36 protein-coding genes, 1 tRNA gene and 1 pseudogene (1 of these 38 running past the window's edge) are annotated in these 42,978 nt (G+C 47.2%); 12 read left to right on the forward strand and 26 right to left on the reverse strand.

Annotated elements, in window-relative coordinates; genetic code table 11:
* From RWM02_RS03395 to RWM02_RS03405, 3 genes and pseudogenes are all read left to right on the forward strand, one after another.
* Window positions 1-433 carry the final stretch of an alpha/beta hydrolase gene (locus tag RWM02_RS03395; RefSeq protein ID WP_314069123.1) on the forward strand. 587 nt of this gene lie to the left of the window's left edge, so the window shows 433 of its 1,020 coding nt (coding positions 588-1,020); its start codon lies beyond the left edge, outside the window; it ends in the stop codon at window positions 431-433.
* Between the two features lie 47 nt (window positions 434-480).
* Window positions 481-1,630 (forward strand): annotated as a pseudogene (locus tag RWM02_RS03400) (iron-containing alcohol dehydrogenase).
* A gap of 80 nt (window positions 1,631-1,710) precedes the next feature.
* Window positions 1,711-2,064: a cyclophilin-like fold protein gene (locus tag RWM02_RS03405; protein WP_314069125.1), complete on the forward strand. Its 354-nt coding sequence runs from the start codon at window positions 1,711-1,713 to the stop codon at window positions 2,062-2,064.
* Window positions 2,065-2,284: 220 nt separating this feature from the next.
* Here RWM02_RS03405 and RWM02_RS03410 read toward each other — a convergent pair whose 3' ends face one another.
* The 3 genes from RWM02_RS03410 to RWM02_RS03420 are packed head-to-tail and all read right to left on the reverse strand — an operon-like array spanning window position 2,285 to window position 7,122.
* A complete protein-coding gene (locus RWM02_RS03410; protein ID WP_314069127.1) occupies window positions 2,285-3,688 on the reverse strand; it encodes a CAP domain-containing protein in 1,404 nt (467 codons plus the stop codon).
* A gap of 17 nt (window positions 3,689-3,705) precedes the next feature.
* The gene (gene pckA / locus RWM02_RS03415; protein WP_314069128.1) at window positions 3,706-5,283 is read right to left on the reverse strand and encodes a phosphoenolpyruvate carboxykinase (ATP); all 1,578 of its coding nucleotides are present in this window, start codon (window positions 5,281-5,283) and stop codon (window positions 3,706-3,708) included.
* 18 nt (window positions 5,284-5,301) lie between these two features.
* Window positions 5,302-7,122 carry a biotin/lipoyl-containing protein gene (locus RWM02_RS03420; protein ID WP_314069129.1) on the reverse strand — a complete coding sequence of 607 codons (1,821 nt, stop codon included), beginning with the start codon at window positions 7,120-7,122 and terminating at the stop codon, window positions 5,302-5,304.
* 109 nt (window positions 7,123-7,231) lie between these two features.
* Here RWM02_RS03420 and RWM02_RS03425 point away from each other — a divergent pair, with 109 nt between their 5' ends.
* Window positions 7,232-8,233 carry a hypothetical protein gene (locus RWM02_RS03425; protein ID WP_314069130.1) on the forward strand — a complete coding sequence of 334 codons (1,002 nt, stop codon included), beginning with the start codon at window positions 7,232-7,234 and terminating at the stop codon, window positions 8,231-8,233.
* 682 nt (window positions 8,234-8,915) lie between these two features.
* Here RWM02_RS03425 and RWM02_RS03430 read toward each other — a convergent pair.
* From RWM02_RS03430 to RWM02_RS03450, 5 genes are read right to left on the reverse strand one after another with little or no spacing between them, the layout of a single operon-like run.
* A complete protein-coding gene (locus RWM02_RS03430) occupies window positions 8,916-10,346 on the reverse strand; it encodes a DUF4139 domain-containing protein (protein WP_314069132.1) in 1,431 nt (476 codons plus the stop codon).
* Window positions 10,347-10,397: 51 nt separating this feature from the next.
* Window positions 10,398-11,723 carry a TRAP transporter large permease gene (locus RWM02_RS03435; protein WP_314069134.1) on the reverse strand — a complete coding sequence of 442 codons (1,326 nt, stop codon included), beginning with the start codon at window positions 11,721-11,723 and terminating at the stop codon, window positions 10,398-10,400.
* Window positions 11,720-12,301 carry a TRAP transporter small permease subunit gene (locus RWM02_RS03440; RefSeq protein WP_314069136.1) on the reverse strand — a complete coding sequence of 194 codons (582 nt, stop codon included), beginning with the start codon at window positions 12,299-12,301 and terminating at the stop codon, window positions 11,720-11,722. The genes RWM02_RS03435 and RWM02_RS03440 overlap by 4 nt, the downstream gene beginning before the upstream one ends.
* The gene (locus tag RWM02_RS03445; RefSeq protein WP_314069138.1) at window positions 12,302-13,642 is read right to left on the reverse strand and encodes a sodium-dependent transporter; all 1,341 of its coding nucleotides are present in this window, start codon (window positions 13,640-13,642) and stop codon (window positions 12,302-12,304) included.
* A 2-nt stretch (window positions 13,643-13,644) separates the two neighbouring features.
* Window positions 13,645-14,982, reverse strand: coding sequence for a sodium-dependent transporter (locus RWM02_RS03450; RefSeq protein ID WP_314069140.1), 1,338 nt, complete (start codon window positions 14,980-14,982; stop codon window positions 13,645-13,647).
* 271 nt (window positions 14,983-15,253) lie between these two features.
* Here RWM02_RS03450 and RWM02_RS03455 point away from each other — a divergent pair, with 271 nt between their 5' ends.
* Entirely contained in the window at window positions 15,254-15,553 is a 300-nt protein-coding gene (locus RWM02_RS03455) for a F0F1 ATP synthase subunit C (protein ID WP_122862636.1), read from the forward strand.
* Window positions 15,554-15,595: 42 nt separating this feature from the next.
* Window positions 15,596-15,679: transfer RNA gene (locus tag RWM02_RS03460), tRNA-Leu, on the forward strand.
* A 463-nt stretch (window positions 15,680-16,142) separates the two neighbouring features.
* Here RWM02_RS03460 and RWM02_RS03465 read toward each other — a convergent pair.
* The 11 genes from RWM02_RS03465 to nhaD form a co-directional block, all read right to left on the reverse strand.
* Window positions 16,143-16,997 (reverse strand): universal stress protein, encoded by an 855-nt coding sequence (locus tag RWM02_RS03465; protein WP_122862635.1) that lies wholly within the window; start codon window positions 16,995-16,997, stop codon window positions 16,143-16,145.
* 16 nt (window positions 16,998-17,013) lie between these two features.
* The gene (locus RWM02_RS03470; protein WP_314069144.1) at window positions 17,014-19,212 is read right to left on the reverse strand and encodes a polyribonucleotide nucleotidyltransferase; all 2,199 of its coding nucleotides are present in this window, start codon (window positions 19,210-19,212) and stop codon (window positions 17,014-17,016) included.
* Window positions 19,197-19,907 (reverse strand): phosphoribosyltransferase family protein, encoded by a 711-nt coding sequence (locus RWM02_RS03475; protein WP_314069146.1) that lies wholly within the window; start codon window positions 19,905-19,907, stop codon window positions 19,197-19,199. Before RWM02_RS03475 ends, RWM02_RS03470 begins: the two co-directional genes overlap by 16 nt.
* A complete protein-coding gene (locus tag RWM02_RS03480) occupies window positions 19,900-22,080 on the reverse strand; it encodes an LPS-assembly protein LptD (RefSeq protein ID WP_314069149.1) in 2,181 nt (726 codons plus the stop codon). Before RWM02_RS03480 ends, RWM02_RS03475 begins: the two co-directional genes overlap by 8 nt.
* Entirely contained in the window at window positions 22,070-22,543 is a 474-nt protein-coding gene (locus RWM02_RS03485; protein ID WP_390887724.1) for an RDD family protein, read from the reverse strand. Before RWM02_RS03485 ends, RWM02_RS03480 begins: the two co-directional genes overlap by 11 nt.
* Entirely contained in the window at window positions 22,516-23,769 is a 1,254-nt protein-coding gene (purD, locus tag RWM02_RS03490; RefSeq protein ID WP_314069151.1) for a phosphoribosylamine--glycine ligase, read from the reverse strand. The genes RWM02_RS03485 and purD overlap by 28 nt, the downstream gene beginning before the upstream one ends.
* A gap of 231 nt (window positions 23,770-24,000) precedes the next feature.
* The gene (locus tag RWM02_RS03495) at window positions 24,001-24,633 is read right to left on the reverse strand and encodes a uroporphyrinogen-III synthase (protein WP_314069153.1); all 633 of its coding nucleotides are present in this window, start codon (window positions 24,631-24,633) and stop codon (window positions 24,001-24,003) included.
* A gap of 81 nt (window positions 24,634-24,714) precedes the next feature.
* Complete coding sequence (locus RWM02_RS03500) at window positions 24,715-25,932, reverse strand: PIN domain-containing protein (protein WP_314069154.1); 1,218 nt, start codon at window positions 25,930-25,932, stop codon at window positions 24,715-24,717.
* A gap of 38 nt (window positions 25,933-25,970) precedes the next feature.
* Entirely contained in the window at window positions 25,971-26,615 is a 645-nt protein-coding gene (locus tag RWM02_RS03505; RefSeq protein WP_314069156.1) for a cupin domain-containing protein, read from the reverse strand.
* Between the two features lie 130 nt (window positions 26,616-26,745).
* A complete protein-coding gene (guaA, locus tag RWM02_RS03510; RefSeq protein ID WP_314069157.1) occupies window positions 26,746-28,278 on the reverse strand; it encodes a glutamine-hydrolyzing GMP synthase in 1,533 nt (510 codons plus the stop codon).
* A 9-nt stretch (window positions 28,279-28,287) separates the two neighbouring features.
* Window positions 28,288-29,679 carry a sodium:proton antiporter NhaD gene (nhaD, locus tag RWM02_RS03515; RefSeq protein ID WP_314069160.1) on the reverse strand — a complete coding sequence of 464 codons (1,392 nt, stop codon included), beginning with the start codon at window positions 29,677-29,679 and terminating at the stop codon, window positions 28,288-28,290.
* A gap of 350 nt (window positions 29,680-30,029) precedes the next feature.
* Between nhaD and RWM02_RS03520 the strand changes: the two genes are divergently transcribed.
* Both RWM02_RS03520 and uvrC read left to right on the forward strand, forming a co-directional pair.
* Window positions 30,030-30,299 carry a hypothetical protein gene (locus RWM02_RS03520; protein ID WP_314069162.1) on the forward strand — a complete coding sequence of 90 codons (270 nt, stop codon included), beginning with the start codon at window positions 30,030-30,032 and terminating at the stop codon, window positions 30,297-30,299.
* A 64-nt stretch (window positions 30,300-30,363) separates the two neighbouring features.
* On the forward strand, window positions 30,364-32,178 hold the full coding sequence (gene uvrC / locus RWM02_RS03525) for an excinuclease ABC subunit UvrC (protein ID WP_314069164.1): 1,815 nt from the start codon (window positions 30,364-30,366) through the stop codon (window positions 32,176-32,178).
* A gap of 256 nt (window positions 32,179-32,434) precedes the next feature.
* On the opposite strand, the gene RWM02_RS03530 is transcribed toward uvrC, so the two are convergent.
* Together RWM02_RS03530 and dnaJ are read right to left on the reverse strand one after the other, a co-directional pair.
* On the reverse strand, window positions 32,435-33,046 hold the full coding sequence (locus RWM02_RS03530; protein WP_314069166.1) for a tetratricopeptide repeat protein: 612 nt from the start codon (window positions 33,044-33,046) through the stop codon (window positions 32,435-32,437).
* 101 nt (window positions 33,047-33,147) lie between these two features.
* Window positions 33,148-34,320, reverse strand: a complete 1,173-nt coding sequence (dnaJ, locus tag RWM02_RS03535) for a molecular chaperone DnaJ (RefSeq protein WP_314069168.1) — start codon at window positions 34,318-34,320, stop codon at window positions 33,148-33,150.
* Between the two features lie 163 nt (window positions 34,321-34,483).
* On the opposite strand from dnaJ, the gene RWM02_RS03540 reads away from it, so the two are divergent.
* From RWM02_RS03540 to recR, 3 genes are read left to right on the forward strand one after another with little or no spacing between them, the layout of a single operon-like run.
* The gene (locus tag RWM02_RS03540; RefSeq protein ID WP_002948262.1) at window positions 34,484-35,155 is read left to right on the forward strand and encodes a response regulator transcription factor; all 672 of its coding nucleotides are present in this window, start codon (window positions 34,484-34,486) and stop codon (window positions 35,153-35,155) included.
* Window positions 35,152-36,405 carry an ArsS family sensor histidine kinase gene (locus tag RWM02_RS03545; RefSeq protein WP_314069170.1) on the forward strand — a complete coding sequence of 418 codons (1,254 nt, stop codon included), beginning with the start codon at window positions 35,152-35,154 and terminating at the stop codon, window positions 36,403-36,405. Before RWM02_RS03540 ends, RWM02_RS03545 begins: the two co-directional genes overlap by 4 nt.
* Window positions 36,389-36,961 (forward strand): recombination mediator RecR, encoded by a 573-nt coding sequence (recR, locus tag RWM02_RS03550; RefSeq protein WP_122866749.1) that lies wholly within the window; start codon window positions 36,389-36,391, stop codon window positions 36,959-36,961. Before RWM02_RS03545 ends, recR begins: the two co-directional genes overlap by 17 nt.
* Before the next feature lie 258 nt (window positions 36,962-37,219).
* Here recR and RWM02_RS03555 read toward each other — a convergent pair whose 3' ends face one another.
* Window positions 37,220-38,275 (reverse strand): TRAP transporter substrate-binding protein, encoded by a 1,056-nt coding sequence (locus tag RWM02_RS03555; RefSeq protein ID WP_314069172.1) that lies wholly within the window; start codon window positions 38,273-38,275, stop codon window positions 37,220-37,222.
* 80 nt (window positions 38,276-38,355) lie between these two features.
* Here RWM02_RS03555 and pyk point away from each other — a divergent pair, with 80 nt between their 5' ends.
* Window positions 38,356-39,810 (forward strand): pyruvate kinase, encoded by a 1,455-nt coding sequence (gene pyk, locus RWM02_RS03560; RefSeq protein ID WP_314069174.1) that lies wholly within the window; start codon window positions 38,356-38,358, stop codon window positions 39,808-39,810.
* On the opposite strand, the gene RWM02_RS03565 is transcribed toward pyk, so the two are convergent.
* From RWM02_RS03565 to RWM02_RS03580, 4 genes are all read right to left on the reverse strand, one after another.
* Window positions 39,786-40,601 (reverse strand): shikimate dehydrogenase, encoded by an 816-nt coding sequence (locus tag RWM02_RS03565; RefSeq protein ID WP_314069175.1) that lies wholly within the window; start codon window positions 40,599-40,601, stop codon window positions 39,786-39,788. The two genes, pyk and RWM02_RS03565, sit on opposite strands and share 25 nt — an antisense overlap.
* A complete protein-coding gene (locus RWM02_RS03570; protein ID WP_314069177.1) occupies window positions 40,598-41,509 on the reverse strand; it encodes an SPOR domain-containing protein in 912 nt (303 codons plus the stop codon). The genes RWM02_RS03565 and RWM02_RS03570 overlap by 4 nt, the downstream gene beginning before the upstream one ends.
* A 9-nt stretch (window positions 41,510-41,518) precedes the next feature.
* Entirely contained in the window at window positions 41,519-42,061 is a 543-nt protein-coding gene (locus tag RWM02_RS03575; RefSeq protein ID WP_122863142.1) for a DUF1882 domain-containing protein, read from the reverse strand.
* Window positions 42,061-42,978 (reverse strand): serine hydroxymethyltransferase (locus tag RWM02_RS03580; RefSeq protein ID WP_314069180.1); only part of this gene is annotated, 918 nt, incomplete at its 5' end. The genes RWM02_RS03580 and RWM02_RS03575, both read right to left, overlap by 1 nt.

Here is a 42,978-nt window from a genome sequence, read left to right on the forward strand (position 1 = left end):
ACGCTGGGTCGATGCTAAAAATGGCAAACCGGCATATACTGGCGCGATAAACGTTGATCCAAAAAAGATAGACGTAAGCACGCCGCAGTTTATCGCTGAATATGCGGACTTTTACCGCACGCCGCGCGGATATCACAAACGCTCTGTGAACTCAAACAGCGGAGAGAGCGGCTGGATCGTCACAAACCCTATCTCGTTTATAAATATGCCGATCCTTGCCTACGCTAGCGAGATGAGAACTCCGACTCTTATCGTAGCCGGCGAGAAAGCGCACTCAAGATACTTTAGCGAGGACGCTTTTAAATCGCTTGGCAACAAAAATAAAGAGCTAGTTATCGTCCCTGGCGCCGTGCACACAGACCTATATGACAATAAAAATAACAAGATCCCATACGATAAATTTGAGGAATTTTTCAAAGCAAATTTGAAATAAACCGCTGCCCCTGCACATTGCGGGGGTAAATTTAAAAAAGAAAAACAATGGAAAATTTTACATTTTATAACCCGGTAAGAATAGAATTTGGCAAAGGCAAAGAGGCTCATATCGGCGAATATATGAAAGAATTTGGAGTTAAAAAAGCCCTTGTGCTATACGGCAGCGAGCGCGTAAGAAAGAGCGGTTTGCTTGGCGTAGCTACCGATAGTCTAAAAGCAAACGGCATCGAATTTACTGAGCTTGGCGGTGTGAAGTCAAACTCGGTGCTAAGCAAAGTAAACGAGGCAATCAAAATAGCCCGCGAATTTGGTGCCGATAGCGTGCTGGCTGTTGGCGGCGGCTCGGTGCTGGACTCTGCAAAGGCAGTCGCTGCCGGAGCTAAATATAGCGGCGACGTGTGGGACTTTTTCGTAGGTAAAAATCCGGCCGAGTCGCTTATGGTATTTGATATCATCACGCTAGCGGCAACTGGCTCTGAGATGAATCAAAACGGCGTTGTGACCAACGAAGCGGCTAAATTAAAGCTTCATCTGGGCGCGCCGTGCCTTTTCCCAAAAGTATCTGTCGTAAACCCGCAGCTACAAGCCACCGTCAGCCGCGACTATCTAGTTTATAGCGCAAGCGACGTTATCGCGCACAGCATCGAGGGCTATTTCACGGCTACAAACTATCCGCTAATCGCCAGAATGCAGGTAGAAGCAAACATAAAAAACCATCATCCGAACGACCGAAATTTTACTCGCAAACCCTGATGACTACGACGCTAGAGCTGAGTTTGCCTGGGCTGCGACGATGGCGCTAAATGGCATAACTATGGTTGGCACTTCAGGCATCGAGTATCCAAATCACATGATCGAGCATGCGATGAGTGCGGTAACGGACTGTGCGCACGGAGCGGGGCTTAGCGTAGTGATGCCTGCGTGGATGAAGTGGTATAAGGATAGAAATTTAGGCGTATTTGAGCGTTTTGCGAGGGGAATTTTTGGGCTTAAAACCGCAGATGAGGGCATAGAGGCGCTAAAAGCGTGGTTTGACAAAATAGGCACTCCAACAAGACTATCACAGCTAAAGATAGATAGCGAGGCGCTTATTGACGAGATCGCTGGTGTTGCCTATGAAAACGCTAAAGCGTGGGCGATGCAAGAGCTCTATCCAAAGAAAAATATCGTCCAAATCCTTGAACTGGCAAAATAAATTTAAAGTGAGTCAAAATGAGAAAAATTTAGCCGTCTTTATGCTTTTTTGCGGGGTTAAATTTAGCAGCAGGAGAGAAAATGCAAAATTTAAAGATAATCCTAAAGACTTCTAGCGGCGAAGCGACGGCTATCCTAGATGATACGGCAGCAGCAAGAAGCTTTGCCGCACAGCTGCCGCTAACGCTAAATTTAGAGGACTACGGCGGACGCGAAAAGGTAGCTAAGCTGCCAAAACGGCTTGATATAAGAGGCGCTCCGAGCGGCAGCGACGGCAAAAAAGGTGAGATATCTTATTTTGCTCCGTGGAATAACTTTGTCATCTACTACGGCTACCAGCCTTACTACGAAGGTCTCGTGCGCCTGGGCGTGATCGAGGGCGATGTGAGCTCGGTCGCAAAAGACGGGCAGATCAGGATAGAACTAGCAAGATAAACTCGCCGTAGCCGCAAAAGCGATAAATAATAAACTTTATTTCCGCTCCTCGCGCCAAACTTTTTTATAGTCGCAGCACTATCCACGCGGCGGCGGATATAAGCGTAAATTTTGGCATTTATACGCTCATACGAAGGTTTTACGTCGTTTAGTTGCAGATACGCAAGTCGGTAAAATTTATAAATAGTTAAGCGCGGCGGACTTATGATATAGTCCGAATTTACCGCCTCATCTTTCTGCCGATTAGCGCAAAAATCACTATCACGCCGGCGATCATCACTCCCGCCTTCACGTAAAACGCCCTCCTCTCGCGCACGGCTTCTGGCGAGCTGGTTTTGAGCCGCACCTTGACGCTCATGCCGCCCGCCACGATACTTAGCGTATCGCCGGCCATGCCTTTTAGCTTCACGCTTAGCGTGTTCGTGCCGCTTTGCGCGACCGTGGGCGTCATAAAGCCCGAAGCCTTGTAAGAGTAGCGCGTCATGAGGTCGTTACAGTCTTTGGGGCGGAAAAATATCTCGTAGGTCTTATCCGCATCCACGCCCAGCACGTCACCGTCTCTCGCGTCGAAATACGGATTTTGCGGAGTTTTGGTTTTAAAGCTCCATTTTATCTGCTTTACCTGCGCGCCCGCGTTTTGGGCGCTTTGATTTCGCGCGCCTGCTTGCTCGTAGCTAAAAACCGCCTCGTACTGCGCGCCGAAGTCAAAAACCTCCCGCGAAAAAGCCGCAAACTGCTTGGACGAAAATTTAGAATTTATATCGTTGGCACTCGTGATGACGTGCAAATTTTGGATCTTTCGCCCGTCTTTAAATATCTCAAAATCCTTAAATCTTACCTCGCTTGCATTTGCGTTAAACTCGATACTAACGGGATTTGCCGTGATCTTGCACTCGGGGAAGGGATCCGGGATCTCGCCGCTAAAATAGGGCGTCACGGCAGTAGCGTCGGGAAATTTGACGAAAGGCTTGCTAGAGCCGATGAAATTATCAAATTTGGCGTCTTTTATTTTTAGATTTTTATCGGCGCAGACGTTGGTATAAAACCGCCCCGCGCCCGTATCGCTCGCACCCTTAGCGCAAAAGGCGTTAAGCCTAGAGTTGCCCATCTCAAAGACGAAGGCGTTAAATTTATCCTTGGACGCAAGTGCGTAGCCGACCTCGTCGACGCTCAAATTTAAAAATGCGAATCGGTGATATATCGCCGAAAACAGCCCATCCACCGCCTCTTTAAAGTCGCTTTTATAAGCGATGTTTTCAAGCACCAGAGTTGATTTGTAGCCCACGGCTAGAGCTCTGTCGGCCGGAGTCGCGCCGCTAAATTTAGCCCGTCCGGCCGTCTCGTCGTGGCCCATGTATTCGTTTTGAGCGCTATAGTCGGCGTGATTTTTGGCGGCTTGGCTTAAAATTTGATTTTGTCTTAGACCGGAGAGTCCGGAGCCTCGGCGGTACTCGTTTAGATATGCGACCGCGTCTGAATCGGGAACAAAAGAAAACTCGGGCTGCTTGGCGGACTTTAGCGCTGAGTCTTTGCCCTGTCTGCCCAAGATATCGCAACCCGCAAGAAAAAGGGCGCAGGCTAAAAGGCTAAATTTAAGCCCGCGTTTTACAGAGTAAAATCTCAATCCCGCGCCCTTTAAATTTAAGCCTTAGGGCCGGCTTTTGCGTATTCTACGCCCTCTTTTACGTCCTCGTAGCGTTTGAAGTTCGCCTCAAACATGCTCGCTAGTTTATCGCGAGTCGCGACGTATTCGTCCTTATTTTCCCACGTGTTGATAGGATTTAGTAGCTTCGTCTCGACGCCTGCTAGCTCTTTTGGGATGGCTAGATTAAATTTCTCAAAATTTTCAAATTTGCACTTTTTGATGCTGCCGTCAAGGATCGCGTTTATGCACGCGCGCGTGGCTTTGATGCTCATTCGCTTGCCCACGCCGTACGCGCCGCCGCTCCAGCCGGTGTTTACGAGATAGACGCTGACACCATGTTTGTCGATCTTTTCGCCTAGCAGCTTAGCGTAAACGGTCGGATGCAGCGGCATAAACGGCTCGCCAAAGCACGCGCTAAATGTCGCTACAGGCTCGGTGATACCGCGCTCGGTGCCTGCGACTTTTGCCGTGTAGCCGCTTAGGAAATAATACATCGCCTGCTCTTTGCTTAGCTTTGCGACCGGCGGCAAAACGCCGAATGCGTCGGCGGTCAGGAATATTATGTTTTTGGGGTGGCCGCCCGCGGAGCTTGGCTCGTAGTTATCGATATGATAGATCGGGTAGCTAACGCGGGTGTTTTCGGTCTTGCTGCCGTCTTTATAGTCCACGACGCCAGCCTCATCCGCGACCACGTTTTCAAGCAGCGCGTCGCGTTTGATCGCGGCGTAAATTTCAGGCTCGCTGCTCGGGTCTAAGTTTATGCACTTCGCGTAGCAGCCGCCTTCGAAGTTAAATATCCCCTCATCGTCCCAGCCGTGCTCATCGTCGCCGATTAGCTTGCGGTTTGGATCTGTAGAGAGCGTCGTTTTACCCGTGCCGCTTAGGCCGAAAAATAGCGCCGTGTCGCCCTCTTTGCCCACGTTTGCCGAGCAGTGCATACTTAGCTTGCCCTCAAGCGGCAACCAGTAGTTCATCATCGAGAAAATTCCCTTTTTCATCTCGCCGCCGTACCACGTACCCCCGATAACCGCGACGTTTTCCTCGACGTTAAAGATAACGAAAACGTCGGAGTTTAGTCCGTGCTCTTTGCACTCTTCGTTTTTGCATTTGCACGCGTTATAAACGACGAAATCAGGGCTAAATTTAGCTAGCTCGGCCTCGTTTGGACGGATGAACATATTTTTAACAAAATGCGCCTGCCACGCGACTTCGGTTACGAAACGAACCGATTTTTTGCTCTTTTCGCTCGCGCCGCAAAATGCGTCTTGGATAAAGATTTCCTTGCCGCTCAGTTGGGCTTTTGCTTTAGCTAAAAGCTTGTCGAAAAGCTCTTTTGAGATGGGCTGATTTACCTTGCCCCAAGCGATGTATTTTTGGCTCGGATCTTGTTTTACGAAGTACTTATCCTTTGGGCTGCGACCCGTAAATATGCCGGTATCGACCATAAAAGTGCCGTTGCTTGACACGCGTCCCTCGCCCATAGCCTTTTCAAGCTCGAAAAGCTCGTCGTAGCTTAGGTTGTGGTTGATTTTTTTGATATCCTTAAGACCTAGTTTTTCTATTTCGTTTACCATTTTTCTTCCTTTTTTAGATTAAATTTTCGCTAAAATTTGACCGTTTGCTACGGTTTGCCCTTGCTGTACCTCTATAGACGTTACCAGCCCGTCTTTTGGAGCGTTTACGTCTATTTCCATCTTCATGGCCTCCAGCACAAACATCCTTTGCCCCTTTTTCACGCTATCGCCCACTGCGACTAGGATTTTAAACACGTTTCCCGGAAGCGTGCTTTTCACCGGCTCGCCGCTGCCGCCGGTCGTTTTAGCCGGAGAGAGCTCAGGGGGCGGCATGTGCGCTACGCTTGCCGGTTTTACGCTTTTTATCTCGGCTTTGCCGTCAGCGTCCGCGACCTCGACGTCAAATTTCTTGCCGTTTACGGTGACGCTGTATTTTTCGTTTATCGGAGTTTTCGCGCGAGAGGTCGGCGCGCTCGTTTCGCACGCATTTGTCGATTTTTTTCGGATATTTACCTTACCTTCGCCTTTTAAAAACGCGATGCCCTTTTCCTTGCACGCCGCAGCGATAAAGATATTTTCCTCGCTAGGCTCGATGCCCTCTTTTTTAAGTAGCTCGCGCGTAAATTTAAGCGACTTGCTCTCGTCTTTATCCGCGATATCCATGGCGTGTTCTTTGGTCGGTTTTAAGCTTAACTGCTCGCTAGCTAGCTTAACTACGCTCTTATCGGGCTCTACGGGCGTCTTGCCGAAGTAGCCTAGCACCATTTTGCCGTAGCCCTCGGCGATCTTTTTCCACGGGCCGAACATTACGTTGTTAAACGCCTGCTGGAAATAAAACTGACTCACCGGCGTCACGCTCGTGCCGTAGCCGCCTTTTTGCACGACTTCGCGCATCGCGAGGATGACCTCGGGGAATTTATCCAAGATATTATTATCGCGCATCATTTGGGTATTTGCCGTTAGCGCACCGCCGGGCATCGGGCTAAACGGGATGAGCGGGCTAACCTGCACGGCCTCGGGCGGCAGGAAATAATCTTTCAAGCATTCGCCGAGTACGCTTTCGTATTTTAGAATTTTCTCCACGTCAAGTCCGCCCAGATCGTAGTTTTTGCCCTTAACGGCATGCAGCATCGTTAGGATATCTGGCTGGCTGGTACCGCCGCTAACCGGGCTTGCGGCTAGATCTATGCCGTCTGCGCCGGCTTCTAAAGCAGCCATATAGCACGCGACGCTAACGCCTGCTGTTTCGTGAGTATGGAGTCTGATGTGGGTATTTTGCGGGAGGAGTTTGCGAGCCATTTTGATGGTCTCATATACTTTTTGCGGACTAGAGGTGCCGCTAGCGTCTTTGAAACAAACGCTGTGATACGGGATGCCCGCGTCTAAAATTTCGCGCAAAATCCGCTCGTAAAACGCCACATCGTGCGCGCCCGAACAGCCTGCAGGCAGATCCATCATCGTGACGACCGCTTCGTGCTTTAAGCCGTGATGAGCGATACGCTCGCCTGAAAATTTTAAATTTTCCACGTCATTTAGCGCGTCGAAGTTTCGTATCGTGGTCGTGCCGTGCTTTTTAAAGAGCTTTGCATGCAGATCGACCAGCTCGCGGCTGCCTGTGTCTAGCGTCACGGTATTTACGCCGCGGCTTAGAGTTTGCAGGTTTGCCTCGGGCCCGACCGTTTCGCGAAATTTATCCATCATCACAAACGCGTCTTCGTTTAGGTAAAAGTAAAGGCTCTGAAACCGCGCCCCGCCGCCAAACTCAAAGTGCGTTATACCGGCCTCTTTAGCCGCGCTAACCGCGGGCAAAAAATCAGCCATCGCCACGCGCGCGCCGAAAACCGACTGAAAGCCGTCTCTAAAGGTAGTATCCATAACGTCTATAAATTTTTTCGCCATTTTGCCGCCTTGTCAAATTTCAAAATCGTGCTAATTTTACCTAGTTTTAGATTAAGTGGATATAATAAAATCAAAGCATTATCACAAAAATGTTTAACGAGGGGAGCAAATGCAAGAGCGCACGCTAGAAGAGCTATATAAAAAGCTAAAAGAATTTGATAGATTGGCAGGTAAAGAGGAATTTTTATTTGACGCGATAAGAGACGCCGTAGAAGCGGAAAATTTCGAATTTGCCGCGCAAATTTGCGACTTTGTGCTAAACGAGGAATTTGAAAAATTCGGCGCGGTTTTAAGAACGAGGGCGCTAATGTGGCTCACGGGCTACATCGCGCAAAATTTAAAAGATAGCGAATACCCGAATTTCGGCGACTTCGAGAGCTGCCTGTGGAAATTTAAATGGATCGTCTCGGGCATCGCCAAAAGCTCCGTGATAGAAAAAGAGCTCATAGACGAGGCAAACGAAGCGATGCTGTTTTACTACGAGCGCTTGGAGCTTTCGCTGGCGGCCTACTACAAGGCCTTGATGAATCAAAACATCGATATGGGCGACGCTAGGGAGGCAAGGTCCAACTACGAGCTGTGGAAAAAGCTCGCCAAGGACGATATGGGTGACTGCGAGGCGTGCGAAGCAAGCGATGAGATCGCGTATTTAAATTTTGCAGGCGAGCACGAAGCGGCGCTGGGGCTTGCCGAGCCGATACTTTCTGGCGAGCTAACTTGCTCCGAGGTGCCACACATAACCTATGCGCCGATACTTTTTAGCATGATAAAGACGGGCAAGATAGAGGAGGCAAAAACCCTGCTGCCAAAGGCCGCGGCGACGATCGAGTCAAATCCTCGCGTCATAAATCAGATCGCCCCGCTAATCGAGATCGCCGTTAGGCTGGACGAGCGCGAGACGGCGCTAAGCTTGGCCCGCAAGCACTCAGCAGCGATCCTTGACGGCAACGACGATCTAAACGACCTGCGATTTTTCATCGCAGTTAGCGCATTTGGCGACGAGAACGACTACAAGATAGCTCTAGAGATAGCGGGCAAATTTGACGCTAGAAACGGCAACACATACTACTCGGACTACCTGAACGAATTTTACGCCGAGTTTGGTTTTTAGCTTTTTACGGGTTAAATTTTATGGACAAATTCGGCAAATTCGACCGAGATAAACTTAGCAAATTTTACTTGCCAAGACCTGCATCTTTAAGGTGCTAAATTTGGATTTGTCAAATTTAGCGTCGCACTCTTAAATTTTTTAAACAAACATGATTGCTTGAAGTCGTCTTGCTTCTTTGTTAAGTGGGAGGAGCTTGAATTGCGCCCTGCTAGCAGCTCTCAAAGAGAGTGTGTCCTAACAGTAGCAAACAAAGTGTGGCTAAGCACAAGGCGAGGTAAAGCCGAAACCAAAGAGCTCCCTTCTATATCCGCCTTTTCTTTTTCTTGGGAGGCGGAAGGGGTTTCTACTTACGAAGCGTCGCCCCTTCCGCCCCCACACCCTCTCCAACCCCACTGCACGTGAGAAGTTGCCGCACTGCGTGCAGGTTAAATTTGGCGCACCGCGCCGCAAATTTTAAATTTGAGTTTTCAAGATGCGGGTCTCGGCTGGCAAAATTTGCAAATTTAACCAAATTTGACTTCAAATTTGAGCGTAAAACGATAAGGCGAAGTATCTTGCGATGAATCTAAATGTTGCGACGAAATTTTCGACCGAAGATAGAACATATAGTTCATCGAGGGAGAAAATTTCTAGCTCATTTAAAGGCGCTCGCGAGACAAGTCGCAACAAGAAATTTACAAGTTTATTCGCTAGGTTTAGTTAGCTCATAGGAGAAATTTATCTCCTTGCTCTCATTTGGCTTAAGCGCAAATTTCCACGTTACTTTGCCGTCTTTGCCGATTTCGTTTTCTTTCGGGTCGTTTTTCACGCTCACGCTTACGCTCTCATGCGTGCTAACTGGCGCTTGCTCCTCTAAAACCAAGTCCCATGCGAGTTTTGAGCCGTTTTTGACGCTAAATTTATACCCGCGCGAGATCTTGTTTTTCGAGCCGAAAAACGACTCTTTCGTATATTCGCCGTTAGCTTCTTTTTTCACGCTAATAAGCTCGTTTTTGCCGAAAAACTCCTTCGCCTCCTCGCCGGCGGCGTAGCCTACGTATCTTTTGCCGATATTTATGCCGTCGATTTTAAACTCGCTTTGCGCGCTCTCGATGCTACGCTCCGGCTTAAACGCGGCTCTAACGAACGCGCCTGCGCTGCCGTAGCCGTCGATGACGAGGTCAAATTTAGCATCCAGACTCTGCTTGTCGTAGGCAAAGTCCGCCGTTTCGTCCGCTTTTAGACTCACGCCCTCTATGCGCCACGCGTTTGCGAGCGCGTTTTGCTCGTTGATTGACTGCACGTCTTTGACGCTATTTTTCTTTGCGTATGCCTTTCGCGGCGCCATATCGGCACTAGCCTCCATCATCGGCGCGGCCGCCAGCGGTATCATATTTCGTGGCGCCGGCTTGCCTTCGTAGCGCGGATAAAACGGAGCGGGCGTCAAATTTGACGAGTAGTAAAACGGATAAAGCGCGATAGTAAGAGAGTTTAAATCTATACCCAGCGGATTTGTCACGGTTAAATTTTGCGAGATTTCGACCTTGCCTTTTGCGACGTCGGCATGGATTTTATTTTTTAAATTTACGTTAACGCCCACGGGATAGGAGATCTTGACCTGTTTTGGGTCGCATTCGAATTTCAAATCAAGCTTTTGAAAATTTTTAACCTCGGCCGCGTTCATTTTCTTTTTCAGCTCGTCGATTTGCTTTTTGGTTTGCGAAATTTGGGCTAGGTTTTTTAGCACCGCTTCGTAAAATTTATCGCCGTCGGCGTCCAAATTTGCGACGCTTTGCTCTTTAAAAGCCGGAAAATTATTTAAAAAAGCGTTTTTGGAGTTTAGCGCGTTTAGCTTGTCGTTTAGCTCCTCAAGCTCTTTTTCGTTTTGCTTAAATTTAGCGTAGGTCTCGTTTTCTGCGGGCTTTGCTTCGTTTAAATTTAGACTTAGCAGCTCGCACGACGCGGCCACGTCGATATCCTCAAGCTCGACGAAATCGGGCAAATTTAGGCTAAATTCGCTTTTTTGATTGCTAAAGTTTTGATGTATAAATGAGGCGTTTTTGTAGATTTCTATCAGGTTGCTTTCGGCGCTCGCGATCAGGGCAAACGCCGAAACTAAGGCTATCTCTCTCATTTTCTCTCCTTTGGGTGGATTTAAGAGATTATAGCCTTACAAAGATAAATTTTAGCCTAGCAAGATAATCGTAAAGATGATCAGAACTAAAATTTGTATCGCGATAAAAGGCACCACGCCGCGGTAGATGTCGGAGGTCTTGACCTCTGCCGGCGCCACGCCTTTTAGGTAAAAGAGACTAAAGCCAAACGGAGGCGTGAGAAACGAAGTCTGTAAGTTCATCGCGATAACGATAGCAAAATATAGCGGATTTATGCCTAAATTTACGGCAATCGGCGCCAAGATCGGCAGCACGATATACGAAATCTCGACGAAGTCTATAAAAAATCCTAGCGCAAAAATCGTAATCATAGCTAAGATAATAAAACCCCATTTTTCGCCCGGCAAATTTGACATCACTTCCTCAACGATCTCGTCGCCGCCGGTGTAGCTAAACACCATCGAAAATGCGGTCGCGCCGATAAGGATAGTAAAGACGACGGCCGTGGTTTTGACGCTCTCTTCGAGAGCTTCTTTTAGCATTTTAAACGAAAAAGTCCTGTAAAAAACAGAAAGCAAGATCGCGCCCACGCAGCCAAACGCCGAACTCTCCGTCGGCGTAGCGATGCCCTCAAATATCGAACCAAGCACCAGCACGACAAGTACTAGCGGCGGCAAAATCGCAAGGATAGCGTTTAAAATTTGCTTTGATTTAGGCACGTCGCTTTCTACTACGACGGGCGGCGCGTAGTCCTTTTTGACGTAAGAGACGATGAGGATATAGGCTATATAAGCGCCCACGAGCGCAAGACCTGGGTATATCGCCTCGCGGAAAAGATCGCCTACGGGCACCGTAAAGACGTCGCCCAGGATAATCAAAACGATCGAAGGCGGGATGATCTGTCCAAGCGTGCCAGAAGCGCAGATAGTGCCGCAGCCTAGAGCTTTGTTGTAGTTGTACTTTAGCATCACGGGCAAGCTCATAACGCCCATAGCTACGACGCTAGCGCCCACAACGCCCGTAGATGCGGCTAGTAGCGCGCCCACTAGCACGGTGCTGATCGCCACGCCGCCGCGAATCTCGCCGAATAAAAACGCCATGCTCTCGAGCAATCTCTCGGCTAGCTTGGTCTTTTGTAAAATAATTCCCATAAAAACGAAAAGCGGTACGGCGATGAGGATTTTATTTTCCATTATCGAGTAGATGCGGTAAGGCATGAAGTTAAAGGTCTCTTTAAAGATCTCAAGCCCGCCCATAAAGCCGTTACCGTCGCCAAAGCTCTCGACCATACCGCCGATGAGTCCGAAAATGACGGCTATCGCGCCAAACGTAAATGCTACGCTAAAGCCGATAGCAAGCATAAAAAGCGCGGCCAAAAACATTACTATGCCGGTCATTTTCCCTCTCCTTGTTGCGCGGTTTTGCTTAAATTTGCGTCAAATTTGCCCGCCTGGCTTAAATTTGACCGAGCGTCCAGATAGACGTTTAGCCACTTTATAAAGTATTCGACGCTAAAAAATATAAGTAACCAGAAGCTAAACGGGATAAAGGCCTTGATGACCCAGCGATACGGCAAACCGCCCGGATCTGCGCTACCCTCGCCGCTCTCGTACGCCTCCACGACGTAGTCCCAGCTCAGCCACGCGACCAAAAGCGCAAGCGGTAGGATAAAAAGGATGACGCCCGCCATATTTATAAGCGCCCTTTTCTTTACGCTCATCTTTTCGTAAAATATATCCACTCGCACGTGCGCGTCGTCTTTTAGCGCGCAGCTCATGCCAAGCAGGATGATGATGCTAAAAAAGTGCCACTCAAGCTCCTGGAGACCTACGTTGCCGTATTTGAAAAAATATCTCGCCGTGACGTTAAAAAAAACGTCCGCGATCATCAAAAACATCACGAGTACACAGGCATAACCCACGATGTCGCCTAATTTACCGAAAAATCGCTCTACTTTTTTTAAATTTCGTTCCATTTAACTCCCCAAAATTTGTCTTATCATTATCGCCAAAATGCAAATCGGCGCAACGAATCGCAGTAAAAAATACCAAATTTCAAAAACCGCCCTACCCATATACGGTAAAAATAGCTCCTCTAGGCTGCGTCTTTTCATAGCGTAGCCGACAAATACCGCGATCACGATACCGCCCAGCGGCAGCATGATATTTGAGCTTAGATAGTCTAAAACGTCGAAAAATCCCTTGCCGAAAAACGTGAGCGCGTCTTTAAATTCGGTAATATTTGAAAGCGCGCAAAGCGTGCCTAGGCAGTAAACGCAAACGCCAACGATCGCGATAGCGCGCAGGCGAGGGATCTTAAACTCGTTTATGAGATAAAAAACGAGCGGCTCGACCATCGAGATAGCCGACGTAAGCCCCGCAAAAATAAGCGCGGTAAAAAATGTAAAGCTTAAAACATTCCCCATCGCTCCCAGCTTAGCAAACAGCGTAGGCAGCGATATAAACGCAAGTCCCACGCCCTGGCTAGGCTGCTCGCCGTACTCGAAAACGAATGTAAAAACGATGAGTCCGATGACGACACTAACGATGATGTTTAGCGCCACGACGTAGAGCGAAGAGGTGAAAAGATTGGTCTTGTCATCCAGGCTCACCGAATACGTAGCTATCGCTCCGATACCCACGCACATCGTAAAAAACGCAAGCCCCAGAGCTACAAACACCGCCTCGCTCGTGATCTTAGAAAAATCAGGCACTAGCAAAAACTCCGCCGCCTGCGAAAATCCGCCCATCTGCATCGAGTAAATCAGCATAAAAATAAGTAGCAAGAAAAGCGTCGGCAAAAGCCATAAATTTATGCGCTCGATGCCGCCTTTTATGCCCTTTGAGAGGATGAAAAAATAGGCCGCGAACGCGATGCTAAAGTATAAAATTTGGCCCGAGATATCAGAGCTTATAAATTTGCCGAAATTTTCGCCCGAAACCGCGATACTTTGCGGAAGTTCGCCAAGAGATAAGACCGAGTACCTAATAACCCAGCCGATGATGACCGTATAAAACGACGCCACCAAAACGCCCGTTATCATTATGACGCCGGCGTAGCCCCAAAATTTGCCGTTTTTAGGAGCGAGCGAGCGAAAGGCGTTAACGGGATCGGCGTTTGAAATTTTACCCATCGCCATCTCGGCAAAAAATATGCTAAGCCCGACCGCAACGGCAAAAACAAGATACAAAAGCACGAACGCCGAGCCGCCGTTTGCGCCGACCATGTATGGAAATTTCCACGCATTGCCAAGTCCGATCGCGGCACCCACGATGGATAATATAAATCCGATTTTAGAAAATTTATCGCTTGACACGGTTAGCCTCTTAGCGCATTTATGGTGATAATGACGATGCTGATAGGAGCTACGAACCTAATCATAAAATACCAAATTTCAAAAACGGCCCTGCTCATATACGGTCCAAAAAGTATGAAAAGTGCGTCTTTTTTGATGACAAACCCGACGAAAATCGACACCGTGATGCCGCCGATAGGCATGATGATGTTTGAGCTAAGAAAATCAAGACAGTCAAAAAAGCTCTTGCCGAAAAATACCAAATTTTCTTTAACGCCTTCGATGCTTGAAAGTATGCACAAAATGCCCATGCAGTAGATGAAAGCGCCGATTAGCGCGAGGGCTTTTTTACGAGAAAAGCCAAATTCGCGGATAAGATAGTGCGTGAACGGCTCTAGCATCGAGATAGCCGAGGTAATGCCCGCAAAAAGCAGAGCAGAGAAAAACGCAAACGCAAGCACGTGTCCGAGTGCGCCGAGCTTCGCAAATAGCGTCGGTAGCGAGATAAACACGAGGCCCACGCCCTGACTAGGAGTCGCGCCGAACTCAAACACGAAAGTAAAGATAACAAGTCCCATCAAAATGCCCATCACGACGTTTATCACGACGATTATGATCGAGGAGCTAACGAGATTGGTATTATCGGGCAGCGACGCTGAGTAAACGATAATAACGCCCACACCCAAAGACAGCGTAAAAAACGCGAGTCCAAGCGCGGTTAGAATGCTGCTTACGCCTAGTTTTGAAAAATCGGGAACCAGCAAAAATTTAGCCGACTGCACGAAGCCGTCCATCGTAAACGAGTAGCTAAGCATAATGATAAGCAAAATAAGAAGCGATGGCATCATCCATACGTTTACGCGCTCTATGCCGCTTTTTATGCCCTTTGATACGATAAAAATACAGAGGAAAAACACGATCGTAAAGTAAAAAATTTGAGATGCGGCGTCATTAGCGTAGAAATTTCCGAAAATTTTCTCCGAAGCCTCGACGTCTTTTGGTAGCTCGGTTATTACCATTACTGCGTATTTTAGTATCCATCCGATGATGACCGTGTAAAAAGAGGCGATAATGATCGCGCCTATCATCGTAAAACCCGCAAATTTCCAGGTTTCTTTGCGCTTTGGAGCAAGCTTTTTAAAGGCGTTTACGGGGTCTGATTCAGAAAGCTTACCGATAGCTATCTCGCCGAAAAATATCGCAAGTCCGACAAAAAACGTCATAAAAAGATACAAAAGCACGAAGGCTGAACCGCCGTTTTGACCGACTAAATACGGGAATTTCCACGCATTTCCAAGCCCCACCGCAGAGCCCGCGACGGCTAAGATAAAGCCGATTTTTGAAAATTTATCCTGCGCCAAATTTAACCTTAGTATTTAAAATTTCAGAAGCGAGGCTAGCATAAAAAAGCTTTTAAAATTCTAATTTTTAAATAAATTCGTGGAAAAACGAAACATCGCTGAAATTTTTTGTAAATTTGTAGCACTACGCGGCAGCAAATTTGACTAGTAGAAAATTTATGAAAATTTTCTCGGTTTTAAGTAACTCAAAGCTAAATTTTTATAAAATGCGCTCTCAAAGCTTCAAAGTAGGGGTCTGATCCGAAATGGCTTAAATTTACAAGGAGACTTTATGAAAAAAGTTGTTTTCTTAATGATGGCTTTTGCTAGCTTCGCGTTTGCGGACGGCGGCGAAATGCTAAAATCTTACTCTGTTCTTGCGGCAGCAGTTGGTCTAGGCCTAGCGGCTCTTGGCGGCGCTATCGGTATGGGAAATACCGCTTCTGCAACTATTTCTGGTACGGCTAGAAACCCTGGCGTGGGCAGCAAGCTAACTACGACGATGTTCGTTGCTCTTGCGATGATCGAAGCGCAAGTTATCTACGCACTAGTTATCGCGCTAATCGTTCTTTACGCAAACCCAATGTTATAATCTCGGGCGGGCTCGTCCCGCTCTTTGTTCTTTAATCCACGTGCGACCTTGGTGGAACGGTAGACACGCTACTTTGAGGTGGTAGTGCCGAAGGGTGTGCGAGTTCAAATCTCGCAGGTCGCACCATAATTCTTATTAACTTCTAAAAAACTCTTAAAGCCATCAATAATCTGCTAGCCTAAAATCTAACTGTGCGAAACAGACAATACGTACAAGCACTCTTGCAGTTGCGCATAATGCATTAAAGAACTTAAGTCTATTAGATGTTTTAGTAGCCGCCACACTTCTTTATACGATCAAATTTAAAAAGCGGTTTGCAAATTTAAATAAGCGCAAAAATTAAATCAAAAAAATTAGATTTAAAAAAATGCCAAAAACAGTGGCTTATAAGACAAATCTAATCGTTTCATTTATATCTAAATTTACAATAATAGTAGAGCACAAAAAAGGAAAATCTCAAATTTAATCGGCAAGCGCCCGAAGTTAATTCTAAAATTAAAAAGCAACCAAGCTCCCATAAGAAGCCCGGTCGCCTAAATTTGCATTGAAGCCAAACGTCAAATTTGAAAATTCGGCTCCAAATTTTGTCTTACATAAAGACCGGTATCGTCGTATTTTTAAGGAAATATCTCGAAGTACCGCTCAAAAATATCTCCAAAAAGCCGTTTTCGCCGTATCTGCCCGCTACGATAAGATCAAATCCGCCCTCTTTAGCGCTTCGCAGCAACGCCTCGCCCGGCACCGAAGTCGTGCTCACGACCTCGTAAGTCGCCTGTATGCCGTGCAGCTTTAGATACTCTTCTAGTTTTTTTAGATTTTCCTCTGCGCTACCGTCGCCAGAATGCGGCATGCAAGTGATGCAATGCACCTTTTTAGCTTTTTTTAGCAGCTCGATCGAGCTGCTCACGGCGCGAGAGTTTTGCGTCGAGCCGTTCCAACTAACCAGGATATTGTCAGCCTTAAAGCTCGTTATGCGCCTTGGTATCGTGATAGCCGTTTTGCCGCTTTTTAGCACCGCCGCTTCAAACGTACCCGTGATCTTGCCGTCAAGCGGTACCGCGGCAACTACCATATCGCAAAATTTAGACTCCTGCTCGACCACAACGCTTCGCTTACCGCTTTTTGTGGTAAATTTAGCCGTCGTCTTGCCCTCGATCGGCTCGTCGCTGATCTGCACGTCTAGCTCTTCGCAAAGTTTATGAAAAATGGTCTCGTTGCGTTCGTGCTCGACGCCAAGCTCCGCTTTCGCCGCCTTTAAAAACTCATCATAAAGCACGCCGCCTCGAAGCGTCATTTTCATGTTATAAACGACGCCTGGATCTAGCTGGCAAGCCAAAATCTCGATGTGGCTGTTGAAATGCTTAGCGACCAGCAAAGCTCCTCTGATACGCTCTTTTACGTCGTCGCCCGCGCCGATTGGGAAAAATATTTTTTTATACTGCATCGGTTCTCCTTTAAATTTATTGCGCTAGAGAAAGGGAAATTTTGTGCCCTTTTTGCTCGCTGATTTTTACTTTGACCTTATCGCCGGCTTTTAGAGGCGTTTTGATTTTTGAGATATGCAAAAGTCCGTCCACGCCGCCCGGAAGCCCGATAAAGGCGCCAAATTCTACCACGCTTTTTACTTCGCCCTCAAATTCGTCTCCGACATTAAATTCAGGCGTTTTGTGAGGCTTGCCGTCTCTGCCGCCTCTTTTGCCGCCAAAGCCCTTGCCGCCGTCTTTTGAGACGATTTGTATGATGTAATCTTTAGCCGCATCTACGCTTGATTTTTGCGCACCGGCGATCTTTACCTCGCCTTTTTCGCGGTCAAGATCGATGGCGACGTCAAATTTTTCGATGATCTCTTTTATCGTTTTGCCGGCTTGCCCGATGATGTCCACGATCTTGCCAGGATCAACGCTAAAAAGCTCTAGTTTAGGCAATATGTCTTCGTTTACGGAGATATTTTCGTTTGCTTTTTCCATCAAATTTAATATATGCAGCCTGCCCTCGCGCGCCTGCAAAAGCGCCTCTTTTAGCACGTCAAGGCTGATACCGCCCAGCTTTATGTCCATCTGAAGCGCGGTTATGCCGTCTTTGCTACCTGCGACTTTAAAGTCCATATCGCCGTCGTGATCCTCTAGCCCCATTATATCGGTTAGAACAGCGTGTTTCTCGCCCTCAAAAATCAGTCCCATCGCAACGCCAGCTACTAGTTTTGGTGTATCGACGCCTGCAGCCCTTAGCGCCAAAGAACCGCCGCAAACGCTAGCCATCGAGCTAGAGCCGTTACTTTCTAAAATTTCTGACACGAGTCTAATGGTATAAGGCGAATTTACGTCGATACTAGGTGCAAGGGCGCGTTTAGCGAGATTGCCGTGACCCAGCTCGCGTCTGCCCGGAGCCTTTAGCGGACTAGCTTCGCCGACGCTAAAGCCCGGGAAGTTGTAGTTAAACATAAATTTATCCGTCACGGCGCCTTTTTCCGTTAGCATATCATACATCTGCGCGTCGCCGTCGGTGCCTAGAGTCGCCACCACGAGTGCTTGCGTCTGGCCGCGGGTAAAGAGGCAGCTGCCGTGAGCGTTTGGCAGGATATTCGTCTCGATGCTGATCGGGCGGACCTCCTTGAGCCCTCTGCCGTCGGCGCGTACGCCCTCGTTTATGATCTGCTCGCGGACGATCTTTTTCTTAAATTTAGCTAGGACGTTAGAGATGACCTCCTCCTCCCAGCCCTCTTTTTGCGCTACTTCGTCGGTCAAGATTTGTTTAGCGATCTTTGTTAGCTCGCTGGCGCGCTCGCTTTTAGCCATCTGATTTATCGCAGCTTTTACATCATTTTTGTAAAATTCGTTTAGATAAACCGCGACGCTCTCGTTTTCGATCTCCGGCTTTAGCTCTAGCTGCGCGTCTTCTTTTTTATGCTGACTAAACGCCTCCTCGTAAGCATTTGAGGCGCGAAGTATAGCCTTGCCCGCCTCCGCGATCGCCTCCGCGATGAGATCTTCGCTAAATTCATTCATGTCCTGCATCGCTATCACACCGCCGCCCAAATTTGGATCCATCATAGGATCTAGCGCGATAGGCACTATCTCGTCTTTTTCCGTCGCGATACTTCTCATCTCGATCATCAAAAGCTCGTCTTTAACGCCTGCTACGTAAAGATCGAGCGCCGAAGTTTTTAACTCGGAGTTGCTAGGGTTTATCACAAATTTGTTGTCTATATATCCCACGCGCACGCCGCAAACAGGCGCATTTACGGGGATGTCGCTAAGATAAAGCGCGACCGAAGCGGCATTTAGACCGACGACTTGCAGATCGACTTCCGGATCGCAAGATAGCACCATAACGACGATTTGCGTCGGATATGCGTAGCCTTTTGGAAAGAGCGGACGAAGCGAACGGTCGATGATACGCGAAGTTAGCGTCTCAAAATCCCCCGGCTTGGTTTCTCTTTTTACGTAGCCGCCGGGAATCCTACCCGCTGCGTACGTTTTTTCGATATATTGCACCGTTAGCGGTAAAAAATCCTCGCTAACTTGCGTATCTTCGCGAGCGACGGTGGCTAAAACGACGGTGTTTTTTACGCGCAAAAGCACTGCGCCGCTAGCTTGCTTGGCGACTTTGTCTATATCGTAAATTTCAACTTGATTATTGACTTCTATTGAATACTGCATGCCCTAATATCTCCTTGTTTTTGTAATGGTATATAAAACGGACTCTCCTCTAATATGGAAAGCACGGTTTCTGGTTTTGGTTCGATTTTGTTTTCGTAGTAAAAATCCACTTCGATAAAATTTGCGATCTTGTGCACGGCGTAAATTTCATCCACCAGCGGCGCGATAGCTGCGGCGACGTCGGTAGCTATGAGCGGCGTAGCGTATGTGACTGATTTTACCCGCTCGCGCATGAGCGTTTTTAGGCAAGTTAGCGCCGTGAGTCCCGTCTCGCAGCCCTCGTCGATGAGCAGGATGTTTCTATCCTTTAGATCGCCGATTAGATTGCCTTTTCTAAATTTATAGACGTTTTTTAGGATCTTTTCGTCGTACTTACGGTCAGCCTCGCCGTAAACGAAGTCGTAGCTAATGCCAAAGCTCCGAATCAGCTCGTCGTTTAGCACCACGTCGTCCTTTTCGCTAACCATCGCTATTTCGCACTCGGGGTTATTCGGCGCAAAAATGCGCTCGCAGAATAAAATCTCGTAGCTCAAATTTAGTCCGCGAGCCACGCTATCGACCATGATGACCGAGTCTATAGAGCTACATATCATCAGATATTCGCCCGCGACCAGCTCTTTTTTGGGCAAAATTTCAAGTAGCTTATCGGCTGCTTCGAGCTGATTTTCAAACATAAAGTCTTCGTAGCTACTCATTGCCGCCCTGCGTTGTCTGTCCTACCGAAAAGTCGTAATGCACGCCGCCCATCGGATAGAAATTTATAAAGAAGTAAACGCCTCTTGATTTTTTGGCGGCTGTTCCTCCTTTAACAGTAATCGGTTCAAGCTCCTCTTCGTAGACGAAGGTGTAGTTCCAGCACTTTCTGCGGTGAGAGACGCCTAGCTGCCACTGTTTGTTATAGTCGCGCTCGAGGTCGTACTGAGTACCGCTAAATAGTCTATAGTTATGCGGAAGCTCGACGTAACCGTTTAGGTGCAAGTAGTTTTGTTTTTCCTGCGCATTTTTTCTTTGCATAGTGTGCCAGAGGCTAGCGCCGAATTTATCGTGCGTATAGCTCGCGCCGCTTTGGACTTTTTCAAAGTATTTATTCACGTACGAATACTCAAGTCTGTTGTAAAAAGACAAATTCGCCAGCGGATACCAGCCGATGATGTTTTTCAAATTTGAGCGCTTGTTTTCTTTGGTGTAATAACCCTGCGAAATCGTATGGCGTAAAAATTTCCTTCCGTCTTCGTTAAAGAAATACTGCGTCGCTCTAGCCAAAATTTCATCTCTAGTGTGTTGAGGGTTGATGAAGCTCTGATGTTTTCGTCCGAGCATATCATAGACGTATACGTTGCCGTCATCTTCGGCCGTCTCGTATCTGTCTGGCAAGTCGCCTTCATTATATGCCTTAACCACATAATCTACGCCCAAATTTAAACTATGATAAAAGCTCTCATAAGCCTTAGCTAGGTCGGTGTAGAGCGAGAGTTTGTGGTAGTTTTCTATGTAGTTTGCACTCTTGTCCTCATCTCCGGTCGGGCGGTACATTTTGTTTGTATAGTCCACACGAGTGGCGTATAAATAGTGATAATACGAAAATTTAAGATAATCGTCCGCTAAAGGTAGGTGAAAAGAAGCCGGCAGGTTAAATTCGTACTGCGTCGCTTTTACGCCGATTTTTCTCGTGTAGTTATGCGAGTAGAGATCGACAGAATAAAGCACGTTCGGCAAGATGAAGTTGTCGGTAAATTTATGATACTGAAAGCTCGGATACTCTTGAAGCGTATCTTTGTTTTCGTTTGGACTACCGATTTTTGAGGTATCCGTGTAGTACCTAGCATATGCGCCGAAATAGTGCTTGTCGCTGCTTAGAAAATAGTTTAGTTTTGAGGTTACGAGAGGGTTATCGTCGCTACCCGAGCCTCGTTTTTTCAAATTTATATAGTCGACGTCGTTTAGCGCCGTCGCATCGAGCCATAAGCCTTCCTGTAAATCCTCGTTTATTAAGTGCTTAACGAGTCTATCTCGCTCATATTTTATATCAGCGCCTTTATGCGTTTTGTTTTTCAGAGGGAGTCTTAGCGAGTTTTTCTCGATCTGTCTTTGGCGGTAGCCCTCGGTATCTCTAAAAGCACCAAGCGTCACCGAGCCTCTAGAATAGGGCGAATCGGCAAATCTAAACGTGCCGTAGATACCCGTACCGCGTCTAGTGCGAATTTGCGGATCAAACTGTAAGTCCCAGCTGTCGTATTCGGCGATATAGATCGGTTGTTTGTAGTAAAATCCATCGTTTTTACCGTAACCAAACTCCGGCGGCAAAAGCCCGGTACGTCTGCGAGTATCGGTTGAAAAGCCAAAATACGGCAGATAAAACACGGGGACGTTTCCGACGTAAAATACGGGGTTAAAAAGGTGTAAAAATTTACTCTCTCGGTTTAGTTTGCCGCTGCTAAATTTGATCTTCCAGTCTGGGTCTTGGACGTTGCAGCTTGATACGACCGCACCGTTTACTCTGTAAAATTCGGACGTACTGTTGCTCTCGTCGCTTTGCATCCACACTTCCATGTCGCGGTTCATCATAAATAGCGTCTCGTAGTTACTATCTTTGCTGTTTAGATCGATCTTTGCGTACGAGCAGCGCGAGATTTCGTCCTTATTTCTTATCAAATTTACGTTACCGAAAAGCTCCAAAATCTCTTTTTGCTGATCGTAAACGGCTCTATCCGCGCTCATCAAATAATCTTGCGAATAAATAAGCACGTTTTTATCCGCCGTAACAACGCCGTCGTCGCGCTTTACGTCATCGGCTAAAAGCTCGAAATTTTGAACGGCATAGCAACTAAAAGCCCCGAAAATAAGCGTCAAGAAAATTCTAATAAACATTTATAACTACCGTTTTTGCGGCCTTATCTTGCCACGTTTGAAATAATGGATTTGAAAACGCCCAAGCAAAACCTAGGAAAAATGCGTTTTCGCTGATAATGCGTACCAAAGAGCGAGTGAAAGAATTTAACAAGTCAGGCTTATCAAGCAGATCGATATCCACGCACACGATCTTCATCGCGACCTTGCCGATACTAGCGCCGCAGTACCACGTAAAAAACGTCTGGTAAATAACCTCGAGCAAGACTATCTGCGGTATCATTTCCATAGCTAGTGCACTGATCTGCTCGTAGTCTAGACCGTCAAATTTCTCGTAGTAAACGGCATAAAACAAAAACGAGATGAGAAATTTATCTATCCCCCATGCGACGGCTCTTTTGCCGACGCTAGCGAGCGTGATATTTTCGTTTTCGAGCTTATCTATGACGCTCCTGCTCATTCGCGCCCTTTTAGCATTTGCCATGCGATATCTTTTCGGTACTGCGCGCCGTCAAATTCTACGTTTTCGCAAAGCTCATAGGCCTTTTGTTGCGCTTGTTTTATGCTTTTACCAAGCCCCACGCACACGAGCACTCGTCCGCCGTCGGCATATATCTCGCCGCCCTGCTCGCTCACGCCGGCAAATGCTATGTGCGAGTTTTTAGGCACGTTTTTTACGCTGATTTTGGCCCTAGGCGAGCTTGAAAAAGGATAATTTTTACTAGCCATCACGACTCCGACGGCAAATTCGTCTTTTAGCTTTACGGGTTTTAGATCGCCTTTCGCCGCGTTTAGTAAAATTTCGCCCAGATCGCCATCGATCAGCGGCATTAGCACTTCGCACTCAGGATCGCCGAAACGCACGTTAAACTCAAGCACGTACGGCACGCCTTTAACCACCATAAGCCCCACGAAAAGCACGCCGCAGAAAGGATTTCCTTCGGCCTTCATGCCTTTTAGAGTCGGTTTTACGACCTCTTCTTCGACCTGTTTTATTAGCTCGGGGCTTGCTAGCGGACTAGGGGCGTAGGCGCCCATGCCGCCGGTATTTGGTCCCTCGTCGTTATCTTTTAGGCGCTTATGGTCTTGCGCTACAGGCAGGCTAACGAAATTTTCGCCGTCGCAAATCGCAAAAAAGCTAAGCTCAAATCCGTCCAAAAACTCCTCCACGACCACGCGTTTGCCCGCCTCGCCGAAGCTCTCTCCGCTTAGCATACCCTTAGCCGCGGCCTTTGCTTCCTCGCGGCTTTGCGCGATTATCACGCCTTTGCCCGCGCACAGTCCGTCGGCCTTAACGACGACCGGAGCGGCAAGAGAGTCGATAAATTTAGCCGCAGCGTCGTAATCGTCGGTATTTAGATAGGCCGCCGTTCGGATAGCGTTTCTAGCCAAAAAGTCCTTCATAAACGCCTTGCTACCCTCAAGCCTGGCCGCAGCCTTGCTCGGTCCGAAAATATTTAAATTTCGCGCCTTAAAGATATCCACGACGCCGTCGCTTAGCGGCGCTTCTGGACCGACGATCGTTAGTTCTATCTGCTCCGTCTCGGCAAATTCTGCGAGCTGATTATAGTCTTTGGGGTTTAGATTCGTGCCGAGTTTTGAGGTGGCTCCGTTGCCCGGAGCAAAGAAAAGCTCGTGTTTGCGGGATTCTTGAAGTTTTAGAGCTATGGAGTACTCGCGCCCGCCGCTTCCGATTATCAAAATTTTCATAATTTCTCCAAAAATAAAAACCCAAGTGAACGGTGCGCATATAAGTGGCCCGAAAATTCAAAGCCAACCTTGCAAATAGGCGGTTCCTTTAGGTCGCAACTTCTCGCGCTCGCACGCTCAAACGAAGCCACGTCACACAGTTCCGCACATCTTCGCCGATACTAATGTGTTGGACCCTATAAAAATACGCTGCCAAATCACTCAGGCAAGGTTATTATATAAAATTTTAGCTTAAAGTAGCGTTTTTGCGAGGCTTACGCAGGAATTTATATTTTGCTGAGCACTCACTGAGGGCGAGGCAAAAATTTCCAGCTCTTTTGCCGTCGTAAGCCCGATAGCGACGGCTTTATAGCTCTCATCCCAGCCGAAATTTCGAGTAAAATTTCGCACCGCCGAGGGAGCCGTAAAAATAATCATAGAGTTTTTGGGCGGTTTTTGCTCCTCGTTAAGCGGTTTAAAAACGTTTTCGTAAGCGATTATTTGCGTCAAATTTACGCCGTTCTCTCTCAAAATTTCGCCCACGCTCGAAGCCGTCTCGCGTGCTCTTAAAAATAGCGTTTTTTTGCCCTTTAGAAGCGGTGCAATCTCGGCGGCAAAGTCGTTTCCGTGAGCGTTTTTTGCAGTGTAAATTTGAGCAAAGCCAAGCTCGCTAGCTGCGCGGCTAGTGCCGTCGCCGATGGAGTAAATTTGCAAACTAGCGGGCAAAATTTGATTAAATTTTAGCGCGTTTACGGAGTTTTTAGAGGTTAGAACCAGTGCGTCAAATTCAGCCAAATTTACGCTAAATCTATTAAATTTGATCTCGTTTAAAACCAGCGTTTTTACGCCCTCAAATTCCAAATTTGACCCGACCAGATAGATCATTTTCGCCCTTAAATTTATGATTTTACGACCAAATTTTACCGCAAATCCTCAAATTTTAAAAGCTGCAGCAAAAAGCAAATTTTATTTCGCCGCGTCGCGCCTACTTAGATACTCTTTTGTCTTTTGTTTTAGCGCTTTATACAACTTGCCGGCATCGTCTGCGCCGTATTTTTTCACCAGCCCGTTGTGAAAATCGCCCAAATTTTTACTCTCGAATGCAATTTTTCTAATCTCTTGCTTTTTTACCTCGTCTATCTTGATAGAAAGCTGCGGTTTTGCCGCATTTTCAGCTTTATTTTTTGCCTCGTTTTGCGACGCGGGAGCTTGCTTTGATTTTTGCGGCGGACGCTTGTTTGATAAATTTTGCCCTTTTTCATCCGCTTTAATATCCTCGCTAAAAGCTTTGTCGCTTAAATTTTGCTCCGCGTCTTTTGGCTGCTCGGCAGGACCTAGATCATCGCTCAAATTTGCTTCTACGGCCTTTGCCTCTTGCAAATTTTCATTATTTGTCGCCGCGCCGTTTTCGCTCTCTAAAGGTTGCGGTTTTTCGAACTCCGAATTTTGCGCGATTTGCGAGCTATTTTCTAAATTTTGCTCTTTTGTCTGGGCGATTTGAGCCTGTAAAATCTCGCCGCTTAAATTTGACTCGGTTTGCGGTTTTTCTCGCTCGTCAAATTTTTGCTCGTCGCCTTGAGTTGCCGGCCTAGATTTTGCGGAATTTGGTGCTGCAATACGCTTTACTTCGCCTTTTTGCGAGTTTTCTATTTGAGGTTTTTTGTAAATTTTCCTCGCATCCTCTTTTAACGCGTTATACACGCCGGCGCCGTTTTTGCTGCCGAATTTTGAGATAAATTTCATATGAAGCTCGCTCAGGCTACCTGAGTTTCGTATCAAGATCGCGATTTCGTCTTGATTTTCTTCTATGAGCTGTGCCGTATGCGAGCGGTTGAAGTCAAATTTGAGTTTATGAAATTTGCCGCCGTTTTTATCTTGTTTATTAAAAAACTCTATCACATCGTCGTAAAATTTATCGTTACTGACGATGTAAATTTTGCCTTTTTTGCGCGAGAGTTTGCCCATTAGAAACGTAATTATTTTATCGGCGTAATCCTTGTGAGCGCTTTGTAGGAGTATGATTTTTATTTTGATTTTTCGCGCCAAAAACCACGCCAAAACGGAGATGCTTAGCTTTTGTCTATCGTTAGTTACGATATAAATTTTATCTTTTTCTCCTAGCTTTTTTAGCGTCGCTAGATTATCTACGCTTATGTTTTCATCGTCTATTATAAATCTTGCCATATATTTCCTAAACGAGTCGGGGCAATCGCCCCGAAACTCTACATCTTATCTTTTGTTACGATAAGCAACATTTTAAATTTTTCCGGGATCTTTAGTCCGTGCGGGATTTTACCCGGAAGCACGATGGTATCGCCCTTTTTGATATCAAAATGCTCGTCGCCTATAGTTAGTTTCATCTCGCCGTCAAGCGCGATCAAAAGCGCGTCGCCCGGAGCCGCGTGAGTAGAGAGCTGTTGGTCCTTTGAAAACGATAGTAGCGACATCGAGCCGCTTTCGTTTTTGACGAGCGTTTTGCTCACGATTTTGCCCTCTTCGTATTCGACTGCGTCCACTAGGCTAAAAATAGCCGCCTTAGGTAAATGATCTATCATTAAGTCCTCCTTAAAATCGATTGAGACGTATTTCGTCGGTTCATTGAAAACTAGTTTTCGCCATACTTTTTTCTCTATCAGGCAGGCCTGTTCGCTGCCTAGATGCATTTGCTTTTCGCCGTAGTGCAGGCTCGCGCCGCCCTCTACGACCCACGCGAGGCTGTCGCAAAATAGCATCTCGTGATCTAGCTCCTCGCCCGTATCGAAAGCAAACACGTCGACGTGAGCGTTCTCGCAATCAAAAATTCTCTTGCTAACGACGCTTTTTGCGATCACTTTCGTGTCAGCGTTTAGATTATAAATTTTACTCATTTTTCTTCCTTTCGTAAATTTACGCGTCATTGTAGCTAAAGTTTTTGGACGATTTATTGATAAGGATTATCTCTTTTTGTCAAATTTGAGTCGTTTTAAAATAAAATTTAGGCGCAAAAACGCCTAAATTTTACTCCCACTCTATCGTTGCAGGCGGTTTGCTCGAGATGTCGTAAACTACGCGGTTGATGCCGTCTACTTCGTTTATGATACGGCGTGAGACGTTTTCTAGCAGGTCGTACGGCAAGCGCGAGAAGCTAGCCGTCATACCGTCGCTGGCATCCACTACGCGTATGCACACGGCGTTTTCGTAGGTGCGGTTATCGCCCATAACGCCTACTGAGTGCACGTTTAGCAGCACGCAAAACGCTTGCCATGTTTTGTTATACCAGCCGCTTGATTTTAGCTCGTCGCGTAGGATCACGTCGGCTTTGCGTAGCAGCTCGAGGCTCGGCGTATTTACCTCGCCCATTATGCGGATCGCAAGGCCCGGACCGGGGAATGGGTGACGGAACACGAGCTCGCGCGAAAGACCTAGCTCAAGACCGAGCTGGCGTACTTCGTCTTTAAAAATCTCTCTTAAGGGCTCGATCAGCTCAAAGCTCATCCAATCAGGCAGCCCGCCCACGTTGTGGTGGCTTTTGATCGTCTTGCTCGAGCCTACGACCGAGCTTTCGATAATGTCGGTATAGAGCGTGCCTTGGGCTAAAAATTTGACATTATCGTGCTTTTTGGCCTCTTTTTCAAAGATTTCAATAAAAGTTTCGCCGATTATCTTGCGTTTTCTCTCCGGATCTGTTACGCCAGCAAGCCTTTCTAGGAAAATTTTACTCGCATCTATGCTAACTAGCTCCACGCCAAGCTTTGTTCTAAAAGTCGCCTCGACCTGCTCGCGCTCGCCCGTCCTAAGTAGTCCGTTGTCGACGAAAACTAGGATCAAATTTTGCGGTATCGCAGCGGCTAAAAGCGCGGCGGTAACAGAGCTATCCACGCCTCCGCTAACAGCACAAAGGACTTTTTTGTTGCCCACGGTTTCTTTGATTTTAGCGATCTGGTTTTTGGCAAAACTGCCCATATTCCACGTGCTTTCGCAGCCGCAGATATATTTGGCGAAATTTTTTAAAATTTGAGTACCGAACTCGCTGTGTTGCACCTCCGGATGAAACTGCAGAGCGTAAAATTTGCGTTTTTCATCGCCAAATACGCAATAAGGCGAATTTTCGCTAGTCGCGATCGCCTCAAAGCCGTTAGGTAGGTTTTTTACGAGGTCGGAGTGGCTCATCCAGACGATTTGCTTTTCAGGCGTATCGGTAAAGAGCGGATGGGATTTTAGAGCGTTTAGGCTTGCCTTACCGTACTCTTTGTGAGAAGCTGGAGCGACCTCGGCGCCGAATTTATGCGCCAAAAGCTGCATGCCGTAGCAAATGCCTAAAATCGGTAGCTTTAGCTTAAATACGCCCTCGTCGCAAAAATACGCATCCGGAGCATAAACGCTAGCAGGACCGCCGCTTAGGATTATGCCTTTTGGTTTTTTCGCTTTAATCTCCTCGACCTTGACGTTAAAAGGCAAAATCTCGGTATAAACGCCCTGCTCGCGTAAGCGTCTAGCGATGAGCTGGGTATACTGCGAGCCAAAATCCAAAACTATTATCGTGTTATTCATGAGCGTCCTTTAAAAATATAAATGCAAAATTTCAAACTGCACGTACCAAATCGCCACGGATACTACGTAGCCGACTACTACAGTCCAAGCAAGCCTCATATGCGCACCGAAGGTATAGATGCCCTTTAGTTTGCCCATAACGCCAACGCCTGCGGCAGAACCGAAGCTTATCATCGATCCGCCGATACCCGCAGTCAAGGTAACTAGCAGCCACTGGCTTAAATTTTCGCCCACATCCGCGCCCATCATAGGATTTGCTTTTAGTACGGCAGACATAACAGGGACGTTATCCACGATTGCAGATAGGAAGCCGACGCCGATATTTACGGCAGTGGCGCCGAATTTATCATAAAGAGAAACGGCGTAGTTCAAAAATCCGACGAAGTGTAGCGCGCCGACGGCGGCAAGGATGCCGAAGAAAAAGAAGAGCGTGTTGTTTTCGATCTTTGACATATAGTGAAAGACGTGCATCGGCTCTTCGTTTTTATTAGTTTTTTTGTAGATATAGGTATAGATGCTAAGAAGCGAGAAGCCAAACATCATGCCCCACATCGCAGGCAAGTGGAAAAGCTGGTGCATCATAACTGCCGAAAATATCGTAAATGCGCCAAGACCGATAACGACTTTGCCGCCTTTTTTGATGCTTACTTTCGGCTCTGTCGCAGGATCAAAGTGCGGGCTACCCGCAGGTACGATGCGCGCTAGCAAGAAAGCAGTAACTAGCCAGCCGATAAACGAAGCCGGGAAAAGCGCGAAAAAGTCGATAAACGGAGCTTTGCCCGCAGCCCAAGCCATCAGAGTCGTGATATCGCCGAACGGACTCCATGCGCCGCCCGCGTTTGCGGCGACGACGATGTTTATCGCTCCCGCAACTAGGAAATTCGTATTATTTCTATCTATCGTTAAAAGTACCGTGGAGAGGATGAGAGCGGTAGTTAGGTTGTCGGCGACGGGACTGATGAAAAACGCCAAAACGCCGGTTAGCCAAAAGAGTCTTTTGTATGTGTAGCCCTTTGAGACGAGGTTGTATTTTAGCGCATTAAACACGTCTCGCTCGATAAGCGCCTCGATATAGGTCATAGCAACCATGAGGAAAAATACGATCTGCGAAATCTCTAAAATCAGGTGATTTACCTCATTTTGTAGCAAATGCACATCTAGGCCGTTTGCCAGCATATAAAAGCCGATGAGCAAGAACATAAAAGTGCCGATAAATATGGCCGGCTTAGCCTTATCGATGTGAAAATTTTCCTCCGTAGCGATGAAAAAATATCCCACCACGAAAATAATTAGGCTCGCGATACCCACCCACGTAGTCGTTAAATTTAAAGCCTCGCCCGCAGCGTCGCCGCTACCAAAGGCCAAAGCGAAAAACAGACTCAAAAGTCCGACGATCTTCATTTACTCTCCTTAATTTATAGTTTATTTATTTTTTCGGTTTTGCTGTTTGATGGCTCGGACGGCGCTTCGTAGAACGGATCGCCCTTGTGGCCGCAGCCCGCTATAAAAATTAACAAAAAAAATGCTAAAATCGCCTTATGAAAGACGCTAAGACTATTATTCGACATATTGTTGATAATCCTTTTTATAAAGAATTAAAAAACCGTAGCGAATGCGGGGAATTTTTACAGCTTTTAAGCCTAAATCATCGCAGACTCATCGCCTTTTGCTACGAGAAAAACGGAGTTTTGTTTTTCGCCCTGTTTCATCCGTTAGGACTTCAGGAATTAAAAAGCGATAGTAGTATAAAAATGTTAAAAGGCTTATTAAAAATCTATTCTAGCGTAAATTTTGACGGCAGGCTCGCTCGCGTAACGGACGTTAAATTTTTTGTGACAAAGCATTTAAAATTTAAAAAAGCGACCGACCCATACGAAAAAAAGCGAATTTTTACCTACGCCGAGCCGGCCAAGGGAGAGTTTGTCAATTTAGCCAAAAGCGAGCGGATTTTCGAAGGATTTGAAAAAATTCGCCTTGCTATAAAGCAAAATTTAGCCAAAGAATCAAGCGGGGCGCGATGAAGCAAATTCGGCCGAATTTAACCCCAAACGGCAAAAGCTCAAATTTACTAGCGGGAGTCAAATTTTGCTAATCGACGAGATCCGCTCGCTACCCGCCCAGCCCGGCGTTTATCAGTATTTCGACAAGGCCGGCAAGCTTCTTTACGTCGGCAAGGCTAAAATTTTAAAAAACCGCGTCAAAAGCTACTTTTCATTTACGCCAAGTCTCGCCCCCTCGCCCAAGGTTAGCCCGCACATCCACAAGATGATCAGCGAGGCCGTACACCTCGAGTATATCGTGACTCCCAGCGAAGCCGACGCGCTGATACTGGAAAACTCCTTCATCAAGCAGCTACGGCCAAAATACAACATCTTGCTGCGCGACGATAAGACCTATCCGTACATCTACGTAAATTTGGACGAGGATTTCCCGCGCTTTGAGATCACGCGCAAGATCGTCAAAGGCAAAAACGTCAGGTATTTCGGGCCGTATTTTCGCGGCGCGCGCGAGCTTTTAGATGCGCTAAGGCTGAGCTTTAAACTCGTGCAAAGCAAAAGCGCGCTCAAAGCCACGGGCGCATATCTGCCCTATCAGATCGGCTACTCCGAGGCCCCGCTTATCAGTAAAATTTCGCCCGCAGACTACGCCAAGGTCGTAGAGGGCGCGATCGCGGCGCTAAACAATCCGCTTTCTATGCTGCCAAAGCTCGTAAATTTGATGAACAAATATGCCAAAAACGAAAACTACGAGCAAGCCGCCCTCGTGCGCGATAAGATCAACGCGATCAAGGATCTAGACGTCAAAATCGAGGTCGATCTGGCTAAACTTGAGGATTTTGAGGTTTTTGCCGTGGGCGCGGAGCAAAATTTGCTTTGCGCGGTGCGTTTTAGCGTGCACGGCGGCAAAATCAGCGGCGTGTATCAAAATATCACGAACGCCAAAATGAGCTCGCAAGGCGACCTAAACGACGCGTACAAACAAATCGTTTTAGAGAGCTTCCCGGCAGGCGCGCCCGTCGTGAGCGCCAAAATTTACGCACTCGAAGCATTTGAGGATGCAAGTCTAGTAGAGGAGATTTTGACCGCTCGTCACGGCCGTAAATTTAGCATCTCCGTGCCTAAAATCGGCGAGAAAAAGCACATCTGCGAAATGGCGCTAACAAACGCGCAAATCTTTATCCAAAAATACCTAAAAACCCACGACGACGCATTTTTGGACGAGTTAAAGGAGTATTTCGGCCTAGCCTGCGCGCCGTATGCCATCGAGACTTTTGACAACTCGCATATGTTCGGCGCGGCCGCGGTCGGCGCGATGGTGCGCTTTGAGCACGGCAACTTCGCCAAAGAGCACTACCGCCACATGCACCTCTCCCACGCAAACGACTACGATCAGATGCGCCAGATGCTTACAGAGCGCGCTTTGCGGTTTGACAAGCTTAGTCCGCCCGATCTCTGGCTCATCGACGGCGGCCAGGCGCTACTGGACCTCGCCTCGGACATCATCGCTAGTAGCGGCGCAAATGTCGATATACTAGCCATATCAAAAGAAAAAATAGACGCCAAAGCCCACCGCGCAAAAGGCGGCGCGAGGGATAAAATTTACGCTAGTGGCGGCGTATTTACGCTACCAACGGGCGACAGACGGCTACAGTTTTTCCAGCGACTTCGCGACGAGGCGCACCGATTTGCCATTACCTTTCATCAAAAAACCAAGCGCAAGGAGGATCTAGGCGCTAGCAAGCTAGCAGACGCGGGCGTATCGGCTGGCAGCATCGTAAAGCTCGTTAAATTTTACGGCAGCTTTGAAGCAATAATGACCGCAACGAGCGAGGAGATAGAAAAGGTGACGAATAGGAGCGTGGCGGCTAAAATCGAGCAACTAAAAGAGAGTGAAATTTGAAGAAATCTCGGGCTAATTTTGTAAATTTGCTCTCAAATTTTGAGCCAAATTTAACGCGTTCGTTTTTGTCAAATTTGGAAGCGTAAATTTTGGCTTGCCGTTTTTGAGTAAATTTCGCCGCAGTTATTTGCAAATCAATCCGTCAAATTTGACACAAAACGCAATCAAATTTGATCGCTAAACCTAAAATTTACGCGAGCGATTACGTAGCGCAAATTTAAATTCCGCGCCGCCGAGAAGGTCTGCTTCGACAAATTTAGCGTTTCGCGGCTTTTTCTACCGCTTGCGCCGCGTCGCAACCATCTTTCCAGCCGTAAGCGCACGCCTTTTGCAGATAGTTTTTTGCGCTAGTTACGTCTTTTTCGCCAAGCATCGCGTTGTAGTAGAGTACGCCGAGGTTAAAGCAAGACATCCCGTCCTTTGCCTCGCAGGCTTTGCGCCAGATTTCGCCCGCTTTTTGCGCGTCTTTTTTGACGCCAAACCCCTGCTCATAAAGCGAGCCTAAGTTCGCGCAACCTAGCAGATAACCGCTATCGCAGGCTTTTTTATAGAGCTTGGCAGCCTTTGGCTCGTCCTTTTTTACCCCTTCGCCTTTGCTATACGCTACGCCCAAATTTACGCAGGCGCGCACATACTTCCCGTCGCAAGCTTTTTTAAACAGCGCAAACGCCTTTTCGTAGTTTTTGTCCAGGTCGCACTCCTCAAGCTTGATGCCGATGTAGGCAAGGCCCAAGTTGTCGCAGCTCTCAAAATCGCCCGCGTCGCAACCTTTTTGCAGCCAGCTCGTATCGCACCCCGCCGCGTTTAAAGAAACAGCCGTAAAAGCGGCTAAAAATATAAATTTATTCATCTTGTATTTTAACGTCAAATTTAACGCACCACTTTTGTAGCCGGCGCAAATTTAAGCCCGAGCGACTGAGCAAATTTGACGAAATATTGCACTCGTCAAAAGTCAAATTTGACCTGAATTTACGCCTTTTTGCCCTTTTTCTTGCCTTTGTCGCCAGGCTCTTCGCCCTTAAACCACCCTTTTATCTTGTCCAAGATTCCTTCGTCTTCTTCTTCGTCGTAGCTTGCTTTGCCTGCCTTGATACCAAAGCTCTCTTGTAGCTGATTTAGTAGAGAGATTTGCTCACCCGTTAGCTCTTTTGGCGTTTTTATGGAGATTTGAGCTACGAGCCTGCCGTATCTTTTGCTATTTACGTTTTTCACGCCAAGGCCGTCAAATACGAACTGCTGCTTGTCTTTTGCGCCGACTGGTAGCTTGAGCTCGGTTGTGCCTTTTAGCGTCGGGATCGTGATCGTCTCGCCCAAAATCGCCTGCGTGAAAAATACCGGAATCTCGATGTAAACGTCGCTTTCGTGACGCACGAAATGCTCGTCGGCTTCAACCTCGATATGCACGTACAGATCGCCTCTGGCGCCCGTTGAGGAGACGTTGCCCTTTTCGCTCACGCGCATACGCATGCCGTCGTCGATGCCCTCGGGGATATTTACTTTGACGCTTTGGCGTTCTTCTTTGTAGCCGCTACCGCCGCAATCAGAGCATCTATCCTTGACCGTTTCGCCCGTGCCGTTACAGTACGGACACTCCTGCACGAAGCTCATAAAGCCCCTTTGCTGCGATATCCGGCCCCTGCCCTCGCAGTGCGGACATACGTGCGTTTTGCCGTCTTTCGAGCCGCTGCCTTTGCATGTCTGGCAAGGCTTTTTGATCGTAAAATCTATCTCTTTTTCGGTGCCAAACACAGCTTCGTTAAATTTGATCCTAAGAGCTATCTCTAAATCGAGCGGATATTTGTCGCTGCTTCTTTTATGACTGCTTGCACCAGGGCCAAATCCGCCGCCAAAAAACGAGTTAAAGATATCGCCCAAATCAAAATCCGCGCTAAACCCGCTAGAGCTAAAGCCGCCCCTGCCCTCAAGCCCGGCTTTGCCATATCTATCGTATATCGCGCGCTTTTCCTCGTCGCCTAGCACCTGGTAGGCTTCGTTTACCTTTTTAAAATTTTCTTCCGCCTCTTTGTCGCCTTGATTGCGGTCCGGGTGGTACTTTAGCGCTAGTTTTCTAAATGCTTTTTTTATGGTTTCAGAGTCGCTATTTTTGCTGATTTCTAAAATTTCGTAGTAGTCTATTTCCACAAAATCTCCTAAAATTTTATATATTTAAAGGGGCGATTTTAGCTTATTATTTATAAAAATTCAAAGCGGGGGAGAATTTTAAACAAGGATAGTAAATTCGGAAAAAAAATTTAACTTTTTTTGGTTATAATCATTTTCGTTAAATCTATTTGAAAGGCTTAAAATGATTAATGTTTTAATGATTGAAGACGATCCGGAATTCGCGCAAATCCTATCCGAGTACTTGAGCGATTTTAATATAAAAGTAACAAATTTTGAAGATCCTTATTTGGGACTAAGCGCCGGAGTGAAAAATTTCGACCTGCTCATCCTAGATCTCACCTTACCAGGCATGGACGGCCTAGAAGTGTGCAAAGAGATCCGCAGCAAATACAACATCCCTATCATCATCTCCTCTGCTCGCAGCGATATCAGCGACAAAGTCGTAGGCCTGCAGCTAGGCGCGGATGACTATCTACCGAAACCGTACGATCCAAAGGAAATGTACGCGCGCATAATGAGCCTAATCCGCCGCTACAAAAAGACCAACGAAGTGCAAGAAGAGGTCGTAGATACGCTATTTAGGATAGATGAGCGCAGACACGAAATCTACTACAACAACGAAAGCCTAACGCTAACGCCGGCAGAGTATGAAATTTTGAGCTATCTTATCAAACAGCACAGCTTTTCAGTCTCTCGCGAGCAGCTAGTTTATAACTGCAAAAGCCTAAAAGACAAGGACTCAAAGAGCCTAGACGTCATCATCGGCAGACTAAGAACCAAGATCGGTGACAGCTCAAAAGCGCCTAAACATATATTTTCGGTACGCGGAATAGGCTATAAACTCATAGGATGAGATACTCCTTAACCACGAAGATTTCGGTAGTTTTCGCGCTGGCGTTTTCGCTTGTTTGCATTTTGTTCTATACGTTTGCGAGCATACAGCTAGATAATGCGTTAGAAAAGATAAAAAACAAGCAGTTAAACGCGATAAACTACCTCATTGCCTCATACGAAAAATCAAATCCGCCTAGCGATTTGACTAATTATTTTAGAAATTTTGGACTAACCTACGTTAAAAGCGACAAAACCGTCGCAAACGTCATAAGCACGGGTAAGACTGTCTTTGCCAAGCAAACGCAGCTGGGACTATTTCAGTCGCTGCTTTTTCAGGATAGTTTGTACCTACAGATCAAAAATCCTTCGTTTCAAATTTTACTCGAAAGCGACGATACGAAAAACATAAACGATCCGATCTGGGTTGGTTTTATCCTCACGACGGCGCTTCTTGTATCGCTCTACGTTTCGGTGATGAAGTCGCTGATGCCGCTTAAAAAACTAAGCTCGGATATCAGGAAATTTGGCGCCGGAAACATGGACGTAAATATCGCCAAACCCGACTCCGACGACGAGATTGCCAAGGTCGCGATAGAATTTGACGCCGCAGCTAGCAAGATCAGGGAGCTTTTGCGCTCTAGGCAGCTGTTTTTACGCACGATCATGCACGAGCTAAAAACTCCGATCGGCAAGGGGCGCATAGTCTCAGAGATGGTGCAAAATCCTACGCACAAAACGCGCTTGATAGCGATATTTGAGCGGCTAGATATGCTCATAAACGAGTTTGGCAAGATCGAGCAACTACTATCCAAAAACTACGCGCTAAACTATCAGGAGTCATACTTTTCAAACATCCTTGATCAGGCGCGCGACATGCTGATGCTCGATAAATTTGAAGAAAAAGTGAGCGTAGATATCCGCCAAGATATCTTGTTGCGCGTGGATTTCGGACTCTTTTCGCTCGCGATAAAAAATCTCATAGATAACGCCCTAAAATACGCCGACGACAAAAAGGCGCAGGTTATTTGCGACATAGACGGTATCGTCGTGAGAAATCTAGGCCAACCGCTACAAAATCCTATCGAGTACTACATGCAAGCCTTTATCCGCGAAAAGGGCAGCAAAAGCAGCGGCATGGGGCTAGGCCTTTACATCATCGACCACATCTGCCGCATGCACAAATTTAGTCTAAAATACTCCTATGAGGACGGCTTCCACTCATTTAAAATTTGCACCAATCCAAAGGAAAGCGTTGAAAAAAGGGCTTGAGAAATTTAACGAACTCGTGGCGGCCTTTGAGCGGCTACCTGGCGTTGGCAAAAAGTCCGCCCAGCGCTACGCCTATCACGTCTGCCTAAAGGATAGCTTCGGCGGACTAAAGCTCGCGCAAAGCATTGAAGACGCCGTGAGATTTACTGGCAAATGTCAAATTTGCGGTGGGCTTAGCGAAGATGAAATTTGCGACATTTGCAGCGATGAAACGCGCGACAAGGAGCTGCTAGCCGTCGTAGAAAGCCCAAAAGACATCCTAGTTTTCGAGCAAAGCGCGATCTACCGCGGACGCTATTTCGTACTCGAGGAGATAACGCCGGAGCAAACCGAAAAACTACGCGATGTCATCCGCCAAAACGGCGTAACCGAGATTATTTTTGCACTAACGCCGGGACTTAGCAGCGATGCGGTGATGATATTTATCGAGGATAAGCTAAGCGGTTTGGGCGTTAAATTTAGCAAGATAGCCCAAGGCGTACCTACGGGCGTAAATCTCGAAAATATCGACCTTCTCTCGCTTATGAAGGCGCTTGATAGTAGGACGGAGCTGTAAATTTAACTCAAGCGCGTGAGGCTTTTTATAAATTTAACGCTACGTTTTTAAATTCGCTCGAATTCAAATTTAAGACTAGGCGAGCAAATTTCCGTCGTATTTCAAATAGACAAACCGCTTCAAATTTAACCCATTACCAAAACTAGTTAAATTTAGCACGCAGTCCGAAAATCAAATTTGATATACAACAAAGAACAAAAAGAGAAATTTACGACCCGAAGGCCGTAAATTTAAGCCGCCCGAAATGAGCGAGAGAAGTTATTTCGTAGTTTTTTGGATATACGAGAACTCGGAAATCTTCGTCCACTCGCGAGCTTTAGCCAAAAATGCTCTTTGCGAGTCCAAAATCTCCTTAAATAGCGGATCTTTGGCTGCTTCTTCGTCTAGGATCTCGTCGCTTGCTTTTCTAAGCGCGTCCATGACGTCCTGCGGGAACGAGCGAACCTCGATATCAGGATACTCGGCTTTCATCTTCGCCCAGTACTCGGCGTTATCAAAGAACGAGCGGCTATTTAGCATGCTAGCTACCTCGTTAGCCGCGGCCTCGATCACAGCCTGAAGGTCGGCAGGTAGCTTCTCGTAGGTCTTTTTGTTTACGAAAAACTGAGTTTGGCCGCTCGGCTCTTGCCAGCCCGTGTAGTAGTATTTAGCAATCTTGTGGAAGCCAAGACCCATATCAAACGCAGGGCTCACCCACTCGACCGAGTCGATCGTGCCCATCTCTAGAGCCATGTATAGCTCGCCGGTTGGGATAGTGTTTATCGTCGCTCCCACGCGCGCCATAACCTCGCCGCCAAAGCCGGGGATCCTGATTTTTAGGCCTTTTAGATCATCTACGCTTTTGATCTCTTTTTTAAACCAGCCGCCCATTTGCGTGCCGGTATCCCCCGCAAGGAAAACTTTGATATTGTATTTGTCGTAAACTTTTTCCTCTAGCTGCTTGCCGCCGCCGAATTCATACCAAGCGCGAAGCTCGGTCGCGGTCATACCAAAAGGCACAGCAGTGAAAAACATAGTGTTTGCGTCCTTGCCCTTGTAGTAATAAGACGCAGTGTAGCCGATATCGTACTGACCTCCCTTAACGAAGTCTAGGATACCAAACGGCGCCTTGTGCTTAGACGGATAGTCTATCCTCACCTCTAGCCTGCCATCACTTAGCGTCTCGACTACGCGTTTAAACTCTTTCGCCGCGTCGCCCAAAACCGGAGTCGTGCTCTCCCAGGTACTGGCTAGCTTTAGTTTATAGGTTTTGTCCGCTGCGTTCGCGCTTAGCGCTAAACCGAAAGCAGCCAAAACCGCTAAAAACTTTTTCATTTTTGCTCCTTAAAATAAATTGGCCGATTATACTTATTTTTTTTAAAAATTTGGTAAAATTGCGCAAAAAAGGGGCATCCATGAATAAAAAAACCAAAATCCTAGCCACGGTCGGACCGGCCAGCGAATCCATAGAGGTTATGGAGCAATTAGTTTTAGCCGGAGTCAATGCTTTTAGGCTAAATTTCAGCCACGGCACGCACGAATATCACAAATCAAATATCGACAAAATCAGGCAAGTAGAGGCGAAGCTCGGGCGCAAAATAGGCATATTTCAGGATATCTGCGGCCCTAAAATAAGAGTCGGCAAGCTAGACAGAAGCGAATTTAAACTAAAAATCGGCGATACGCTTATCTTCGTAAAAGAGGAAATAATCGGCGAGCAAATAGACGAAAATCACTATAAGCTTTGCATAAATCAGCCTCAAATTTTAGCCGCGCTAAAAACGGGCGAATACATCTACCTATGCGATGGACAAATCCGCGCCAAAATCACGCAAGCAAGCGCCCAACAGGTGGAAGCCGTAGTCGAAAACGACGGAGTGCTTCGCTCGAACAAGGGCGTAAATTTCCCAAATACCAAGCTTAATATCGAAGTTATCACGCCTAAAGATTTAAAAGATTTGGAATTTGGCGCCAAAAACGGCGTTCATTTCGTCGCGATCTCTTTCGTTCAAAACGCAAACGACATAAGAAAAGCTAGAGAGATACTAAAGGGCTTTGGCTCCAAAGCTCAAATTTACGCCAAAATAGAAAAATTTGACGCCGTGGAGAATATCGACGAGATCATCGAGGCCAGCGACGGCGTGATGGTCGCTCGCGGAGATCTGGGAATCGAGGTGCCCTACTATAAGGTGCCGACGATCCAAAAACTCATCATCAAAAAAGCAAACGAAGCAGTTAAGCCAGTCATCACGGCTACACAGATGATGCTAAGTATGGCCGAGCACGAAACAGCTACTAGAGCCGAGATCAGCGACGTGGCAAATGCCGTACTAGACGGCACCGACGTGGTCATGCTAAGCGAAGAAAGCGCGGTCGGCATAAACCCGGTCGCCGTAGTAGAAGCGATGAGCAATACCATAATCCAAACGCAGCAAATTTATCCTTTTAACAAATTTGATTTTGACCGCTACGACGATACGGATATGATGGCATCTAGCACCGCAAGGCTCGCCTCAGCGCTAAAAGTAGACGGCATAATAGCGCTAACCTCATCGGGCGGCTCGGCGGCAAAACTAGCCAGATACCGCACCGACATAGATATCATCGCCATAACGCACAACGAGCAGGCCGCGTATAGGCTAACTCTTTGCTGGGGCATAACGGCAGCGTTCGTGATAGAAAAGGAAGAAAGGCTGCACACGCTCATGGCCAAATCAATCAAAGCCGCGGTCGAAAAAGGCTACATAAAAGACGACAAAAGCTACATCATGACGGCTGGCTATCCGACGGGAGTGGCGGGCAGCTCGGACCTGATCAGGATTTTAAGAAAAGCTCAGATAGATTACTATCTAGAAGAAGCCGATAAGTAAAGGGCTTTTCGCATCGAGGCCTCGATTTTGGCCTCGTCAAGCGAGCCCTCGAAAAATAAATTTAACGCTAAAACCGCCTGAAAAAGTAGCATCTCAGCGCCGTCTTTATGCGCGAGCCCGCTAGCGGCGGCTAAATTTAAAAAAGGCGTTTTTTTACCGTAAATAACGTCAAAGGCAAATTTGCTTTCATCAAAAATCGGGCGCAAAATCTCGATCGGTGCAGGCAAATTTTCGTCTTTTAATCCCGCCGAGGTCGTATTTACGACGAGATCAAATTTGCCGCCATTAAATTCGGCAAAATTCATCCAGCTAAATTTTTCAAATTCGGCAAAATTTGCCAGCCTCTCCTCGCTTCTATTTAGTACGCAAACTCGCACGCCGCGGCTTTTTAGCGCATATGCGACCGCTCTAGCCGTTCCGCCGGCACCCAAAATGAGAGCCGAATTTATATGTCCAAAACTCTCTATCGCTCGCAAAAATCCCGGCGCATCGGTATTGTAGCCGTAAATTTTATCGCCGCGAGCTACGAGAGTATTTACGGAGCCGATTTTAGCAGCCGTTTCGTCTGGGGCGTCGCACTGCGCTAGCGCTGCTTCTTTGTGAGGTACGGTGACATTTGCGCCACTTAATTTTAGTTCTTTAAATTTAGAGATGAGTTGCGAGCCGTCTGCTAGCTCGTAGCGAGTATATAGGGCTTCGCGAGATAGACCCAGCTCGCCGAGAGCTAGGTTGTGTAGCCTCGGCGAAACGGAGTGAGAGATAGGGTTGCCGAAAACGGCAAAAATCATCATTTTATATTTACGATAAAGGCGTTTGAAGCCGCGCTTTGCTTGATTTTAGCAAGCTCGCTTTTTAGCTGCTCGCCGCTATAAGGACCAACTAGCACTTTGATAATCTCGCTACCGTTTACGTTCGTCCTATATAGCTTATACGCGTATCCTGCGGCCTTTAGCTTACCAAGCTCTGGTGCTTTTTCGTTAAAGTGCTTGACCGCAAAAACCTGTATGTAGCTACCGCTGTGAGCCTCGCCGCCGCTAGCTGCAGGAGCTTGTTTAGCCGGCTTTTGTTTAGCCGCATCGTTTTTAGGCTGTTTTGCAGCTTTTTCTTGTTTAGGCTCTTTTTGCTTTACTACGTTTACGTGCTGCTTAGGCTCGGCTTTTGGCTCGCTTGGTTGAGCGTTTGGCGCGTCATTTTGCTTTAAAGCACCCTGTATAGTAGAAGGCTCGGTCGGCGCAGGAGCTGCCGAGCCTGCATCTTGCTGCCTTTTGTCCTCTTTTTCCTTGAGCGCTTTTACCATATCCTCAAAGCTATCTTGACCTTTATTTTCAGGCACGATAGGCACCTGCTCAAAAGTAGGATTTGGCTGCTGCGCTTGAGGTTCGGACAGAGGAGGCGGAGCGACTGGAGGGACGTTAGTTTGCGCTACCTGAGGCGCAGGCTCGCTAGGCGGAGTGGTAGGCACACTCACTTGCTGCGGGATGCTTCGCGTATTGTCTGGCTCAGGCGGTAAAACCAGTCTAGAGTCGGTTTGCGCGACTTGATCGTTAGTCTCCGGCGAATTTAAAAATTTCATCACGATGAGAACAGCTAAAAAGATAATGACGAAAACTGCGACGAGGATGAGGATCCTCTTGACGTTTTTGCTCTTTTTATCCTCGTTGTTATCAAGCATGATGTCTCTTAGCTCGTTATACTCCATTTTTACTCCTTACATATGTTTTGACCAGCTTGCGCCGCGCTCTTTTTGATAGACCTTATACGGCAACGTCAAGATGTTAAATTCTTTCGGCATTTCCATCGTCGGAAACACTCTCCACTCTTTAACCAAACGCGAACTAAGCAGCATAGATAGCTTATTTGCGATCTGATAGCCCTCGTTTAGCGTCGTGTGGCCCTTGTGCACGTAAAGGTGCAAGTGTCCCGGCGTCTTGCTCTCGTAGGCGGTAAAATTTATAAACCCCTCCTCGCGGAACAAAAGCTGAGCTCGGTGCCAAAAGCGCTCAGGCATCCTGCCGTTGTAGTCAAAGACGATATTTTCGACCTTGTCGCCCGGCAGTATCAGCGAGTGCGCGACGGTAATCTTGCCCTCGTCGTGATCTTTTGTCACCTGATAGCTTAGAGGCTCGTTTATGAGCTCGAATTTATTAAAAAACGTCCGACCCTTATACTCGATCTTGCTTACGATATTATCGCGCTTGATCCAGTAGTGGCTCGTGTTCATTTTGATTAGCGCGGTGTCTATGCTCTGCATCAATAAGTCGCCCTATCGTAGATGATAAATTTGCTCGCAAGCTCTTTTAGCTCGGCTTTTACCCTGCTTTGAAGCTCGGCGTTATTGATATCGCTTAGTACGTCGGCGATTTTATTTGCAATGATCTCAAATTCCGCTTCTTTCATGCCGCGAGCCGTAAGAGCCGGGCTTCCGATGCGGATACCGCTCGTAACGAACGGGCTTCTAGTTTCGCCAGGGACCGTATTTTTATTTACCGTTATACCCGCATTTCCAAGAGCAATATCGGCGTCTTTACCGCTAAAATCGCGATTTAAAAAGCTCATTAAAACTAGATGGTTATCGGTACCGCCGCTAACTAGATCAAAGCCGCGTTTTACTAAAATTTCGGCTAGTTTTTTGATGTTTGCTTTGACTTGCTTGGCGTAAATTTTCCACTCCGGACTTAGGTTGTGTTTAAAGCCTACCGCCTTTGCCGCGATGACGTGAACTAGCGGTCCGCCCTGGATGCCCGGGAAGATGGATGAATTTATCTTTTTGGCGTACTCTTCGTTGTTTGTCATGATGATACCGCCGCGAGGTCCGCGAAGCGTCTTGTGCGTCGTCGAGCTAACCACGTCGCAGTGCGGAAACGGACTCTGATGCTCTCCGGCTACGACTAGGCCCGCGATGTGCGCCACGTCGGCAAAGAGTATAGCGCCTACTGCATCGGCGATCTCGCGGAATTTCTTAAATTCGATCTCACGAGTATATGCGCTTGCGCCGCATACGATCATCTTAGGTTTTACGATTTGCGCGATTTCCATCACTTTGTCGTAGTTTATGCGTCCATCAAGCTCCACGCCGTAGAAAAAACTCTGATAAATTTTACCCGAGCTGCTTACCTTTGCGCCGTGAGTTAGGTGTCCGCCGTGGCTTAGATCCATGCCTAAAATTTT

Origin of the sequence: Campylobacter showae (assembly GCF_963515975.1) — a bacterium.
Lineage (GTDB): Bacteria > Campylobacterota > Campylobacteria > Campylobacterales > Campylobacteraceae > Campylobacter_A > Campylobacter_A showae_F.

Excerpts from the sequence above, each read along its gene's own strand:
- RWM02_RS03405 (WP_314069125.1), top strand. The coding sequence starts at position 1,711 with ATGCAAAATTTAAAGATAATCCTAAAGACTTCTAGCGGCGAAGCGACG.
- pckA (WP_314069128.1), bottom strand. The coding sequence starts at position 5,283 with ATGGTAAACGAAATAGAAAAACTAGGTCTTAAGGATATCAAAAAAATC.
- RWM02_RS03420 (WP_314069129.1), bottom strand. The coding sequence starts at position 7,122 with ATGGCGAAAAAATTTATAGACGTTATGGATACTACCTTTAGAGACGGC.
- RWM02_RS03425 (WP_314069130.1), top strand. The coding sequence starts at position 7,232 with ATGCAAGAGCGCACGCTAGAAGAGCTATATAAAAAGCTAAAAGAATTT.
- RWM02_RS03430 (WP_314069132.1), bottom strand. The coding sequence starts at position 10,346 with ATGAGAGAGATAGCCTTAGTTTCGGCGTTTGCCCTGATCGCGAGCGCC.
- RWM02_RS03435 (WP_314069134.1), bottom strand. The coding sequence starts at position 11,723 with ATGACCGGCATAGTAATGTTTTTGGCCGCGCTTTTTATGCTTGCTATC.
- RWM02_RS03440 (WP_314069136.1), bottom strand. The coding sequence starts at position 12,301 with ATGGAACGAAATTTAAAAAAAGTAGAGCGATTTTTCGGTAAATTAGGC.
- RWM02_RS03455 (WP_122862636.1), top strand. The coding sequence starts at position 15,254 with ATGAAAAAAGTTGTTTTCTTAATGATGGCTTTTGCTAGCTTCGCGTTT.
- RWM02_RS03465 (WP_122862635.1), bottom strand. The coding sequence starts at position 16,997 with ATGCAGTATAAAAAAATATTTTTCCCAATCGGCGCGGGCGACGACGTA.
- RWM02_RS03470 (WP_314069144.1), bottom strand. The coding sequence starts at position 19,212 with ATGCAGTATTCAATAGAAGTCAATAATCAAGTTGAAATTTACGATATA.
- RWM02_RS03475 (WP_314069146.1), bottom strand. The coding sequence starts at position 19,907 with ATGAGTAGCTACGAAGACTTTATGTTTGAAAATCAGCTCGAAGCAGCC.
- RWM02_RS03480 (WP_314069149.1), bottom strand. The coding sequence starts at position 22,080 with ATGTTTATTAGAATTTTCTTGACGCTTATTTTCGGGGCTTTTAGTTGC.
- RWM02_RS03485 (WP_390887724.1), bottom strand. The coding sequence starts at position 22,543 with ATGGCAAATGCTAAAAGGGCGCGAATGAGCAGGAGCGTCATAGATAAG.
- purD (WP_314069151.1), bottom strand. The coding sequence starts at position 23,769 with ATGAAAATTTTGATAATCGGAAGCGGCGGGCGCGAGTACTCCATAGCT.
- RWM02_RS03495 (WP_314069153.1), bottom strand. The coding sequence starts at position 24,633 with ATGATCTATCTGGTCGGGTCAAATTTGGAATTTGAGGGCGTAAAAACG.
- RWM02_RS03500 (WP_314069154.1), bottom strand. The coding sequence starts at position 25,932 with ATGGCAAGATTTATAATAGACGATGAAAACATAAGCGTAGATAATCTA.
- RWM02_RS03505 (WP_314069156.1), bottom strand. The coding sequence starts at position 26,615 with ATGAGTAAAATTTATAATCTAAACGCTGACACGAAAGTGATCGCAAAA.
- guaA (WP_314069157.1), bottom strand. The coding sequence starts at position 28,278 with ATGAATAACACGATAATAGTTTTGGATTTTGGCTCGCAGTATACCCAG.
- nhaD (WP_314069160.1), bottom strand. The coding sequence starts at position 29,679 with ATGAAGATCGTCGGACTTTTGAGTCTGTTTTTCGCTTTGGCCTTTGGT.
- RWM02_RS03520 (WP_314069162.1), top strand. The coding sequence starts at position 30,030 with ATGTTAAAAGGCTTATTAAAAATCTATTCTAGCGTAAATTTTGACGGC.
- RWM02_RS03540 (WP_002948262.1), top strand. The coding sequence starts at position 34,484 with ATGATTAATGTTTTAATGATTGAAGACGATCCGGAATTCGCGCAAATC.
- RWM02_RS03545 (WP_314069170.1), top strand. The coding sequence starts at position 35,152 with ATGAGATACTCCTTAACCACGAAGATTTCGGTAGTTTTCGCGCTGGCG.
- RWM02_RS03555 (WP_314069172.1), bottom strand. The coding sequence starts at position 38,275 with ATGAAAAAGTTTTTAGCGGTTTTGGCTGCTTTCGGTTTAGCGCTAAGC.
- pyk (WP_314069174.1), top strand. The coding sequence starts at position 38,356 with ATGAATAAAAAAACCAAAATCCTAGCCACGGTCGGACCGGCCAGCGAA.
- RWM02_RS03565 (WP_314069175.1), bottom strand. The coding sequence starts at position 40,601 with ATGATGATTTTTGCCGTTTTCGGCAACCCTATCTCTCACTCCGTTTCG.
- RWM02_RS03570 (WP_314069177.1), bottom strand. The coding sequence starts at position 41,509 with ATGGAGTATAACGAGCTAAGAGACATCATGCTTGATAACAACGAGGAT.
- RWM02_RS03575 (WP_122863142.1), bottom strand. The coding sequence starts at position 42,061 with ATGCAGAGCATAGACACCGCGCTAATCAAAATGAACACGAGCCACTAC.